We start from the raw sequence: 54,254 nt of genomic DNA, 5'->3' as shown, positions 1-54,254 counted from the left end.
TTGAGACACCTATCAGATGCTTTTAAATCTTTTTTCCACAAAACCAAAGGCTTTCCTAAATTCAAGAAGAAAGGCAGACATGATAGCTTTACCCTAGATGGTGCAATTAAGATTGACACCCGTAAAGTCAGAGTACCTGTGATTGGATGGATAAAAACTTACGAATATTTACCCACAGGATATCAACCCAAATCAGTCACCATCAGTAAACAAGCTCATAAGTGGTTTATCTCTTGGAAAATAGAAGTAGAAACTTCTACAACGCCTAAAACACAAGAGTTTGTAGGAGTTGATTTAGGCATCAGTCATTTAGCCACACTTTCAACAGGAGAAATATTTGATGGAGCCAAAAGTTATCAAAAGTATGAATCCAAGCTAGCCAGAATGCAATATTTGAACCGTCATAAACAATTCGGTTCAAGTAATTATAGAAAATCCCAAATCAAAATCGCTAGGCTACACCAAAAAATAGCCAACATCAGGAAAGACACATTACATAAAATCACCACCTATATCAGCAAAAACCACGCGGTGATAGGGATAGAGGATTTGAATGTTTCAGGGATGTTGGCGAATGGGAAGTTAGCTAAAGCTATTGCTGATATGGGATTTTACGAGTTTCGTAGGCAGCTAGAATATAAAACACAACTATATGGTAGTAAGTTGGTGATTGTGGATAGATTTTATCCCAGTAGTAAAACTTGCTCTAGTTGTGGAGAGCAAAAATCATCTCTGCCATTGTCGCAAAGAGTGTTTAAATGTGAACATTGTGGCTGGGAGTGTGACAGAGATGTCAATGCTGCCATCAATCTCTGTCAACAAGCGGTCAGATTGACCGTGTTAGCCTGTGGACTAGATAGTGCCGACACTTCTAGGGTGTTCGCCGAAGGCGTTCCCGAAGGGTAGCAGGAAGAAAAAGCTGGCACTTGTTAGTATTTGTTAGCTTTTTTGAATCGGCATGGTTACGATTTAACTAAAACCCGGATATGAGTTAGCGATCGCATCGCCATTACCAAAAAATTGCATCCAGGGTATAATTAATTGGGTAGATTAACTCCTGTCCAACCAGTGAAAACCCAGAGGATAGAGCGAATAATATCACGAAGAACGCGGTCAATGGAGTCTTGGGGGCGGTTCGAGGCTACTGAGATGGGAGTAAAAGCGATACCTTGACTACCTAGGATGATGAAAGCGATCGCTTGAGACCTCCGCATGTGAAAATCTGATGTCACTAGGTAAAGGTGTTGAATGTTCCTTTGTTGAAGCTGTGGTACTATGGTTGAGAAGTTGGTGACAGTATCTACAGCACGATAGTCAATATTTACTCTGCTGTCTGGGATACCGGCATCTCGAAAAGCTTGGATTGTTTTGCGTGCATCTGCGGGAGAAGACACCCAAATTTGCAGAGATGGGTAGAATCGGGCTACTTCAGCCGCCGTTTTGCTTCTAGCTATATCACCACCTAAAATCAAAAAGGCTTGGGGTTGGGGTGTTTGGTGATAAGCGATCGCTAACCGCACTGGAATAATCAGTAAAATAGCTAGGATGAAACTTATTAGTCCTAAGCGGCAATACTTTTGAATTTTACTAAAGTTGTTGCTGCTAATAACTCACCCTCCATAAAACCACACCGTTTCTTGGATTCTGGCTGTTGAATTCTTCCTCAAGAGTTGAGTTTCTCAGTTTCTATCAGACGAATACTCAACAATACTTCTGCTAGAAAACGCTGAAAGGCGTAGTACCAACCATGCCAGCCGTCCAGAATTCCACCTTTGAGAACCAGGCAATAAAATAAGATAATGAAAGGGGCAATTACTTTTTGTTTACGGATGCGATCGCCTTTGCTAAGTTCGTTGTTTGGAGTTTCTAGTAGTTTCTTGACTTCCAGTACCATATAACGATCCTGCGCCCATAACCAACGACTTAAAGGTTTGCGATCATCATGGTGAATATAGCCGGAAAGCATTCCTGAATCACCTTCTACCCAAACTCGGTGAGCGTGTCCATCATCTTTGTAAATTGCTTTATCCCTTCTGTAGAGTACCTTCCGGGGTGGCAACAGAGTAGCACGCAAAGGTTTGCCAAAGACGCAATATTTAAATCTGGCCGTGTAGCTATTGATGCTAGTTTCTGCTTTTAATACTTTCAGTTCATCAATTAACTCATTTGTGAGTACATAATCTGCATCTAAGGAAAGTACCCATTCAGTTAAAATTTTTGTCAGCCCATAGTTACACTGTAATGCAAAAGAATCAAATTCTCTTTGAAATATTTCTACTTGAGGATAGGAGTAGAGAATACTTAAAGTTTCGTCTGTGCTATAACTATCTATAACAACAATTCTATTAGCCCAAGTTAGCTGCTCAAGTGTGCGTTTAATATTTGATGTTTCGTTATAACTCAGAATGAGAGGAGTAATATTTAATAGCATACATACAAGTTAATTACCAACAATAAATCAAATTTTTGCTAAAGTGCTAGCACAAAGCATAGACTTCCAAAGATAGGGTAATCTACCACTAAACTTAAATATAGTGTTATCAAAGCCTTCTTCTTGAAGTAGGTTAGTCAGAGTTGCCACAGAAAAGAATTTAATATGCCCACCATCCCATAATGCTGTATAATGAGAATCCATTTTCCCCAGAAGAGCAAGAGCCAAATTTTTCCAGTAGCCATTATAGGGTGTTGTAATAATTAGACGACCTTCTGGCTTCAAATATCTTTTAGCAGCCCTAAGTAGTTCTCTAGGGTAAAATAGATGCTCGATTACCTCCACAGCAATAACTATATCAAATGACTGGTTTAGATCGTTTTCAGGTAAGTTATAGATACTTGCTTGAATGAAACGGCAATCAGGAAAGTTTTGACTGGCTAAAAATATTCCAGATGCCGAATCATCAACCCCAACTACTTCATATCCATGTTGAGCAATTTTATGGCTAAGGCTACCGCTACCACAACCTAAATCTAGGACTCTCAATTTTTGGTTTTGTTTAACAGGTTCCTGCCCCATTAAATCCAACAGTGGAGATAACAAATAAGTATGATGATGTTCAGTATTACTATCTTTGTAAGAATATTCGTATTGATTTGTATTGGCTTGCATGGAATTTGTAAAATTTTTACTATTGATTTTTTACAAAAATATTAAAATTTAATCAGACAAAATTAACAATAATTTTATTTATAAGTAGATAATTTTTGCCGAGAGCAATCTGGCTTGATAATTTGTCTATATTCTTTAATTAATTTATCACAGATATGATTCCAAGTATAGTTATCCGCAATTAATTTTTGGGCATTCGCGCCCATCTGTTTAGCAACGTGATCATTGCTTAAATAATCTTCTAAAGCATTAGCGATCGCTAATACGTCCATGTCTGGAACATAGCCTAGTTGGTTTTCCTTGACAACGGAAGCTAGAGCCACGCCAGGAGTCACAAGGACGGGAATACCTACAGCTAATGATTCTAAAACTGAAACCGCAAAGTTTTCAGAGTGAGAGGTGAGAACAAATAAGTCTGAGCCTTGCATTAATATATCCTTAGTCTCGCCTTCAACAAAACCCACAATTCGGGTGCGATCGCGCAATCCATGAGAGACAAGCAAAGATTCTATTTCAGCTTCGTAGTCTGGAGTACCACTACCTGCAAGGATGAAAGTAAAGCGGTGATGAGCCAGTTTAGCGAGAGCAGGAATTAGATAATCTAATCCTTTTTTATAATGCAGTCGAGATAAAAATAAAATTACAGGTTCGTTTACTGGAATATTAAATTGTTGACGTAGGCGATAACGAGCATCAGGAATTTGATGTGGTAAAGATATTCCTAGGGGTAACACAAAATTAGGAGCTTGAAATCCCAACTGTGAAACTTCTTGCTTTTCCTTGTGGGAAGTGAAGTGGATTATCTGACTAGCGTTGAGGTTGGCTCTCTCTATAAGTTTGAGATAGGTTTGCTTTTTGCTTGTGCTTTGTTGTAAAGACCATTCACATAGTAAACCATGCGTTGTAACTATATAGGCAATATTCTGGATACGAGCGATCAACATGGCGATCGTTGATGGATAGGAGAATAAAGCATGAACGTGTACCAGTTCATAATTAGCCATATTGCGCCAAAGCCATTGGGTAAACTGACCGGAAAAGGCGTATTCTCTAACTGGTTTGAAATTAGGCGAAAAACGCTGAAAAAACCAAATCGGAACTTGCTTGTACTCAATGCGCTGTTGTAAAGGGACATCAAGTAAGTAATCACCATCATCATTAGTAGTAGCAATCTCGGCATCGACATTGCGATTTCGTAGTGACTTAACTATATCTAAAACAGCCTGGCTAGTGCCGCCACGGACTTTTGTTACAGATGCAATAATATGCAGAACTTTCATTAAATTAATCAGAATAAAAATATGTAAAAATAATCAGTGATAAAAATAAGTTTTATTTTTAGGTTTTTGTAAAATCATGATTTTTTATGGTCGGCGATGAACTGTAGTCTTTTTGATGTTTATAATCAACATCAATTAAATACTTTCCTAATGACAGATACAAAATCAAAGCCATTACAGGGAAAGACATATTTCCTAATAAAAGAGCTTCGGAAAAGCTACCTGATATAAGGCAGGCTAAACCTGCAATAACAGTGCTAGTATGCAGGAAATAATTAGGATTTTTCTTACTTATTTTTGTAAGTCTAAACATCATCTGCAAACAGCCAAAGCCCATCATTAATAAAGGTATCAATCCTATTATTCCTGTAGTTGCTCCGGCAGCTAACCAAGTATTTTCTGCAAAATTCACGCGTTCCCCATTTAAAGGAGCACCAAATATAGGATAGTTAATAAAGCTATTCCACATAGCATTCCAAACACCTTCACGAGTGTTTCCTCCTTCCAGTAATCTGTAGCTGATTTGTGCGTTGCTATTTATAACTTCTGTGGGATTGATGAATAAAAATATAATAGCTAATAAGACAATAGCGAAAAAACCTAGGCGCAACAAAGTACCACTTCTATTGCGATAGAAAAACAAAATCGAAGTGATTGCCATAAGTGTGCCAGTACGGGAGCCTGTGAGGAATAAAAAGTAAGTAATAATCAGTAACATAGCTATCCAAAAAGCTTTTACCCAATCCCATTTTTTATTGCGTCCAATGAGGAAGATAAAACAGGGAACTGTACTAGCTAAAAAAGCAGCTGCATGTTGTGGATTACCAGTAGTTCCTAGGAATCTTCCTTGTGTAAATGTCATGGGATACATATTAAAGATACCTTGATAAGTACAGGCTAGTCCAAAAATTACGCCACTCATTGCTAGTGACCAAACACCTAGGTGGAAATTAGATTCATCCTGTAACCAACGAGAAGGCCCCAATTTGAACATAAGCACTACTGCACCAAAGGTCATGGCTGCTAGTAAAGCAAAGAGCATATCACCGTAAAATAAGACCTTAAGAAAAATCGCAGCCTGAAACATCACCAGGTAATTGATTGGTTGTGGAATAACCACCCGCCGCCATCCATTTTTTGTTTCCATTCCTAGTAGCAAGACCAAAGCTAGAATGACTATAGTTAGGGGACGACCTAGCTCACGTAATTGTTGTAAGGGAAAAACTAAAGCTGGTGGTTCCTTGACCCACTCATCCTGAAACTTTGCCAGGGAAGCGGCATAACAGCAAAATGAGAATAACAACCAAGCTAAACGACGAGAAGTTTTAGCTTTTTCCAAGAGCATCATACCTAGGGCAATGCCCAGGAAACCATAGGGGCTAAAAATTAGATTAAGAAGTTTATTAATAAAATCTGAAGCCATGCTTGATCATTTAAGTTAAATGTTTATTAACCAGCTTACTGGGATTTTGCTTGGCTTTGTTTGCTGGGTGTACATCATGTATCAGTTCGTGCCAACGGCTTGCCCAGATATTGGCTGCGTAGGGAGCTGCTAACTGTTGCGATCGCCTGCCCCATGTGGATAAGTCTGTATATTGTTGATGTAGAGTTAGCATAGCTTTAGCTAAGGCTTTGGCATCTGCTGGTGGGATAATTAAGCCATTGTACCAAGGACGAATGACCTCAACGGCTGAACCACAGGCATCAGTACAGATAACGGGTAAACCAGCCGCCGCCGCTTCTACTAATGCTAGTGGCCAAGGGTCAAATCGACTAGGTAAGATAAACGCCCCAGCAGACTGCCAAACCTGTTGCATTTCTGTCGGCTGTAAAAATCCTCGATTATCAATTCCTGGTTGTCCTTGGAGTTGTGATTCTAATGGCCCTTGCCCACAACATACCAAATTCCAAGGATTGGATACCTGTGATCTATAAATTTGGTAAGCCTTGACTAGCACATCAACTCCCTTTATGGGAACATAGCGACCAACAAATAAAAATGAACGTGGCCATTCAGACTGGAGGCGTTTTGCCAACAATGGAGACCAAGCATCATAATCAATACCATAAACACCACGAGCAATATTTGCTGGTTGAATTCCCAAGCGTGAGGCATATTGCCAACTGCGTTCCCCAGCCACGACAACACTATTCATGCGTTGCAAATAGGAGCGTAAAAACCAGGAAGCTAGGTGCTGTTTCCATGTACCCCACCAAGGGGTATCCATCGTCATGATTAACGCTGTTCCACGAAATTCTGAGGCAAACGCCAACTGACGATACTGTTTGTGTAACCAGCCGCACAGCACGAGGACATCTGGAGATGCTGCTAACACCAAAGTTTTAATTAAATTGGCATCCTGTCTTTCTTGAAGATTCAAAAGGCGACAGGGAATACCCTGCATTAGTTGATCAGAAAATGACGTTTCAGTACGGGCTTGGAAGGCGATGACGAATATCTCTATATCAGATAAAGATTGTAATTCTCGCCAGCAAGCTGCCATGTAACCAGAGATGTCAGCCCAGCAGAAAACTACTTTTAGCACTTAATTTAATCTCAATTCTTTAAACTTAAAGCAAGCTCAACATATTTTAACCTTTTATGAACATTCTTATTCCCAGTAATAACTTTTCTTTCATATTAGCATTCTCAACTTTTTTCCACCTTAATTCTCTGACATCATCATAGAATGATTTTTTATAAATAGGTTCAATCCAAGGCTTTCCCGGGCCAGCAAAATGAACCACTGAAGCATCACCAATCATTGATTCAATGGTGGCAATATCAGAAACTTTTTTGTTTAAGGTGAAGTATTTTGTCTTATTAAATTTAATTTCTTCTGGAGTTCTTTTTTTAAAGCCACTGATTACACAAGCATCGCTACCTTCAAAAATTCCTTTATTCTCAATTTTCGCTGCTAATAATGCCCAGCAAGTTTGTTCTAGCCACCAGATATGATTGCTCTTTAAAAGATACTTAGTAGATATATAATTGATATAATCAAGGTCTACTATACCAGGCTCGAAGTAAATAAATCCGGAATTAAGCCCAGTTACAATTGGGTATATAATTGGTATCTGCCAGCTTCCACTATATCCAGGAATATCATCTATGCAAAATAAAAAAGAAGGGACTTCTGTAGGCAAGATAAATCGTCTTCTAAAAATAACATCTGAATCACAATAAAGAATTCGGTTACTGGGAAAAAATAGAGAAGTATCTATCAATTTTTTGAAAAGATTTGATTGTTGACGAAGTTTTGAAATTCCAGGATATTTGCCAAGAGTGGAATTAACTACTTCATTTACATCTTTATCTGGAAGAACTATTAAGCCCATATCAGCCAATTTGGCTTTACTATCCAATGTAAGCGATCCGTCACTTAAAATATAAACTGGCTGATTGATTTGTGCCAATTTCCATGTTTCTGCACAAAGAGTAAACCATGTTTGACGAAAGAAGTATTCTCCCAAAAGACTGACCATTATAGATATATTAGAAGAACTTTCTTGATACTTTAAGTTTGGCATTTTATTATGAATTTTTACTCTTATATGATTTCCACCGTTCTATATCTTCTAGCTGACTGAATGCAGGAATGCCAGAACCACCTATGTAAGCTCAATGAATCTCATTAACCCCTAAATTTTAGAGTTCTCATGAGAGTGATTTATCATCCCACATCCGCAAATGTTCAGTCCCCCTCACCCATTATTTGATATTTTTAAGAGTATTTATGCAATACCTCAACTAATCTATCAACACAGTTATTCCAAGTAAACTTTTTAGCATGGTTACGTCCAAGTTGGATAAAGCGATCGCGTAGTTGTGTATCTTTTTCCAAATTAATTAAAATATCTGCAATTACGGCAGCATTTTCTAATTCCACAAGAATTGCTGCTGAACCTCCGACATCAGGAAGAGCACCTCGATTAGCAACTACAGCAGGTACACCTGCCGCCATCGCCTCTATCATTGGAATTCCAAATCCTTCATACAAGGATAAAAATAATAACGATGTTGCCATTCGTAAAAATTTAGGCAATTCATCATCAGGTATGATACCTTGCAAAATTACATTATCTAATGTATTTGCTGCCTCTATCAGGCTTGGTTCACTAGAACCAACAACTAAGATTTTTAATGAAGTTTTACGAATTTTTAGCTCTTTGGCTACTTCTAATACATAATATCCTCCCTTTTTATATTTCAAACCGCCAATTACTATTACATAAGGTAATGGAATAGGAGCTTGCCAGTCTTTAATATCAACATCAGCAATTTCAAAAAAACTGTTATCTACGCCATTACCAACAGTTGTTATTCTTTCAGGGTTTATTCCTAGTAAATCAATTATTCGTTGCTTGCTATAGTTGGAAACTGTACAAATATGGTCTACTCGATTAAATACTTTAGAAATCCATACCTGTGTTTTCCATTTTTGCCATGTATGACCTAAACTATTAGACCAGAGTAAGTTTGGCTCTAATGTATGCATATCATGCATGGTAATTATCATTGGAATCTCTCTGTTCACAGGAACATATTCTGCTACAGGAGAATACAAACAATCGGTTGTGCCAATAAATTTATCCATTTTGGGAAGGCTACAAAACTTCCATAACCGCTCAGTCATTAGCCTTTTATAAGGATAAGTACACAGGTCAAATTCATGTAATGGTGTACGAGGATCAAGTTTTCCATTGGCATCAAAGTATTGATTAGAAACTAATAATGAAATTTCAATATCTTGGTGCTGAGACAGATGAAGTAATATATTATTAATATGTCTTCCTACACCTGTACAAGGTAGATATGTGCGTTCAGGCTGTAAATAAGCAGTAATATGCATTGTGTACTCAGAAAATATATAAATGTGATGAGATTATTTGGCTAATTTATAGAAACAACAAATTAATTTATTAAACATTTAAAACCATAGCTGATTCAAATTAATATTTGACTAAAAAAATTTTTGAATATCATTTCAAAATTGTTGTCCTGATTAACTTATATTTATGTTCATATTTATCTATCTTAATTTTTTAAGCCAGGACGCATACATAGCTATCTCAAACAAAGCAGGAAAATTACGTAGTAGTGGTATGTATTTCTTAATAATTCGTAAACCTTCCACTAGGAATTTAGCGTTATAAAAATAATTTTGTTTCATCGGTTGTGGCTGTGGCGGTTTATCGTTATAGATATCAATGAGTAATTCTAACCATTGCTTGACAATAAATTGATAATCAAAATTTTCTCTAACAAAATTAATTCCATTTTCCCCAAACTGTTTAGCCACTTGAGGATTATTCAATAAATACAAAATATTTTTTGTTAGATCTTTGTCGCTTTTTCCTAGCAATCCGGTTTTTTGGTGTACTACAGTATCAAGCAACCCTAATTTAGCAACAGAAACAACTGGAGTACCACAAGCTTGAATCTCCAGAGCACTTGCTGGACATACTTCCGTAGCACCCGTGGGATTCACAACTCCTACATCGGCATTTTGCAAAATTTCAATCTTCTCCATACCTAATAAACCTGCAAAATGCACAGACTCAATTAATTTACCATTCTCATCGGATAAAAATGGACGTATGTAATTAGCTTCATAACTTTCTTCGGCTATCCCCCATTTTCCTAATTTCTGATTTCGATCATATAGTTTACCACTCCCAATAACAATCAGCTTTGCTTCTGGTTTTTCTTTGATGATATCAGACCAAACTCTAGCAAGAACATGAAATCCCTTTGAAAAAACAAGGCTTCCAATAAATACTACTGTATTTCCTTGTTTTAATATTTCATGTTTAGGAACAAAGTGTTCAATATTAAATGGATCAAAAATACGAATTGATTTATTAAAAATTTTATGGTCTCGTAAAATATCTAATTGCTCTTGACCAGTACAAACATGACATTTAATTTTTGAACAATCTGTTATTTGATTTAAGGCATGAATGTTAAAATAATTAGTAGAGCGTGCTATGGCTTTTATTTCCATTTGACCTAGTTTTTGATATAATTCCTCTGTCCATAGGACTGTTCTAAAGACAAATATATCACATCCTTGGCGTTCACTTTTTTCTGCTGCATCAACTATATTGTCTGCATGATAAACATTCAATGATGGTGGTAAAAAATCGATAATATTTGCTATTACTAAAACCTCAATTTTTTCTGAATAAAGTTTATTTAAATAATAAGCTGTAGCAAGTTCAGTAAATTCACTTCCACCAATACCAGGATTCCCTTGTTCTGGAAATCTTAGATCTACATTAGGATAGTGTTTATTGTAGACGTAAAATCCTACTTTTATTTTTTTGATCATTATTGTAAACTTAAGTGATAAGTCTGTTTAATTGTCCGACAATCAAATCTAGTTGTGACAGTTTTTATCATCAAAAAAGTATTCTTTCAACTTTATACAGGATTTTTTAAAGAATGGACTAAGCAGCTAAAATGAAACAGTTGCACCCAATCATTTTTGTATGACCAAGATTTCCTTCTCCGTTGCTATACAAAGATATAAAAATCGCATCTACAAACTCACGATGGGATACTAATCCCATCTGTTATAATTTCTTAGTAAACCACCTTCTTTGACAAAGCAAATATCTACTTGACCTAAAGCACCATCATAACTTCTCCGTAAAAAACCAGGAAAATCGTACACAAAATAATCTTTATCTGCCATAAAAGAAATCACTTCATGAAAGATAGGCATATCTTTCAGAAATTTAAATAATGAAACTTCTAAAATGAATACCTCGAATGAAGCATACACACTATTAATGTAGCCCAAGAACAATGTGAACTAATTTTACCTTTAATTTTCTCTGATAACCCTGGGTTTCATCTGAGAGAAGTGGATATTTACCCGAAAATTTAGCAAAAAGCAAGTTAAAACTACAACAAAAATTTTCGTTATGCTGCTAATCTTGTATTGGCTACTTTATTTTATGATAAAAACTGTTAACAAAGCGATTTCTACGCAAACCTTCTTTTATAAAAAGAATAGGTTGGATTATACTGTATTGCCAGTCATATAAACTACTGTATATCCAAGATGATTTAATAAATCTGTATTTTTTAAATAGTGAGCTTTCAGGCATAATTAAATTAAGTGGTATACCTGCCCAATGAAGAAGAATTACCCTTTTTTTGTGATCTAAACCTCCATAATCCCACAAATAGTATTTTCCTTCTTTCGAGTAAATTTTCCCCGATAGTCTTGCCCAACCGTTTTGACAGATACCTCCAATTACTTCTGCCAAATGCCCATAGCATACAGGCTTCATATCGCAGCAATAGTTGATGAAAGCTTGATCTGTATTTCGAGGGTTGAGTTGGTTACGAATTTTCAAGGCACTCTCTGCTAGTTGCTCAAACTCTTCTATTGAAAATAGTCCTTTTCGGGAAGCCCAACGACCAGAGTTAAACCCACGCCCTCGTCCTTGCCTTAATAATTCTTGGCGAAATTTTCCTGGTTCGTAAACTTGATCAATGGCGCAGTCATAATGTAAAAAATCAAACCCAAAATTTTCTACTGCTTCAATAAAAGGTTTGAGATCCGCCAAGATGATTTGCCTAGCATCTAAATACATGAAATAGTCTAGTGGTCCCCAAAAAGTTGCATATCGTCTGAACCAGTAGGGGCCTGTAGGCGTGTAACCCAGCTCAAATGCTTGACCGATCGCCTCTAAACGGGAAAAGGATGAATCAGTATATACTTCAAATTTGTAAGTATCGCTCAATTTTTGCAGGCGATCGCACTCATCATTAAACGGAATCAAAATCAGGCGGAGTTCAGGGTTAAAGGTGCGGTAACTGTTGAGAAAAGCGATCACCCAATCATAAACAACGTCATTAGCCGAAAAATAGACTCCAATACTCTGAGCATGAGACATATAATTGCTAATATAATTACTTAATTAACTTAACCTCAATATATTCCTCTATATTTACGTATAGCTACAATCCATTGAATAGGAAGCAATTCACGGATTTTACTAATAATGTTTTTTTGGAACCAAAAACCTTTATATTCATTAATAAAATACCAATCTTTTTGAAATGATTTACCAAAGTATTTTCTGCAAAGAGACCAACGTTCTCTAGTAAAGCTCAACAAATCTCTAGATGCTCCTCCTGATACATCAAATTTAGAGATGACTAAAGGAATTTCTAGAAAGCGGTAACCAGCCACGTACAGTTTAGCGAGGAAATCATGATCTGCACACCAAGTTAACAAAGTATTAAAGGGGTATTTAACTTGCAGTGCTCTTTTAACAAAAACACTTTGATGGCAAGTAGGTATTTCACGCCATATTATAGATAGAGGATATGGCTTGCGTTGATAGGTACGATAGCCATATTTATCATTGACAATAGATTCAAATTTTCCATAAACAACATCTACGGAATTTTCAAGGTATTCTGAAACTTTAGTAAGTGTATCTTCTGCAAAAAACTTATCCCCAGAATTCATAAATACTATCCAATCTCCAGTAGCAGTCAATGCTCCTTTGTTCATTGCATGATAAATTCCAGCATCTTTTTCACTCACCCAATAAGTTATTATATCATCATTTACGCGCAGGAAATCCAGTGTGCCATCCTGCGAACCACCATCAATTACAATGTATTCTATATTTGTATATATCTGAGAAGTAATACTAGCAAATGTTTCGCGTAAATCTTCAATACGATTATAAGTGACTGTAATTATAGAAATACTAGGTAAGCTATCGTCAAATGTTTTTTGGTTACTATGTAAACGTCTGCCACCAACAAATTTTTCCATAAAATAGTTTATGTAAAATAAAAAATTTGTATTTTCTCGCAAAATGTAAAAAAGTTTATCTATAATTCAATTATTTTAGCACTGTACCATGCTCTAAATAAAAGTTTATTTTGCTTTTTTAATTACAAAATTTCTTGATTATAGTGAGGTGGATAATTTACTTACTATAAACATCTGCATCAGTTAATTTTGTATCTGGATCAATTCTTCCAATATTATCTGTTGGATACTTCCAGTATTCATTAAACAAATGATTTAAACGCCCATTTTCACTTTTGTCCCAACGTCTTCCTCTCAATCCAAAAAGCAACTGCACTGTACTTGCCAAATGAATAGCAGTTTTGTGGAGTTCTTCTTTTATAAAAGCCGCTAATGGAATCCCATAAGCTCCACAGCCAAGTAATGCAATATCGAACTCTGTTGCTTTTATCATTCCCTTCATAAAGTTTAATGCTTCAAACCACGAATAAAATTTATCTTGCTCAGGAGAATTGCGCTGAATTGCACGTATTGTTTTTAATTCAAAATCTGGCAATATATTAGGATTTTTGAATAAAAATTTGCGATTTACATATTGCTTTTTAATATCTTCAGCAAATGGATGAACCACTAAAACGCGTTTTCCTTCGAGTTTTTGCGACCACGGATTTTCGTAAAGCCAAGGTTCAATATCTAACATTCTAATATAGGTAGCTTTTGGGCAAATCTTAGATATTATTTTTTCTTCGTTAGGTAATCCTAACAAGCCCATGACATCTATTGCGGAAGAAGCACCTAAATATACTTCTGAAAATCTTTCGAGAAACTGAGATTTATGAGTTGGGAAAAAACCTGAATATTTTTCCATAGTAAATCTAACAAGTGCATTATAACGTTTTTCATACCAAGGTATTTCCTTGAGAAAATGTTGAATACACTCATATTCTGTTGTTCCCCATCTCCCTAAAAAAAATGGCTCTCCTTGAGCCAGAAGTTCAAAAATATAATTATTAAGCTTTTGTCTTTTAAGAATTTCTTTATCACCGTAAAATTCTGGCAAATCATCTAAAAATGAACATGGATTTTCTTTTAAAATTCCAATATGGTAGTTAGATCCAAGTAAATTTAACCCATATTTTAAGCCCATTTTAATTAATTTAGAAGTTTTATTGCCCATATTTAAATATTATAATTAATTATCTTATTTTTTCAAATTTAATTTGATTAACTTTTTAATACGGCTTGTACGAAAGTATAAACATGACCATGCAAATTTAACTAAAGATAAAATTGAGCATTTCTTTGGTTCCATCTGAGATGGAAACCAAGAAAATCTTTCACATAATTGTTCACTGTAGTAAGTGTAAAGATGGCGCATAGGTACATAATTTTGAGATGACCAGGGTTTATCTGCTCCTGTATAATGAATTATTTTTGGATTTTGCATTCGGTTGGTTATTTCCTCATGTTGAGGTAAACCTAACAACTTTTCTTTATATAACCGTGCTTCTACATTCCAAACTCCTGGTAGGTGACAATAATTTTCCCAGAAAATCACATTCAAAGCATCCTGATCTGCAAAATGCAACTTACTAGAATTTTCTATACAAAATTCTAAAACAACGTCACCTGATTTTTTAAGCCGCCAATCAGTAGCATCAATTAGCATCACTCCTGAATTAAAATAAATATCTTCATTAGCAAAATTAAAGTTTTTTCTAAAAATATATTGATAAGGTAATTGGACATGGGGAACAGCACCAATCGGTTTACCTTCTAGCTCAAAATCAAACAATTCACTTAGGTCAGCTAAAACAACAATATCACAATCTAAATAGATGACTTTTTCGCAGTTTTTGCATTGATTTAACCCGTAAATTCGTGAATAGTTATTGAGATTAAAATGCTTTTGAAAAGCAGGTAGAGAACTAAATAATTCTAGATTAATGGGAATTACTGAGACTGTGGCATCAAAGTGAGTGCAAATTTTTTCAATTCTTTGAATATTCTCCTGGGAAATATCTGGTGATAAAATATGAAACTCAAATTTCTCTGGGCTAGATGTGTTTTCCAATATTGAAAGTATTGTTACTGCACAGTATCGAGCATAATGGTTATCTGCTGACAGTAAAATGTAAACTTTTTCCTTCACTTGATTCGGCATTGATAAATTTTTTTTCAAATTAAATATAATTTATATTTTGCGTGCAACACAAAAATATCCTGATGGATATAATGAATCTAAAGTTTTCATTTTTTTACTTATATAATTACTTTTCTTCAATAAAAAAACAAAATAAAAAAGCATTATAGGTAAAATTTTCTCTATTAACGGTAAAAATCTAGAAAGGTTAGCAGTCATATATGACCAAGATTCGATTGCACCCCCTACCACTTCAAAGACTTCCAACTTAAGTCCCACTGAGCTTATAATTTCCTTGAGTGTGAATTCTGTGTACCGATAGTAATCATAGGGTGATTCATGAATGCGTTCAAAAAAAGGTACATTGAGTATAACTACTCCATCTTTTCTTAACAGGCGGTGAATTTCTTGCAATAAACTCTTGGGTTCAACTATATGTTCTAAGACATCTGAAAGTATTACTGTATCAAATGAATTATTTTCCAGAGGAATTGAATTGTTAATATCGCATAATAAATCGGCATAAGGGTTAGGATAAAGAGAATTGTCCCAATCTATACAGTAGTGAGAATTTGATAAGTCTTTGTATAGTCCATATAAAGGACACATTCCACATCCTAAGTCCAATAGATCACCTTTAACATAAAGAGGTAAATATTGACCATAAATTCTTGCTGTAGATTCAGCAAAAATCCAACCACTTGGATGAAAATTAGGGTTTTGTTGATTAACTCCTAGTCTATTATTTATTACAGAAAACTTTGTTTTTTCCCAATTAGATTTATTTTTCATATTATAAAAATTTTGTTTAATGGTTTTTGTTTACTAATTCAATGTATTACAAGCTTGAAGAATAGCTGACTGAAACCGTTCTATTGAGTAATCTTCTATAAAAGAAGAGTAACTATATTCATCTATTTTGAAATCTGTATCAATCAATTTTTCAATCGAAATTGCTATGTCTTCTGGTTGGCTTTCTGTAGCAACTTTCCAAGTATACTGGTTTATAGTTTTTTCCATAATGTAACCTTTACTAACAACGACTGGTTTACGGTGTGCCATTACTTTTATTAGTATATTACTACTAAAAGGATGATTATAATAATGTAAAAACACTATATCTGATAACTGAATTAATTCAGAAAACTCTTCTTCATCCCTTATGTAATAGTTAAGATCAATATAAGAATTATTGATTAGGACTTTTTTGTAAAACTCTATCTCCTGTTCTAAGGAGTTTGATTTTTCAAGTCTTAGTTCTCCTAGAACCAGGAAAAAATATTTTTTAAAATCAAGTTTAGAAGCTGATTCAAGAAATAAAGGCAGATTCTTTCTTGGCGTTATGATACCTAAAAGAGAGATTATTTTTCTACCTTTGGCAGCTTGTTTAATTTTTTGCAATAAATTTATATTAATATTTGATTCTACTTGTTGATTAATTTCAATTAATTCAGGGAGATATAAACAAGTTAATTGTTTAATATTTTTAGAAAAAAAACGTTGATAAATAGGGTGGAAAACCAAAATTGCTCGACAAGATGGCAAAGCAAAGTTTTTCTCACGATTAAAATTTATTCTACTTATTTCTAAACCACATTGTATTTTGGATTGATAAGAGGGCTGAACATACAAACCAACCCATTTCTTAGGCATAAAGAAGCGAGAAATGAATATTGGGACTGCGGGCATTATAGAATCAGCATGTGTAAAAAATACTGGTATATTTTCATCTAAATCTTTGAGCAGCCTTTTTACTCTCATTAGATTAATCAAAGAAGCAAATCGAAAATGCTGCATTCCTGGTAATTTAGGTGCAAAATAATCAATAGTAAACAAAACTCTGTAAATAATTTTATCTATAGGCTTGATATTGATATCGATTACTTGACAATTGTTGAGCTTTTCTTTATTAAGATTTTCTTTTAGTTTTCGTTTATTACCACAGCAAGCATATACAAAAAAATTATTATTACTTAATATTGACAAAATTTTCATGAAATAAAGTTCGAGATGGCCGCCACCATGATTTCCTATAAAGGCTAAATCTACTAACAGTATTTTTTGCATTTTTAATGAATTAAATTTAAAACAATTCGATACGATTTTTTATAGTTTGACTAAGAATTTACTGGTATAACTCCATATACTTTGAAGCGTGTAAGTCAAACCTACTTTTCACAAATATGGAAACCTAGTTGGCAAAGAAAGCGAAAACGATCGCTCTCTAATTCTGCAACACTTGATGATATAGCTCAATATATCGCTGCGCCTGAAGTTCTAGGGGGTATTCCTCTAGGGCGATCACTCGACAATTTTCACTCATTTTCTGCCGTAGCTGGCTATCTTCAAGTAATTGGACAATGCCATTACAGAAATCTTGAGTGTCTTCTGGTTGAGCCAAGTAGCCAGTCACTCCTGGACGCACTAAATCAGATACTCCACCAACTTTGAAGGATACCATTGGTGTTCCACAAGCCATGCTCTCTTGTAGTACCAAGGGTAAGTTATCAGCACGGGTAGGAAAAACAAATAAGTCAGCCGCAGAGTAAGCCATTGCCTTGAGGCGATCGCTGCTTACATACCCAAGTTTTAAAGTTGGTATGCCAACTAAATCAGCAATTTGTTCGCCTCCCTTACCCAAAGTGAGTAATAACGTTTCTGGCTTTAAAACTTCAGGGAAGTTTTGCAGAGCTTTTATAAGTAAATCCCCACCCTTACGGGAATCCCTCAGAATTTGTGCACCAAACATGAGAACTTTTTTGTTTGCTGGAATACCTAATATCTCTCTACATTTTTCTGTATTTAAAGGTTTATAAGCCTTTGTATCAATACCATACGGGATATAATAAATCGGAAAGCGACTGAGCATACTCTTTTTCGCCTGCTCAGTTAGCCATTTGCTAGGAGCTACTATACTGAGGTGAGACTTACTATAAACCCAGTTTTTCAGTTTCCATTCTAAACGCGTATTATCTCTGGCGATCTCTGGATATGTTTCCGGATAAGGACACTGACCACAGCCTTGTTGCCAGCGATCGCAATCATAAGTATAGGAACAATGTCCGGTAAAGCTCCACATATCATGGAGTGTATAAATAGCAGGTTTATTTTCAGTCAATTTTGGGATCGCTAAGTAGTTAAAATAACCCGTATGTAGATTATGAAAATTTATAATATCTGCTTGAGTATAAAAAGGATGATTGTAGTTATCAAATGTGCTGAGCAGATGGATATAATTTAATCCCAAGAACTTAGTCAAGCGGGATAATTGATTTTCTAAACGATATTTCCGATAGACAACAGCGACGCGATCGCTATCAAATTCAACATTGCCAACCAAAAGGTTGGAGTTAATGCCTTGTGTCAATAAACCTTGGTGTAGTCGGTAGGCTGCGATCGCTGCTCCACCAGAAATATCCGATTGGTTGATGTGTAGAACATTCATATAAAATTTAAGATATAAAGTTCAGCTTTCTTTTTACTGCTGATAATTGCCGACGAATTTTCATAATTGGCTGATCTTGTTTTCGCATATTTTCACCTCCAAAAATATAGTCGAAGGTGTGTTGGTCTGCTTCTCGATGCCTAACCATAAATTCAGGATGCTTAATTTCCCAAATATCGGTTACTGGCAATTTGGAACGTGGGCTATCACCGGTTGTATGAGCAGCATCTGGTCGATTAAAACCTAGATTTGTAATCAGATTTTGATTAGGTGCTATCACTAAACCACTTTGAGACCAACAAGCATAAATCCATTGATAATCCCACGTGTCTAATACTTGTGGGTCTTCATACATTTGGTCAAAAATATTTGTCCAATATTGTTGTTCGTAGCAATCTTCAAAAATGTTTTCAAGTAAGCCTTGCTGTTTAAACTCCGGCCAAGTTTTCATGTAGTAATCGTAATGTTGCCAAGCTCTTCGCCAAGAAGCCCAGCCCCAGCCGTGCATATATTTTGAGAAGTAATAGCTGTATTCAGTTATACCTTGATTAACAGAATTATCACCATTAATGTGCATAATTCTTTCATCATGTCTATAACGTTCCAGCATCGCCTCACAAAAGCTAAAAAATGATGGTGCTGGTAAAGTATCGTCTTCTAAGAATATGGCTTCTTCAACCTGGGAAAAAACCCAGTCGAATCCGGTAGCTTCTCGACGACCACATCCTAAGTTCACATCTGAAAAATCCGTAAAAACTTCGCAATCCCAATCTACATTATTAATAATTCCTCTAGCTTGTTGGCACTTTTCCGCTTCTTCAGAAAAGCGTGGACCGTCAGCAATTACAAATAATTTTTCAGGTTTTGCTTGGGCAATAGCTGCAAATACCTGTTCGGTCAAATCAGGACGGTTAAAAATGAGAAAACCTACGGGAGTTTTGAGAGACATGGCTATAAATATAATCAATTTACTTTGCTCAATATAAAATTGAACGTCAATAGCTTAATCATAAATATTGAATGCTGCCATAAAATTTTAAAAAATGATTGTTTTTTTAATTTATTTTTTATTTGTTTAGAACGCAACTAATTAATTACATAAAATAAATTATGTGTTATTATTACTGTAACTCATTTTTATTTTTCATAAATTCATATCTTTGCTTAATTATTAGACAATAAAAACTGTATGTAAATTAGCTGTAAATGCTTGTACTAACTCGCTGCAAAATTTGCCGTACTCTATTTTTCAGGAAAAGCTTAATGGCTTGCTGACGAATTTTAAAGGACTGGGTACACTTGAGTGCCTCGTGAATTTGATTATTGGCACCCTCGACTTCACCTGCGGAAAGCATTTTTCTAGCAGTATCAAGAGCGCAGAGCGCGGAATGCTCTCTATTTTGATCTAATAATTTGCTAACAATTGTATTGGGTAGGTAGTTAGGTAAGTATGATTGAACAATCTCAAGACCCCTACGCACATCTTGAATATTTTCGCCTGTACGCATACTATGTCCACTATTGGAAGCTGATCGTAAACGATATACTGCCAGTGGTTCAACTTCGTACCAAACTGGATACTGTGTAGATATTCTTACCCACATTTCCCAATCTTCATAATAAAATTTGAAGTGTATATCAAAGCCTCCTAGACTTTCGTATACTTCACGCCGTACTACGATTGAGGGTGTTTGGATATATTGCTTAACAATAATGCGCTCTAACCAATTACTCAACACTCCACTTTTTGGTTGCAATAATTCTGATAGAAATTGCCAATGTCCATGTTCATCCATAAAAATATGGCGACAGAAGGCAGCACCTACTTCTGGTTTTTCCTCAAATGCCTGCTGCATTTTAGTATAAAAGCCTTCGCGCACACAATCATCACCATGCAGTAGATGAATTAATTTGCCACGCGATCGCTTTAAACAAGTGTTAAAGTTTAACGTATGACCTACATTCTCCGGTTGTCGATAAAAGCCAACACGGCCTCTTCCTAGTTCGGCAACTACTGCTTCAGGATCGTCTTTCGGAGAGCAATCATCAATTACCTCTATCTGCATCACCTCAGGCCCTGGATCTTGGGCTAATACACTAGCTAGTGTTTCGCGCAGATAGTTTGCACAGTTATAAGTAGGTATCATTACAGACCATAATGGCCGGCTTGTACCATCTGCAACTGGCGAAATAGTAGCCCGATATAGATGCTGTTCATTCATGGCAATTAACTCTGTCACTAGGCTGTGAAATTTAGCAAATTTTTAAGAAACATGATTTAGATTTGTATCTTTAAAGATAAAGTCACGCATTTGCTGACCAATGGCTTCAAAGGAAAAAGCTTGTTCTGCTCGACGACGTGCCTGCTTTCCTAATTCACGCCCAAGAGTTGGGTCATCTAAAATACGACCTAGTGCCAACGCTAAAGCTGTTGGGTCTTCTCTTGGTACTATGATTCCGCCTGAAGCTTCACCTTCGTTAAAAATATCGCGTATACCGTTAACATCGGTTGCGACTACAGGTAGTTCGCAAGTTATTGCCTCAATTGGTGCAACAGGAAAACCTTCATGTCGAGATGAAAGAACATAAACATCTGCTGCTGAGATGTATTGCCAAAGCAAGGTGCGATCGTGAATATATTCATTTACCCACAAAACATTTGTTAGTTGCATTGTGGCTATACGTTGATGTAATTCTGGTGCATCACTACCTGAACCTACTAAAAGTAAACACAATTCTTGATTTGGACGCTCACTACAAATTTGTTTCCAGGCTTCCAGTAGAATATCTAGACCCTTGTGGGCAATGTCTATGCGACCATGAGAAACAGCTACACGAGCATGATTTGAAATACCTAAAATTTTTCGTGCTTGGTCTCGATCCATAGGATGCCATGTTGTTACATCCATTGGATTGAAGATTTGTGCTAACTTTTGGGATAGTAGCTGATAGCGATCACTCACACGCTGGATTTCTGTTTTTGGCCCAATAATCAACCCTGTACTTGCTCGTAGTGCAAATGGGCGTATTGGGCGTTCAAGACGACTGCGCTGATAACTACCCCCTTGGAAACTGGCAAATACAGGCAGTTGTATTAATTTTCCTAATAGGACGCACACATCGAAGCTAGGATTTTCGTAATCTTGAAAGACAATAGCATTAATACCTTGTTGCTTTAATTCGTGAGTCAGCAATCCCAGCGGTAAAACTAAATAAGAATCTAGACTTTTACACAAACTTCTACCCGATATTTTCATTGCAAGACATATGTAGCGAAAAGTACGATGAAGCCAGGGTGATGGTAACATACAAACTGTTGCACCAGTGGGTTCATGCTTAAAGTGCAATGTTTGTGAAACACGAGATGAGATGAATATCAACACTGTCTGCACACCTACAAGTTGCAGAGCCTCTATATAGTTGAACATCCAACCCCCTGTTTGCTCGGTGCGAAATATTTCTAAGGAAACTCCGACCGTATCAAAAAAGTCCTCAAACAGACCACCACAAGACATCAAAGCGATTGTTGGTTGTGACTGAGTACTTTTCAAAACTAGATCCAGATTTTTTTCATTAGCATGAGTAGTTAACATTTTTATATTTTCTAGTCTGTTTGTCATAAAAATTTTTGAGGTAATATTGTTCGGAATCTTTTTTCGGCTGTCTATTTTTTTCTGTTTGCGAGCTTAAATGGCTCATGATTTTTTTGTTTTTTTTCCGTTTTGTGAATTATTTTTTTATTTTTAAACTTTGTTCCTATTAAAGTCTAAAGTCCCAAAATGCAGCCATATGTTACTGTTATACAATCATGGTATTTTTCTATGATTATTCAGGAGCTAAAGATTCAAGTAAAAGACGAATACCAGATTGCACCGACCATTGTGGTTGAAAATTTAATAGCGAAATGAATTTTGTAATATCGGCTTGAGAATCTTGGATGTCTCCAATTCTGGGTCTTGTAAAATTAATGTCTGATTTATAGTTTGGAAACATATTTTGTAAAATATTTATTAGTTGCATGAGGGAAGTTTCTTTGCCTGTACCAACATTACATATTATGCAAGAATTGTTGGGTGTAGAAATAGTAAGGGCTTTTGTAAATGCAGATGCAACATCTTGCACATAGATAAAATCTCTGGTTTGTGTTCCATCTCCATAAATTGTAATTGGTAAACCTTGACTTATAGCTTTAGTAAATATAGAAATAACACCAGAATACGGTGAAGAAGGGTCTTGGCGAGGGCCAAATACGTTAAACAGTCTGAGAGCAATAAAAGATATGTTTAACTCTTTAGCAAATAAACTAGCATATTGCTCACTTACTAATTTTTGTAAACCATAAGGGGAAATGGGAATTGTCTGTTGGTCTTCTGAAATCGGTAAATTAACTTTGTTTCCATACACAGCTGCTGAACTAGCAAAGACAAGTTTCGGAATTTTTAAAGCTTGACATAAAAGAAGCACAGCTATAATTGCTGAAAGATTATTATGATGAGTTTCTAAAGGTTTGTGCCAAGATAAATTAACAGATGGGGTTGCTGCTAAATGAGCTATGCCGTCAATTGGTTGCGTAAAATCTTCTGCTCTACATTCCAATATATCTTTGCATACAAATTTCAAACGAGAATGTTTAGGTAAGTTTTTTAAGCTACCTGTGCTTAAATTATCTACTACAGTTACACTGTGACCTTCTATTAAAAGTTGTTCCGTTAAATGAGAACCAATAAAACCTGCTCCTCCAGTTATAATAAAATTCATTATGGTTATTTCTCCAATTATTTATTTTATTAATATCTTTGGTATCTATATTTGAGTAAGATAGGAAGCTATTTCTTTTATGAAAAACTGAGTAACACTTGAATAGTCTGCTTTCTATTTGCCTATTATCTATGCTAGAGAAACAGAGTTGGCTTATTTAAATATGAAACCACTTTGATAGTCGCTTGATAAACTCTTCTCCATTCCAGTTGCCAACAGCGAAGCGAGGTAACTGGAAATAGTCACTTTGTTGCCAAATAATATCTTCATTTGTAGAGCAAGCACAGTTGAATCCGACTGATTTAGTTAGCTCAACTGTTTCTGCTGTGCGATCGCCAAACGGATAAGAGAAACTGGTGACTGGACGATGCAAAATTTTCTCTAAATCAGTTTTGCTTTGCAGGATTTCATCACGTTGCAGTTTTGTTGACTGTGATGAAAGAAATGGATGGCTAACTGTATGTGCGCCAATTTCTACAAGTTCCCCATCAGCTAATGCAGATAATTCTTCAAGTAACAGAGGACGATAAGTTTGACGTGCTGTGGATTTGCTGGTACTCCAGGTATGGGTATCTGCTAAAGCTTGCAGTCGCTCACTAGCAGACAAAGGTCGCAATACTTGCCAAATTGTGTAATAAAAATCCATTCGCGAACCTGGTGCGGCTTCCCAGGCTTTACAAGTGCGATCACGCTGATAATCCTCTAAAGTATAATCTGCTGCTGTACCTAAATCCCACTGATGAACACTACCGTTAATAGTCAAGGAAAGCTTTTCTGGTAATTTACCCGGTTTTAACAGTAGTCGTTCTAACTCATCCCACCAAAACTCGCGTTCTTGTCCTATATAACCAGTGCTGACAAAGACTGTTGCTGGAGTGTTATATTCTTCTAACAGGGGTTTTGCATTATGGAAATTATCTGCATAACCATCGTCAAATGTGATAACTACTGCCCGGTTTGGAATATTGCCATCCCGATAAGTTCGCACAAACTGCTTCAGGCTCAGAGGATGAGCATATTTTTGCAAAACTTCTAGCTGTTCAGCGAAGTTCTGGGGAGTTACACATAGTCCCCAAGGGTCTAAATCTACTTCGGCAACACGGTGGTACATCAAAATCAATGCCTTTGATGCAATTCGTTTCTGAGCCTGCTGAATTACTCGCTGTAATCGACCGAATCCACGTATTACCATAACGTTTATTCTGGTTTTACTGCTCTGACCGTGATTAAAACTTGATAGCTTGGGTCGTGATAATCCAACTCTTGTTTTTCCAGTTCCTCAGTTGCTAATCCCTGGAGAAAGGAAGTTGCTGCTAGTACATTGCCATAGGTATTGATCAGCACATTTTCTTGGGGAAAGAATTCCTCAAACAACTTCTGCACAGATATAGCAGTGAAACTCCAACACCAGTAATCTTTCCACTCGTCAACACTAATCTGGGTAATTCCCGGAATGGTAATTAAAGCCACGCCGCCTGGTTTTAATATGCGGTAGATAGTTTTGAGTGCAGCCTGGATATCATAAATTAGATGCAGAGTTTGTGTTAACACAAGACAGTCAAATGCCTCTGAAGGAATATTCTCAGCATTAGCTAAGTCACCAACAATAGTTGCATCTGGGTTGCCTTCTTTAACGTGCAGCACATCGCTTTTGGTAATGCGATCGCCTCCAAATCTAGTCGTGTAAAAATTATCACCTATTTCTAGGACTCTTCCGCAAATATCTTCAGCCTGCTGAGAAAGAAAATTTTCAATATAGTAACGGTCAATTGGTAGGCCTCTGTCAGAACCAAAGTATTGACTGATAGGTTTTACCCGACGCAAATCACCAAATTTTACCTCTCCTACTAAAGGAGAATATTTTACTTCTAGGAGATGAGACTTGAGCTTCATCTGAATAGACACAGGTAATGTCTGTCGCGCAATTGATTTTATAAATCCTTTCATACGTGTTTTTAGATAAAGATGGCGTTGTGATAAATAATACATATGAGGATGGCGGTAAGGAAATAGGGCTGTGTTGAGTGCTTGCCAGACTTTTTTTTCTTTGACATCTTGTTGAGATAAATATTTCTCTACCCAATTTAAGAACGGCAAATTTTGACTATTGTAAACTCCTTGAGCTTTCGCTACGTAACAACAGCTTTGGGGATGTTGGCGATATCTGTCCCAACATCCACTTTCTACAAATACAGGGAATTGAAGACAGACTTTGTAAAAGAACACTTGATCCTCAAACATCCCTCGAAAGGACTCCTCGAATCCACCAACATCTTTGGCTACATCACGTCTGATGAGAATGCTACAAGTACCTGGAGTTTCTGCGGAACCGTCTAAAAACAGGGTTAGTAATGTTGGGGGTTCTACCAAAGTATCAGGTATTACACCCAAAACTCTTTGGCGCTCGTGTTTCGCATCCTCTGTATTACCTGTCCAACTGAACCAGATCATGGTTGAGCCATAAACCATCGCAGCTTCCGGTTGTGCTTCTAGGATTGCTACCTGCTTTTCCAGTTTTTGGGGTAGCCATATATCATCAGCATCTAGTAAAGCAATATACTCACCTTTAGAGTGGCGAATACCTAAATTGCGTGTCGCACTCATACCCAGATTTTGATGACCTTCATGCTCCAGATAACGCACTTTGTCAGGGTATTGTTGAGCATATTGCAAAGCAATCCCAGTGCTCTCGTCGGTTGAGCCGTCGTCGGCTAACAAAAGTTCCCAGTTATCGTAGGTTTGACTAAAAACGCTTTCTATGGCTTCGATAAAGAATTTTTCTCCAGCATTCAAAAAGATGATGATGCAGGAAACTAAGGGTTTCTTATTTATCTGTTCACTCATGAAACCACCTCAATAGTTGCTGGGCAAATTCTTCTCCATTCCAGTTATTGGCTGCCAACCAAGGACTTCTCAAATTTGAGCCATAGACCGTTTTAACAATAGATACTGCTGCTGTTGGTAACATTCAAATCAAGGATTTTGTACTGTGATAAAACTGTGTTTATTAATATGCGATTCACGCTTGTTTTTCCAGTTTATCATTTCCTAATAATTTTAAATAAAACCTATATCTCTGTTCACAAATGACTGATTGTGAATAGTAGTTTTTTATGATAGCTTGAGCATTTTTGCAAATCATAAATGTACGTTCTAAATCTTCTAACAAGTATTCAATAGCCCAGCAAAATGATTTTTTATCTTCAGCAATAATTACACTTTCTAAATGCTTTGAATTTATCCCATCGAGTGCTAGCTTCGTAGCTATAACAGGGATACCTTGAGCCATAGATAATAGTATTTTACTTCTTAAACCTCCACCTATTCTCAAGGGAGCTATACTTATACTATTTTTCGTTACTTCGTATAAATCATCCACAAATCCTGTGAACTCAACGCCACTTGGATGTCCCTTATATTTGTCTACTGTTTGTTGATGCCACTCTCCTACAACATAAAGTTTTAAACCAAATTTCCTGAAAATTTCTAATGCTACTTCCTCAATAAACCATTCAATAGCATCTTTATTAGGGAAATGTTCTTCCCATCCGACAAATACTAATTTTGTTGGTTTACAAAAATTATTCCTATCAATTGGAATGAAGTATTGATCTAGAATAGGAAACGGAGAGATAAACAAATCGATATTGCTAGAAGAATTTAAAGCCCATTTTAAAATTTCATATTCGCTTTCAGTGAATGTAATTATTCCATCGAATTTTTTCAAAAAAGAAATCTCTATACATTTATAATAATTATGAATATAACTACTATAAAACGAGTTTATTTGTTTGGCTTTAATATGGGTTTCAATTCTATTAAATCTACATTCATGCTCGATAAATACTTTTTTTACTGTGCCTGGTAGAGCAGTAACTAAGTCTATATTTTCATCAAATTCTAACTGAACAACATCAATCTTATCTTGAATAATTATTTCATTAATTTTATCAATATATTGTTTTTTATGAGGCAAATATGGATTGTACAAGTACATACTTGCAAATTCGTCTTCTATAGATGGTATTTCTTTTTGATTGATCACATTTTTTTGGGTAATATTTTTTTTTCTTAAAAGTATCTTAAATATATTTATCAAATGACGAGCTGTATTAATTACATTTGAACCAAAATTTTTACTATTTAAAGTATCACTTGTACTTAAGTTATCACTTTGTTCAAATATATATATTTTTACTTTTGGTAAAAGAGTTTGAAGTTCGTTAATTTCTTTTTTATTTGGTTTATATTCTTGGGGTATGATTAAACTAATATTACACTTATGACTTAAATTTTCAAGAACACCAAATTGTGCAATGCTTGATCCACCAGTGAAAGGATAAATTTGATAATATGAAACAATAAGTATGTTCATTGTATTCCTAATTGCTAATTGTCCTAAACCCAACTTTCAAAAAAATGAACAAATTTTTTAACTTGATACTGGGGATCAAACTCTTGCCGTTGACTATTTTGAAAAGCCAGTTTCGATAATTCTGTATATAAGTTATCGTCAGTACGTAATAGTCTGATAGCATCCACATAGGCTTGAGGCTTATCAATAGGTTCAATTAAAATTCCTCCCTTGCCCAGAGTGTAGGCAATACCACATCTATTAGCAGCAACTACAGGAATGCTGTTGATTTGAGCTTCAACGATAACTCGACCAAAAGCTTCCTCAAACTGAGAAGGAACCAGCAGGATATCCGTAAGTGCATAAACATGACGCATATCCTGCTGGTGTTCCCAAATCTCCACATTAGGGAGTGTGTCAACTTGTTCTAAAAGAGAGTTTTGCAATTCACTGTAACCTGGCCATTTGCCTTTGACAAACAGAAACTTTTCTTCAGGTAATTGACGAGCTACTTCTATTGCTACATTTACTCCCTTCTCAGGAATAGGATTGATGAATGTAATATATTCGCGTTGGCGATGACTAACCTGATAACGCTCTACCTCTATAAAAGGCAAAATAACTTTGGGTACATGTGTACTAAGTTGGGTAACAATTGACGCGGTAAATGGTGAATTCGCCAGTACTTTAACACCATCAGGAATTAAAGTATTATCACCAGATTCAAAGCCTGCCATATCTCTCGCAAAGTAGATAGTCAAATAAGCTTGACTTGCAGCGTAATTGAGTAATGGACAAGTAGGAGTGGTATGACCAAGAACAACATCAGGTTGATATTCCCTTAGCCGTTTGTCCAGAAATTCTAGCCATGAGTGTTCATTAATAAATCTACTAGGAGTAATCACACGCCAGCATGGATAACCAAGCTCTTCGTCCCTCGAAAGGGGAAAAAGTATCCGAAGATGCAGCAAGGAATACCAGCACGACTTCCAGTAATATGCTGATCGCCACTTAGGGACATAGGGCAAATCACGGGTACAGATTACTTCAATTTGCCAACCCATCTCAAGTAGACTTTTGAATAAGTAAAGAGCTGATTGCTCACTACCACCGGATATATCAGGATAGAAAGGGTACTGAGAAACAAATAGAAGTTTAACCATTATTAATAATAATTAATAAAAATCAAAATTATAATACTTACATCTTGCACCAGTTGCTTTATTGCGATTACAGGGCGGTGGGCAATGCCAAAAATTCGCTCAAACCCTGATTTTTACGTTGTGGGCATTGCCCACCCTACGGTTATTGAGAATGGTGCAAGATATCAGAATAGGTATTTTGAATGGTACATCCTATTTTTCGTATTAATGCGCTTTTAATTTATATTTATTTTGAGATATTAACTGCTTATTCTTCGCCAAGCTCGTGGTTGATAAAATAAACATTGACTCATATTAATAGACTCATCAACTTTGAATCCAAAAGCTTCAACCGCATCTAAATAATCATGCCCAGGTTGACCTATTAGAACCTTCATAATGTAAAAACCAGGTTTTAGTCCAAAATATGGCATTTGAAGCTGTATTTCTTGCCGTTCAGCTATAAGGTTAAATGTTACTTTATCACTAAAACTACTCAAGCGAAGCGTAGTTCCTCCTTCTCCAACCTTCTCTTGAATTAAAATAATTATGCCTACATCTTTAAGAGAGCAATGAGCTTTATAACCTATACAAAAATTAGTAGGTTGACCACATATAGGTGATTCAATGATTTTTCCTTGATAATCTTGAAAACATAGATAAGTAATATCCAAGCCTAAACTTTCATTTTGAGGTTTTTCTGGTAGGAATAATGGCCCTGTAGAGTATTCTGCCTGTTCCCTCGAAAATAAATCTGCTTCATACCTGCTCATAATCGCATGAGGTTCTCCAGAGGCAATAACATTCCCACCGGAAAGGTAAACTGCCGAACTACATGCTGTTAAAATCACATTTGTATCATGAGAAACTAGTATTAAAGCTGTGCCATTTCTGCGTAACTTACCCAGACGATGAAAGCATTTAACTCTAAACTTCATATCTCCTACAGCCAGCACTTCATCAACCAGCAAAATATCAGGGTTCGTATGAATCGCACTAGCAAAACCCAACCGTGCTGCCATCCCAGAACTGTAGCTCTGCACAGGTGCATCAATCGCATCACCAATTTCTGCAAAATCTACAACTTCATCAAATCGCTCATCAATTTCCTTTTTAGATAAACCCAAAATAGACATATTCGCATAAATATTTTCCCGACCTGTCAAAATGGGGTTAAATCCAGCTCCCAAGGCAATTAGTGGAGCTATTCTGCCTTTACCTTCTACGTATCCACTATCTGGTCTTATTAATCCTGAAATTATACGTAATAAAGTTGTTTTACCACTACCATTTTTCCCAACTAAACCTACAGCCTCTCCTCGCCGTAACTCGAAGCTGACATCCTTCAAAGCCCAAAATTCATTAGGTCGCAGTTTCTCACTTTCTTTCCTAATTCCTAATAACTCAGTAGTAATATCCTGAACACCATATAACAAAGAGCGTTTGAAGCTTCGACAAAACTTTTTGGAAACTCCCTTGACTGACAGTATAACTTCGCTATCCTGGGGCTTTTCTAAAGTTTCTTGCTGGGTAATATTAATCGTCATTAGGCACTCATCCTTTCAACAATAAACGGCATTGCCAACCGATAAATTAGCCATGCCACCAGCAAACCAACGATAGCTATGACACTGACAACCCAAAATCCTTGGGGGTTAGATAGTACACCTGTTGTTGCTAATTCTCGCACCGTCACCAGTAAGGGAGTGACAGGATTTAAATTTACAAGTATTGCAAATTTTCCTGTTTGGGGAACTGCATATATTACCGGAGTTATCAGTAGCCAAAACCCCAGAAAAACCGTAATAAGTTTGGGAATATCTTGATACAAAGTGCCTATCGGTGCTAATAGCAAGCCAATAGCTGTTCCTAGTATCACCAAATGAATTAAAGCCACTGGTGCTAAAATTGCGCTCCAAGTAACTGGTATCTGAAACCAGATAAACAGAGCTACTATGAGAATTAACTTAATTCCAAAATTGAAAAATACTTTACCCAATCCTGCAAGAATAAGGGCTTCACGAGGAAAATTGATTTTCGCTAGCATCCCTTTCGCAGCATTTACTTCCTGCAATGGGCTATTCAGTGCCTCTGTAAAAGTCTGCCATAGGGCTGTACTAAACATTACGTATGCTGGATATGGTAAGTCTGTATTGCCTAAATTTACTATATTGGCATTTCTAGCAAAGGTTAAACCTGCGGCGGTAATGATGGGTGGAATAAAAGCCCAGAAAATACCCAAAAAAGATTGACGATATTGAGCACTGATATCCCGCACGATGAGTTGCCAAGCCAGCCCTCGTGAGTTCAATAAATCTCTCCACATTTGCTTAAATAGCTGAAGTGGATGCCGCAATCTACTCTCAGGTGCATAAAAGAATTTGGGCAATTCTTGTCTTGCTATCTGAAAATGCTGTAATTTTATATTTTTAAATTTACCCATTATCAAATTCTATGAATAAGCTCACCTAATAGGATTTAGTAGGATAACCATAAAAATCTAAAAAATTTCACAATAATGCCAATTCCGTCTAGAACAAATTACCAGTTCGTGCTTGAAGGTAATGTCTCGATAATTCATAGATGAGATGCCTAACCCACAAACTTGAAATCTTTGATACAGTTTTAGCCTAAGCAATGAAAAGCATTTAATGTATGACAGTTAACTTGTCTAGCATTTCGCCGCGTAAATTCACCCACAGAAGGATTACCATGAGGATCAATCACCCCTGCTACCTGCTGCCATAATTCCCTCGGTGCTAGGGAAATTTCATATGTGCGATCGCTAGATTGCCGAACATAGTACCATTTCGTTTCCTGACACTCTTCACACCAAAAAGCTTCTAACCATTCTCCCTCTACGGGAACTGCTGTTTGGTTTGTGATTAACAGCGATGCAGCCCGCCGACTTAAACCCCTTTGTTGTAACTGACCTGGTTGGTCAGCAAACATTCTATATTTTTGACTGACGCTATCAAGAAAACAGCCGTGAATTGGGCAGTAGATAGCTCTACGTTTTGAACGTTTCCGATTTCGGTCACACCTTCTCTGCAATTCGACCTCCTAATATATATCCAACAATTGAACTAGGAAGGTTACGTTTGGAGGGACTGAGATCAACAAGACCATCGAAGCCCAACTCCTAAGAACTAGCAGTCTATATTTAGAGCAAGTATTGTTTATGCCTTGCTAAATTGTTACTTGATTTTCTTACCAACCCTATGACAGCCAATACTGAGAGAAATCTAGCGGCAAGATTAAAATTGATTTTTTATCTCGAATATTCGCTAAATAACGAATCGAGATTCGGATTTTTTGCCTGGATTTATTCTTATTTAATTATACCATAAAGGCGTAAATTCTATACACAAATTTGTTGGAAGTATATAGAAAAATTATCTGAGGCTGGGAATTGCATCAACTTACTTTTTATTAATTGGAGAAGTAGTTGTACTCTCATCATTAAACAAAGCCTGACGCAAAACATCCAGGTACTGCTGCGATATGACTTTAGGTGTAAAGTGCGATCGCAGATACTGCCGACCTGCTTGACCCATGCGCTCCCCTAGTTGTTGGTCACGCTTCAGCAAGCGGATAAATTGAGCTAGTCCATGACCATCACCATTATCAAATGTTGCACCACAGTCGGCTGTAGCAATTAGTTGTCTGAGGTATGAGTGGGGTGAACAAATCACTGCTAACGGTCTTCCGGCTGCTAAGGCTGAGTACAGCTTGCTAGGTACAACCAAACTTTCACTGGATGGGTCAACACTTACCAAAGATAAATCGCAAGCTGTGAGAGAATAGGGCAGAACTTGTTTGTCTTGATAAGGCAAGAACGTAAAATTATTTAGTCCTAATTGATTCACTTGTGCAATTAATTCTTCCCGTTTGGCTCCCCCACCAATACACACAAATTGTACTGGCTCGTCTTGCAGTTCTATAGCAGCCTTGAATAAGGTATCGATGTCATGACATCGACCCATATTGCCAGAGTACAGCACAGTGAATTTATTCACCAAATCGTACTTCCATGCAAACCAGTTTTCCTGCTTGGCAATCGGTACGATTAATTCAGGGTTAGCCCAGCTATGTATGACAGCAACTTTATGAGCTACTTGTGGACAGTGCGCCAAAACGCACTGTTTCATCCCAGGGCTAAGAACTACAATCCCTTGAGCTTTGAGCCAAACTCGCTGATTAATTGCTTGCCAAAGCTGTGCTACCCAATGATGCTTAGATACTACACCCAGCGCGATCGCAATATCTGGGTAGAGATCATATATGATGCAGACATAGGGCAATTTAAATAGCAGGTTGGCGAAGTAACCCAGAACTGGCAAGAATGGTGGGGCTGTAGTTACTAATAATATATTGTTACGCCGCCAGGCTCGCAGCAAATATAGTAAAGCACGTAAGGTATATAACACCCCATTCACCGCTTTACCACGAATTCTCCCAGGCCAAAGTTGAGCAGTACGCGATCGCTGGATTTTGATTCTATCAAAACGTTCACGAGATGGAGCTGTACTAGAGCTAAACGCATATCCAGGCTGACTGGTAAAAACTTCGATATTTACCCCTTGCTGCTCTAATTGTTTTACCAGATCCTCAATCAATTGTCCCGTAGCAGCATAGTCTGGAGGAAAAAACTGTGTTACTACAGATAAGTTAATTGATTGCTGAACTGTCAGAGGATTTTTATGTTCAGCTTCTGACGGGATAGAAATGGATGGAGATACCTTTTGATTAATCCATTCGTTGAGCTTCATCGATGTATCCTAGAGCTAATAAACTTTGTTGACGATACCACCGAACTACTCAAGCCACTAAGGAATCCACAGGGTTCAAGTTCCATTTGCAGTTAATTGACCATTTTTATCTTTAAATCGGTTGACTAGGATAATTTTTAGTTTATCTAGTCTTCACCAATTTTTATTTTCGGAACACAAAAACCAAAGGTAACACACACAAAAGAAATTAAAATCTAAGTATCTAGTCGATGGAACAACATAGATATTTAAATTAGGGAACATTTATACGAGGATATCCACTACCAACTTCGATAATAATTCTTTGGTATCCAAATACTTAACTATCAGGATATTAACGATGCTTCATATATCTCACCACTAAGATACATAGTTGAGTGTTTTACAGTTGCATTCGATTCTGGTTGGATATTGACCATATCTTCCTAGAATTATTTGGTACTGTTAACTAAATTTAACAGTATAGCCATTGTTGCTTACACACTTTTTTAACAATTTCAGCATACCATGTTTCAAACTAGCAGAGTATTCTTCATTTAATTTTCAATGAAATTTAACGTAAAAGACATAATCCAAAACTTTACCTATTAAGAAAGAATATTTTTACTATATAATTTTATTTATATAAATAAAAAAAATTGCCCTTTGCCCCTAAGATAAAACCTGCAAAAGTGCTTGCTAATTAAGCAATAGACCCCAAAAGTTTATATTCTTAAACCCGGAAAATGCTTTGATAACAATTTAATAATGAGTCAAGTTTGTCAATACGTCTACAGGCATAAATTGAGGCAATATCAGCATGATAATCACAAAAAGTTAGAGCTAGAGGTCAGCTGCCTCTACCCACTCCTTGATGATTTATTTAAAGATGGTTGCTCGTAGACTGGAGCATTTTCAGTAGCTCATCAACAAGATAGGGCGTTAGCCTAAAAGCAGCATAAAATTTAGTAAATATTTACTGTTTTAAAGGTTTTTGACTAATATATTTATCTGAAAGTATTTTTTGCTCTAAACTATATCATACTTACAATCTGCCACATCAAATCAATAAGTGCGGCTTATGAAGTTTGGGGAAAAATTCCAGTATTCAATAAAAAAAATATATGGATAAAAAAATTAACAAATCGCTATTATTTATACCAGCAGAACCGACAAATACCACTAGATTCATTCAGCAATAGACTAATTCATAATTTCATCATCAATATATATATATGGAAAATCAAGCATATAAGCCTGCAAATCCTGAAGATAGTAGAAACTATATAACTCCAATTTTTCAACATCAGAATGTTCCTGAAAATGAGGAAAAAGGTGAGGAATGGAACTATCAAGAATTTCTGGGTTTGTTACAGCGCAGAGTAGTTGTTGTTGTAGGGGTAGCGACAACTGTAATGACAGGCGTAGTTATTCACTTGATATTAAATCCCAAACCACCAGAATATGAAAGCAGTTTTCACATGCTTGTTGAACCTGTGACTGATGACACCAAAGTAGTTGATATTGTCAAAGAGACTAACCCATCTAATAAATCTACTTTAGATTATGACAGTCAAATTCTAGTTCTCAAGAGTCCTGAACTAATTGCCAACAGCATTAAGCAATTACAAGCTGCTTATCCATACATTAACTATAACTATCTGATCAAATCTCTCCAGATTGTTCGTTTAGGTGAAACCAAGATTCTACAAGTCAGTTATCGTAGTAAAGATCCACTGGAATCGAAAGTAGTATTAGAGCAAATTGCTCAAGAATATTTAGAATACAGCCAGGAAAAACGGCAAACTAGGCTCCGTCAAGGAATCCAATTTCTGGAAAAAGAACTACCATCTCTACAAAATCGAGTAGCTCAAATTCAAACACAACTGCAAATTTTTCAACAAAGATATAATTTTAATACTCCAGAATCCCTGGCACAGCAAATTGCTGAACAAACGGCTAATTTAACTCAACAAAAGCAAGAATTTGAATTACAGCTAGCCCAAGCTCGTGCGAATTATGCTTTCTTACAAAGTGAAGAGGGTAAGAAGGCAGTGCTGGATAGTTATCCTGTGTATCAGGTTTTAAATAGTGAATTGCGCCAAGTCGATATTCAAATTGCTACTGCATTATCTCTTTTACAGGAAGAAAATCCAAATATTATCACATTGAAGGAGAAAAAGAACAGCCTGCTACCATTAATACAGCAAGAATCGGAGCGGTATATACGAACTAAGCGAGCAGAAGCCGCGTCTATAGTTCAGGGTTTGGAGGTTAACAAACAGGCACTGGAAAGAGACGAACAAATCTTGGAACAAAAACGCCAGCAATTACCCATTATCACACGAAGATATACGGAACTACAACGCCAATTACAAATTGCGACTGACAGTCTGAATCGTTTTTTATCTACCCGCGAAAATTTGCAGATTCAAGTTTCTCAAACAGAAATAGGTTGGCAGTTGATTCAGGAACCCTACCAGCCAGCATATCCTGTGACTTCTTCAAATATCATCCGCGATATCATTCAAGGGTTAGCTGCGAGTATCTTTTTGGCTATTGGTGCGGCGTTACTCATGGAAAAACTTGATCGTACCTACCACAACACCCGAAGCCTCAAGGAAAGGATCAAAATTCCACTATTAGGAAACATTCCCTTCGATCACCAATTACAAAGTGGTCAATCTCAAACTATTAAACCACAAAAACCCATAATTAAATTCTCAAACACATTTTCTGAAACTATTACCGGGGTAACTACTGTATTAGAGCAAGAGTATAGTAACTATTCCACACAATTTGTAGAAGCTTTACGGGTACTTTATACCAATATTCAATTGTTAAATTCAGATCGGCACATACGGTCTATTACTATTAGTTCAGCTATGCCAGGTGATGGGAAATCTACAATTGCTTTTTATTTAGCTCAAATCGCTACAGCTATGGGGCAACGAGTATTACTTGTAGATGCTGATCTGCGCCAACCACAGATTCACACATTATCCAATTTAAATAATCTCTGGGGATTGAGTAGTCTCATTACTTCCAATTTGCCAGTTGAAGAAGTAGTGAAACAACTACCTTCTATGAACGCATTATCTGTAATTACTGCTGGGCCTGTTCCACCTGATTCCACAAAGTTGCTCTCATCTGAAAAAATGAAGCGTTTGATGGTAGATTTACATCACACCTTTGATTTAGTTATTTATGATGCTCCTCCCTTAGTTGGGCTAGCAGATGCTAGTTTGATAGCTCCCCAAACAGACGGACTTGTAATGGTAGCAAGGATACATCAAACAGATCGTTCCATGTTTGAGAGAGCGTTAGCTGACCTGAGAATGGCTCCTATTAATGTTTTAGGTATAGTTGCTAATGGAGAAAAAAGTAATTTCAACAATTATTCTTAAAAAATGAATCAAGTTTGCTCACCTACTTTATGTAAAAATGAGAGGGTTTAATTATCTACTTAGGGGTTCTAGGAATTCTTATCACTAATTAAAATTTATATTGTTTAGGTCTATTGACGATTTAGTTCGCGTAATAATCGTGGATTTTTTGCTGACTTTTTTTCAAGTAATCCTCCTATGATTTTAATATATAAATTAACTCAGAATTTGAGAAAAATAATGATGTCAATTTTCATAATTTATTGAAGAGGATTTGGAAATATTTTTCTGTATTTTTGATTAATTTATCTCTAGATTTCAATATTAATGAAGATTGTACATATATTTAATTAAGTTTTGAACTTAGAGATATTCAAGGATTAAATGATTTGTTATATTCATCATAACAACAATATAGATAAATGTATTTTCCTATAGTTATGAGTATATGCTAATAATAGAAAATGCAAGTATACTTCAGTTTTTTGTCCAACCAGATCAAGTTGAGAGATGGGAGCAAGATATTGTTATTTGCAAGATTTTAAATCCCACTCCAGCTATTGAAGCCAACAGTTATTACTTTGGACATCCAGAATGGGGACTAAATTATTTTGCAGCCTGCCATAGAGATGAACGATTTGTTGAACTGTGGCAAGCTGTGATTGGTAATTGGGATGGTAAAGTTGTTGTGGATATTGGTTGTGGCCCTGGCAACCTGTATGCGTCTTTGAAAGAGTTTTGTGGTGAACCTGATTTGTTAATTGGTGTAGACGTTTCACTGGGGGCGTTAAAAATGGCTCGCCAACTGGGATACACAGCAATCTTGGCAGATGCCCACAATTTACCTTTTGTTTCTGAGTTTGCAGATATTGTTATGCTCAATGCTTGCTTACATCATTGTGATGATATGGCAAAGGTTTTGCAGGAGGCTGCTAAGTTGGTTCGTCCTGGCGGACTTTTAATTACAGATCATGATCCACAGCGAAGTGCTTATCAGTTGAAGGGTTTAGGGTTGCTGTTGTGGCAGTTCCGTCTGCCAATTTACAGATGTTTAAAACGAGGTGGACACTCTACGACTGAGGAACAACGCTGGGGTTTGGCAACGGAGGTGCATCATCAAGTGGGTGATGGTATCACATCCGAGATGTTTTACGAAGTGCTGGAACCCCAGGGTTTTGTAGTGAAGGTTTATCCACATAATCATACGGTAGGTGCGGAGGCATTGAAGGGCAACTACGGTAGAGCATTTTGGAAGTTCCGTTTAGCTCAGAGATTATCAGGTATCAACCCCAACTCTCCCGAAGCTGCTTTATCCTTAATGTGTGTTGCCACTCGTACAGCTTAGATACTAAATATAGTGCTGCTAGCTACGTTATTTTAAGTTTTCGGCTTCCATCAAACGCAGCGCGAGAATTGTTTCAGCTAAGACACGCTGGAAGACGTAATACCAACCACGCCAACCATAAAAAATCCAGCCTTCAATAATCAAGCAATAGATCAAAACCATCAAAGGTGCTAAGATTTTTTGTCTGCGGATACGATCAACCCAATCCAGTTCGTTCCAGGGTGTTTCTAGTATTTTCTTGCATTCCAGCACTGTATAGCGTTCTTGTGACCATAACCAGCGACTTAACGGTTTGCGGTCATCATGGTATATGTAAGCAGAGAGTAAAGTTGATTTACCTGTTTGCTGCAAAATTTGCGTATGTCCATCATCAATATAAATGGCTTTGCTTTTGCGAAATAGAACTTGACGGGGGGGAAGTATTCTAGTGTTACGGACTGGTTTACCTAGTACACAATATTTGAATTGCACAAAATAGCCGTCAATTATGCCATCTACTGGTAAAGCTGACATTTCTGCAACTAGCTCCTCCGTGACGATGTAATCTGCATCTAGAGACAGCACCCAAGGCGATCGCACTTGTTCTAATCCGTAGTTCCACTGTTGGGCATGGGTGTCAAATTTTCTTTTAAATACCTGGACTTGTGTATAAGAGTTAAGAATTTCCAGCGTTGTATCGGTACTATAACTATCAATAACTATAATATTTTTCGCCCAGGTGAGATGGTCAAGGGTGCGCTGAATATTTGGGGCTTCATTATAGGTTAAAATTAGTGGAGTAATTTGATCCAGCATCGATGCAATTATTCCATCGGAATTAGAGGAATTATCTGTAGTAGGTGTTTGCATACAGGCTTGAGATAGTTGATTTAGTTGGGTTGTCTTCTGGAATAGCATACATAAGCTTGTGTTTGTGGATTTATTTCTAAATTCAGGTGCTTGAGCATATCCACAAAGTTAGTTAAATTCACAAGTCAAAAACATGATCAGGTTTTAACATATCTACAGTCTGAAAATTACTAGATTTGTTTAGTGATTTATCATACAATGCTCCTGAAGACCGAACCTACAGACAAGAGTGTTTTCATGGGTGATTGTGAGATACGTGAACAACTGACATGATAACTTACTCAATGTGAGAGTTTTTACAGTGTTATTGCCCAAAAATCCACAATTATTAATAAAATACTGAGAGAAAAATACTAACAACGATTGACAAAAATAGTATTATTTAGTATAAAGTTAGCCACGATCGCCTCACACACCCTCAGACTATGCTTCTTAAGCATATATACTTATGTGGATTTACGTTTATTGTACTGAATTCTTGTCTGGAGGGTGTGCGAGCAAAAACATGAGCTATTTTGGCTGATAAGTCAGCATCAGAAGTATGAAAGCAGAAAGACGTTGTTTGTGGCGATCGCGATCATTATCATCTTTCTCGATTTGGCTTAATTTATTTGCTTTAAAAACTTATTAGTACTAGCCAGTACCGCAATTAACAGTACAAGTTGAATCGGCCAAGGTGCTAAAACCAAACTGAGAATTAAACTGAGAATTGTAAATATACTCACAAGGTAAGCAATTTCGTCATGACATTTTTTAGATATGTAACCAGTAGCTAAACCTGTAACTAACGGAATCAAAAACAACAAAGGCATTTATACCTACCTCCAAACTCAAAATTGCCAGATTTCATCTGCTGTGATCAAATCTGTTTTTGTGTGTGTGGTTGATCTTACATCTAAGCTATTTATCCCACAATACATTACTTAAAATAATTGAAATGTTTGTAAAGTTTTGGCAATCATATAGTAAATTAGCTTAACACTTGCTTTTGTTGTTGTCACAACTCCTGAGCATAATTACCTTTAGGAATCACGTTTTTAAATTAGACACCCAATGCTGGACATTCCTCAAACACTGGCAACTGAACTAGAACTAAAATCTTATCAGGTACAAAACGCCCTAGAACTTTTGGCTGAGGGTGCAACAGTTCCCTTCATCGCGCGTTACCGCAAAGAACGCACTGGTGAAATGAATGAAATTCAACTGCGTGAACTGGCTGATAGGTATACATACTTAACAGAATTAGAAGCCAGGAAGTCAGTAATTTTAAAAGCGATCGCGGAACAAGGTAAACTGACAGACGAATTGCAAGCCAAAATTTCATCTTGTTTACAAAAAACTGAACTTGAGGATTTATACCTACCATATCGCCCCAAGCGACGCACTCGCGCCACTATCGCCAGAGAGAAAGGTTTGCAACCTCTCGCAGAATTCATCAAATCTTTAAATGTTAAAAATTCGGTTGCTGCTAACCTCAACCAAGAAGCCACAAAATATATTTCGGAAACAACAGGCGTAAAAACAGCAGATGAAGCTTTAAAAGGTGCATCTGACATCTTAGCGGAAGAAGTCGCAGAAAAAGCCGATTTACGAGCATATATTCGCGATTATCTCCTAGAAGATGGCGTATTTGTCTCTCGCATCAAAGATGATTATCCTGAAGGTACAACTAAGTTTGAAATGTACCGCAATTATCAAAATCGCGTCAAAAATATCGCCCCTCATAATATGTTGGCATTATGTCGGGGTGAAGCTGAGGGAGTATTAAACTACGATATTGCTTTTGATGAAGATTTTGTCCTTTCCTATCTAGAATCCCAAGAAATTAAAGCCAAAGTCCGAGAAATTCGGGATTTTTATCAAGCAATGCTCAAAGATGCTTTCAACCGTCTGATGAAAACTTCCCTAATAGGTGAAGTAATTGCAGACAAGAAAACCTATGCTGACATTGAATCAATTAAAACCTTTGAAGCCAATTTGCGGGAATTATTGTTATCTGCACCGGCGGGAATGAAACCAACCTTAGCCATAGATCCAGGGTTCAGAACTGGTTGTAAAGTGGCTATTATGAATCAAACTGGCAAATTTTTAGAATATCAGGCGATATTCCCCCATCTAGGTGCTGAACAACGGACAAAAGCGGCGCAAACTCTCAAACATCTCATTGAAAAATATCACATTGAGTTAATCGCTATTGGCAATGGTACAGCTTCCCGCGAGACAGATGAGTTTGTCACGCAAGTATTACAAGCCTTAGAACATAAACCGATTAAAGTAATAGTCAATGAGTCTGGTGCATCTATCTATTCTGCCAGTAAAGTTGCGATCGCAGAATTTCCCGATTTAGATGTAACAGTGCGTGGTGCTATTAGTATCGGTCGGCGGTTACAAGATCCTTTAGCAGAATTGGTGAAAATTGACCCTAAATCCATAGGTGTAGGACAATATCAGCATGATGTGGATCAAAAGTTGCTGAAGAAGAAATTAGATGAAACTGTAGAAAGTTGCGTTAACTACGTTGGTGTAGACTTAAACACCGCATCTAAAGAATTGTTAACTTTTGTTTCGGGAATTACACCGACAATTGCTAATAATATAGTCAGTTATCGCAACCAGAACGGAGCGTTTAAAAATCGGCAACAACTGCTGAAAGTGAGCAAATTAGGGCCAAAAGCATTTGAACAAGCGGCGGGATTTCTTCGCATTCGCAACGGAGACAACCCCTTAGATAATACAGCAGTGCATCCAGAAAGTTATCCAGTTGTGCAAGCGATCGCCTCCGATTTAAATGTACCCTTAAATCAAGTCACGCAAATTGCCGAGAAACTGCAAAAAGCCAACTTAAAAAAATACGTCACCGATACAGTTGGTGAACCCACCCTGCGCGACATCCTCAAAGAACTAGAAAAACCCGGTAGAGACCCCCGTGCAGAATTTAAATACGCCACCTTTAAAGAAGGAATTAAAGAAATTAGCGACTTACAGGTGGGAATGGAACTAGAGGGAATAGTCACCAACGTTGCTAATTTTGGTGCATTTGTGGATATTGGTGTACATCAAGATGGTTTAGTACATATCTCCCAACTCGCCGACAGATATATTGATGATCCCAAAAAAGTTGTCAAAGTCGGTCAAGTTGTGAAAGTACGGGTATTAGAAGTCAACGAAAAATTAAAACGTATTAGTTTATCAATGAAAGCAGTCAAGCAATAAATCAAAGCTCAAGTTCGTAGTAAGGACTAAAGTCCTTACTTTCTCAACACACTTGGTACTGATACCAATTCTCTACGAAGTTACACCAAATGAATGATGTAGAGACGTTGCATGCAACGTCTCTACAGTGCTTGGTAGGGTGCGTCAGATAACAAAATCTGTTCATATTTACGCACCCTACTAATATAATGCAATTTGCTATCAATTATAAAATAGTCCCATTGGTAGAAACACAATCTATCTGACAAGAGATGCTAAGGTTTTGCCCAATATTTAAAGATAGGAGAAGATAACGCCAATTATCTTTTTCTGATTTTTAGGTAAAAAAATGTTGGGAACATTTCTCACAATTCTAGCTACAGCCCTAAGTCTACTAATCGTTGATTTAGTTGTGCCTGGTGTGAACCTGGCTAATTTTCCAGCCGCTTTAATTGCTGGTGTAGTAATTGGTTTAATTAACGGCTCAATCAAGCCAATAATTTCCACTTTATCCTTACCATTGAATTTCTTAACTTTAGGGGCATTTTCACTCGTCGTCAATGGTATTTGTTTTTCATTGGCAGCAGGTTTAGTTCCTGGGTTTAGTGTTCATGGGATTATTGCCTTTATTTTAGGCCCTGTTGTTCTATCTTTCGCTAACACCTTTATCACCAAATACTTTGCAGAGAAAAATCTAGCTTTAAGTGGCAACGTGGAAAATCAAGGCGAATTGCCTTCTAGATAACCACAATACGTCTTTATTTCACCTAATTTTAAATCAAATTAATTCCTGAGATGGAGTTAGTAACTTGGTGAATTAAAGACAATCTGAGTAAATAAAGTTTCAAAAACAACAATCTTATGAAATTAGTACGTTTTCTTCTGGGTTTATTAGTCCCACCATTAGGTGTTTTCTTAACAGTTGGAGTAGGGCCAACCTTAGTAATTAATATTCTGCTCACCCTTTTAGGTTGGCTACCGGGTAGTATTCACGCAATTTGGGTAATTGCCAAACATGAAGAACAATTAAATGCAGGTAGGGGTACTTATTAAGGTAATACCCAGAACCCCGACTTCTCAAAAAAGTCGGGGTTCTATTTCTATTTATGAACAACTTCTTTATCAGTCGGTTCTTTATCTTTGAACAAATCAGCAGTTGCTAGTAGTAAATCTCGCAAGATATGTTTAATTTGACGCTCTTTTTGAGCAACAATTGTACCAGCTTCGCCGAGTTTATCATCTAGTTGCGATCGCTTCTGTTCTACCTGAGTAGCCAAAGCCTCAGCTTGGGGTCGAGCTTGATTGTACCAGTTTTTGGCTTCCTCTAGATAATTCTGCACCTCATCACCACGTCCACCGTAACGTGCAGCCATGTTAGCGCGCACAATGGCTAACTGCGCTTGTAACTGCGCGTAGCGTTTCTTTAATAGTGCGACTTCTTCGCTACTCTTGATAGTATCAACAGCAGATTCAATCGCACTTTTCACGTTAGAAGTTTTTTCCTTACCAGTTTCTTGAATCTCTGCTAAAATTCCATCAACATCTTGTTGAATTTTTTCTTCTTCGCTATCGATTTGAGCTTGTAGTTTTTGCAATTCTGACTGAGTTTTAACAATAGCTGCGTGTCTATTAGTATTAACACCTTCTATCGCACCTTCTATTGATGCTGTAACTTCTTCTTTTAATTCCGTACCTTTGTCTTGTAAGTTATCAACTACGGCTGCCACCGCATCCTTGACAATAGTACGAATTTCACTCGAACCTTCTTTAAACTCAGAAGATAATTGAGCCACTGCTGATTTTACAATCTCACGGATACGTTCACTTCTTAACTGACCCGTTGCTTTGGCTTGCTGCAAATCAGATTGAATTCTGTCTTTGATATTGTTAGTCATATCCAACTCTTACTATTTAGCTAATTTGGATTAATTTCTCTAGACATGGTTTTATATGGCCATTATGGCGTGAGGTTTTAAGTTTAGGCACTGTCTGAAGATAGAACCTGGGGTAAGAGATGTTTTAATCACCAGATACCCGACTGCTTTGAGAAGTCGGGTATCTATCTCACAAATAACTGATAATGTGTGAGATAACGCCTATTTATGGCAAGATAAATAACGGTGTATATCACGACTAATTAACAGGTAAAATCACCGTGAAAAAATTCCTCACATTAGTATTGACTATATTGTTGATTACTACCACTTTCCCGTCACCTGTAAACGCAGCAGACACAGCCAACGGCGCGAAAATTTTTGAAGTTCACTGTGCCGGGTGTCATATTAATGGTGGTAACATTATTAGGCGTGGTAAAAACCTACATAAGAAAGCACTTAAGAAATATGGTATGGATTCCATAGAGGCAATTCAATCAATTGTCACCAATGGTAAAAATAATATGTCAGCTTACAAAGAACGTCTGACTGAGCAAGAAATTCAGGATGTCGCTGCTTATGTTCTCGAACAAGCAGAAACAGACTGGAAATAATTCCCAATACCCACATAGAAAACAATGATATTACCAGCAGAAAGCCGTTTACAATTTACCTCAGATTTAAACATTTGTCGGATATTAAATGGAATGTGGCAAGTGTCCGGCGCACATGGTCGAATTAATCCCAAAGCTGCCATTGAAACTATGTTTAAATATGTGGATGCAGGTTATACAACTTGGGATTTAGCAGACCATTATGGACCAGCAGAAGATTTTATTGGGGAATTTCGCCGTCAATGGGTTGCTAACCGGGGAAAAGAGTCTTTATCTCAGATTCAAGCCTTTACTAAATGGGTGCCACGTCCTGGTAAAATGACGAAAAAATTGGTTGAGGAAAATATTGATATTTCCCTAAAAAGAATGAATGTGGAATCTTTAGATTTGATGCAGTTTCACTGGTGGGAATATCAAGATAAAAATTATTTAGATGCCCTCAAATATATGGCAGAATTGCAAACAGAGGGCAAAATTAAACATTTGGCTTTGACAAACTTTGACACAGAACACCTGCAAATTATTACAGAAGCAGGTATTAAAATTGTATCTAACCAAGTGCAATTTTCTTTAGTTGACCGCCGTCCAGAAATAAATATGGTCAAGTTTTGTCAACAGCATGACATTAAACTGTTTACTTATGGTACATTATGCGGTGGTTTCCTATCAGAAAAATATTTAGGTAAGCCAGAACCACGAGGTTTTGATTTAACTACAGTCAGCTTGCGAAAATACAAAAATATGATTGATGGTTGGGGTGGTTGGCGATTATTTCAAGAATTGTTATCTACCTTGAAGCAAATAGCTGATAAGCATGGGGTGAGTATTGCTAACGTTGCGGTGCGTTACATCTTAGATCAACCAACCGTGGGTGGTGTTATCGTTGGTGCGAGGCTGGGGATAGCTGAACATATAGAAGATAACGCCAAAGTGTTTAGTTTTAGTTTAGATGCAGAAGATTGCGATCGCATCAACACTATATCTCATCAGTCACGCGATTTGTATCAGCTAATCGGTGATTGTGGCGACGAATATCGACGCTAACATCCACAGCACATCAGCACATAAGTAAGGTGCGTCAGATGTCAATAATCTGTAAATTATTACCGAATTATCTACTCTGACGCACCCTACAAGCTTGATTTTCTAAGGACTAAAGTCCTTACTACAAACAAATCTCCACCCGACAACAGACTAGACTCGCATCCGGCGAGTATGTCATAAGTACAATCAGGCTGTTAACTCCAAATTGAATTATGACTGCTGCTGTAAACACTGCTCCTAGCATAGCTTCCCGCTTGATAAACGGAATATTAGCAATTAAACCTTTAGCAAACCTCGCCAAACACCAAGCCCGTCAAATGATGATTAAACGGGCAGAGAAAATTGGTGTACCTTGGACGCAAGAAGTCAAAACCCTACAAGCGCGTGATTGGACATCAGACTTAGACCAAATCCAAAATCCTCAAATCACCTACCCAGATTATTATCTCACTTCATTCCACGGTTATGAACAAGGAGACCTTTGTTGGTTAGCTGCCTTTGAGTTAGAAGTGGCTGCGCGTGCCGTCCATGCTAAAATTTGGCCGGATGCAGAAGCGCAAGGCGATGCGAAACTACGCCAAAGTTACCACGATATCGTTAAAGCCAAAATTCCCCAAGCACCACAAAATATCCTTGACTTGGGATGTAGCGTTGGGTTAAGCACATTTGCATTACAAGAACTTTATCCCCAAGCTAAAGTCACAGGTTTAGATTTGTCTCCCTATTTCTTAGCCGTTGCCAACTATCGCACCCAACAGCATCAAGCAAATATCAACTGGGTTCACGCCGCAGGTGAATCTACTGGTTTACCAGATGCTAGTTTTGATTTTGTCTCGATTTTCTTGGTATGTCATGAATTACCCCAGTCAGCCACCCGCCAGATTTTTGCAGAGGTGCGGCGGGTATTGCGTCCGGGCGGTTACATTGGCATTATGGATATGAATCCCCAAGCGGAAGCATATAAGAAAATGCCGCCCTACATTTTGACATTGCTGAAAAGTACAGAACCGTATTTAGATCAATATTTTGCTTTGGATATTGAGCAAGCTTTGGTAGAGGCTGGTTTCCAAACACCGACAATTACCCCTAACAGCCCCCGTCACCGGACTATAATTGCTCAGGTACGTGGCTGATTTTGAGTTGGTGCTGTGGGCGACAATTCCCACACTGGTATTTTTGGCATATTACTATTATCGTGCTGATTTTGCCCCACCTGTGAGACACTTATTGTTGTTCTTTGTGGTTGGGGCTATATCTGGTTTTGTTGCCCTTGGCTTACAAATAGTTTTTGAAAATATCGCTAATGCCATTGTAAACTGGCAACAAGTCCAGCGTTATCTTCCTGGCATTGCCCTCAGACAAATTATACAAATAGGCCCAATAGAAGAAGGTTGCAAGCTAGCCGCAGTCATTGTACCCACCTACTATTTTCAACGTCCGCATCGCCTACGCGCCAGCACTGTTTACTTATTTACCATAGCTGCGGCTTTAGGATTCACAGCCGAAGAAAACTGGATTTATTTATTTCATGGTACAGCATCCATCCTTGACCGCACAATCGGCACACCAGTCCATGCAATGTTTTCCGCACCTTGGGGCTATGCTTTAGGACTATATTTTGCGGCTAATGTGCGATTAAATCGCTACAAAAATTTAATTTTTCAGGCTTGGGTTAATTCTGTTATCTTTCACGCTTTGGTAAATGTCCTTTCTAGTGCTTGGCGTTACTCACCACCTCTACAGTATCTCAGCTATGGTTTATTTCCTTTGCTGTTGTGGATGTTTTGGCGTATGGAAGGGTTATTTAGAAAGGTGCAGAACAAACCCCCAATTAAATTAATATCTGGTAGAACATCTCAACATCGTTACTGGCAAAGGGGTTTAATATTCTTTGCCCTCATGTTAGGTGGTAATGCCATTTTTGGGTTATTTCTGTTAGCAAGAATTATCAGCCCTTTAAGGTTATCACAGCTTTTTTATCCTGATGTTTTATCGTTTATAGTCAGTCGGCTTTTACTTAATTCTGTTTTTGCAATTTTAGCTGGGTTAATTTATTGGTATTTGAGATATTCAGCCAGACATTGATTAAGTAAATCATAGATAAAATCAAATTCACAACCTCAAAGTCAGCAATTATGAATTACAAACTATTCATTATTAGAGGCTGTATTAGCAGTATTCTGGAAACAAGCCAACAACCTCACTAATGGCTGTCGAGATAAATCTTAACTTTACTTGAGTAAATACTGCTATCCAGCCTGATTTTCAGTTAGCGAAATCTTTACAATTAACAGAGTGTTAACTCAGCAGTCTTGTCACCCTGACATCATATTCTGTACCATGAGGATGCTCGTATCTAGCTTGACTCCGAGCCATATAATCAGCTTTTTGTCTTGATTCTGCACTAATTTCGTATCGGGACGTTCCGCATTGACAGCTACTGTTAGTTGTATCGGCAAATTCTTTGATATCAACTAACACCTCGTAAGTATGAACCATTTTGGCACCTCCTAGTGCTAATGGCAAACTGTAGGAATACATTCCAGTATAGGTAGATAAAGAAGTATCTGTTATCTCACGAATACAATTCTTTATCAAAAATCTAGATCACGCTCACTGTACTGCATGAACAATTTTCACCGTCAACCATGAGACTGGTTTTTTCCTCTGCCTACCTACAAATCAGGAGACAGATAACCCGTCAATTCTATCAACCTCATCACTATAGAGAGAAATACACTCTCATTATATTACCGAAAACTCCAAAAATCTCTTCTGATTCCTCTCATCCTATTTATGAGTCATTCAGGTATTTTTAAATTACTCAATCAGTGCATCATTACGGCGACTAAATATAGTAAACCTGAACTTTTTGCAACCAAACAGAGGTATTCAAAGAAATGATTAACCAAATCAATGCTTTAGAAACCTGTTGGTATATTTCTCCTCCTTGGGGACGAAAACTATCTATGCCAATATTTGGCTTATTAGAAAGAGTTTACGTGATGAATACTGATATTTTTGCTTATTGTTGCGGGATGCAGTGGGAACAAGAAGGATGGAATTATGCGATCGCCATTGGTAAAAACATTATCTATACATCAGGAAGCGAAATCACGGGTACTGGTAGGCTACACCTTGTAACTCCCGAAAAACCTGTTTTTAGACTGGGGGAGTTAGTTGAGTTTCGCTTTGCTGGCAACATTCCAAAACTGCGGACAGTGCTTGGTATTCAGCTAATTAACCAATCATGGTTTTATGTCATCGAATGGAAATCACCCACCATTGATGATACTGTCACCTCTAGGAATTGGAACACTGACTGTAGTCATTCTTGTTTAAGCGATCGCTTGGCATGGGTGACTGACTACGACTTAATGAAGATTAAGGATTGGGATTAGTCTAGCAACTTATGTCTAAATATTTAATTAACAATTCAGATAGAAATTTTGAGAGAATGCCTAATAATTACCACACAACGAAAACTAAAGACGTTTTGTAACAATAACTGATAATTTATCTGCGTTCATCTGCGTTCATCTGCGTTCAATTCTAACTGACTGTACCTCACTTGAATTCATTCCCTGACTCAAACCAACGTAATCAAATAGTATAACTCATGACCAAATCAATGAAATTGCACTGAGTTTTTATATAGTTTTTTCGCGAAATCTCCCGTTTATGTCGCCATTTGAGCTATATTGTCAGCTATTTCCCAGATATGATCAAAGCGCAGACTGCTGAATTTTCGTAAATCTATGACAATTAACCTCACAGTTCCCAACATGGCTTGTTCTGTTTGTGCAAGCAAAATTACTAATGCAGTAAAATCAGTTGATGCTGAGGCGATAGTTGAAGCTGATCCACAGACTAAACTTGTTAATGTAGAATCAACAGCATCAGAAACAGCTATTAAAGATGCTTTAGCTGCTGCTGGCTATCCAGTAGCTTAATTTTTTCTACAGAGTATTACTATATATTCATAACCCTGATGTCTTTGAGATATCGGGGTTATTTGTTTTGCTAAGGACTAAAGTCCTTACTACTAACTTGTTTTTTTTCACAAGTTGTCTGATTGTAGTCTTAACTAAAATTTCTCGCCATACAAGCAGATTATTTCAATTGTGTATTTTAGCATTACCGTACTCAAAATAACTGTTTTGTGAATCTCCTCATGCTATTTGTAAAGCAACCGCTTCACTGAACAGTGAAACCTAAAAAATGGATGACAATTCTCTACACATTAGACCAACTCTAAAACCTAAAACTTTCAATAATCCAGAACGTTTTATTGAAGGTTGGTATTGGGTAATACCATCTCAAAATTTGCTTGTAGGTGAGGTAAAACCTTTAACAATTTTGGGCAGAAAATTAGTAATTTATCGTGGTGAAGACAAACAACCCGTAATTGCAGATGCTTACTGTCCACACATGGGTGCTGACTTGGCAGAAGGTACTGTAGAAGGTAATGAATTACGCTGTGGTTTTCACCAATGGAAGTTTAACTATCAGGGTATATGTGTAGAAATTCCCTGTTTAGAAGAACCCCTACCTTTAAAGTTAAAAACTTGGCCGACAGCCGAAAAATATGGCTTAATTTGGGTTTGGACTGGCGAAAATCCTAGACAACCTATACCATTTGTGCCAGAGTTAGAATTTCATGACTGTGAAAGTGTTCTTGGTTCACGGTTTGTGATTAACTGTCACCCTCATGTATTCATGATTAATTCTATTGATATTCAACATTTTCATGTTGTTGAGAAATTGCCTTTAGATATTAGTTTTGAAAAACAGGAACTCAATCAAAATGCCATTATTTTTACTAAACCTAGACACAACAATAAACAGACTGGGTTCTTTAAATTGTTGCGTTCTTACAAGAAAAATTTTTACAGTATTTCCTATTGGTATGGTAGCACCTTTACTGTTAGCGTTGGTACAGATTCATTACATTTACATATCATGTTAACTTTACGAATGCTTGAGGGGGGTAAATCGGAAATTCAAACTATATTTTTAACTAAGAAGCGTAAAGGTTTAAGAGGTTGGTTATCCAATAATTTGGTGTTGTGGTTAACTAATATTGTTGTGCAGCATTTAATTAAGGATAATGCTACAATTTTACAGACGATGAATTTTGATTTAAAGTCTCCAACTAAGGTCGATGTGTCTATTATGCAGTTAATTAAGCATTTGGAACTGCAAAAACCTTTGCGTTGGAAGACTTGGATATTGGCGCGATCGCCTGAAGCAGAAACGCGAGAAAATCAAGCTAAATGGCGTGATGATATGTCTAATGACTAAAAAATAAAAAGTAAAAAGTGCCTCAACATGACTTTTTACTTTTTTCAACAGGCAATTGCACCCATAAAAAGAAGTGGCAAAGCCACTTCACATTTCCCAGGTAGAACCTAACAATGAGTATAACGACTGGAGAAATTTAAAATCGTATAAATTGACACCAATTGTTGAGAGAATGGAGTTGAGAGGTAGGGTTGAAGTTTCAAACGCGGAGGGGCGCGGAGGTAAACGCAGAGGTACGCGGAGAGTTAAGAACTTCGTTGTTAATTTGTCTGAAGGGTAAGTGTCCCCGAAATTCCTTAATTTTGAATTTTGAATTGATTTATCCCCCAATCCCCAGTCCCCAATCCCCAATCCCCATCCCCCAATCCCCAGTCCCCAATCCCCTATAATGAAAAATGTGATATAGTGTCTTTTCTCTCCTCTCAATTACCCTAGGTTTATGGGACTGCCAATTGTTGCTATTATCGGTCGCCCAAATGTGGGCAAATCTACCCTGGTTAATCGACTCGCCGGGGAACAAACGGCGATTGTCCATGATGAACCGGGTGTAACGCGCGATCGCACTTATCTACCAGCCTATTGGGGCGATCGCGAGTTTTTAGTGGTAGACACTGGTGGGTTAGTATTTAACGATGATACGGAATTTCTCCCCCTGATTCGTCAACAAGCATTAGCAGCCCTTTCTGAAGCTAGTGCGGCTATTTTTGTTGTTAATGGTCAAACAGGGCCTAACTCGGCTGATGAAGAAATCGCCGAATGGTTACGTCAACAGCCAGTCCCTGTGTTACTGGCGGTGAATAAGTGCGAATCCCCAGAACAAGGATTAATTCAAGCTGCGGAATTTTGGCAACTGGGTTTAGGTGAACCATACCCCATTTCGGCAATTCATGGCAACGGTACAGGTGAGTTACTCGATGAACTCATTAAACACATCCCCGTCGTTACCGATGTCCCGGAAAATAATGAAATTAAAATTGCTATTGTCGGACGGCCTAATGTTGGTAAGTCTAGTTTATTGAATGCTTTCGTGGGTGAAGAAAGGGTGATTGTTAGTCCGATTTCTGGAACCACCCGCGATGCAATTGATACTTTTCTCGAACGAGACGGGCAAGCTTACCGTCTGATTGACACCGCCGGAATTCGCAAAAAGAAAAATGTGGAATACGGGACGGAATTCTTTAGTATTAATCGCGCTTTTAAAGCAATTCGTCGCGCAGATGTGGTTTTATTAGTTTTAGATGCTTTAGATGGTGTCACTGACCAAGACCAAAAATTAGCCGGGCGGATTATTGAAGAAGGTCGCGCTTGTGTTATAGTTGTTAATAAGTGGGATGCTGTCGAAAAAGACTCCTATACGATTTACGACTACGAAAAAAATCTCGAAGCTAGACTACATTTCACCGAATGGGCAGACACTATCTATGTCAGTGCCTTAACCGGACAACGGGTAGAAAAGATTTTAGCATTGGTAAATCAAGGGGCGGCGGAACATAAACGCCGGGTGAGTACCTCGGTAATTAACGAAGTTTTAGAAGATGCGGTGAGATGGCATTCTCCCCCAACCTCACGCAGTGGCAAACAAGGCAGAATTTATTACGGTACGCAAGTCAGCACTCAACCGCCTACAATTGCCCTATTCGTCAATGATGCTAAACGCTTCAATGATAACTATCGCCGTTACATTGAAAGACAATTCCGCGAACAACTCGGTTTTAAGGGGACTCCCATTCGTTTGTTATGGCGGAGTAAAAAAGTCAGGGATATGGAAGTTGGTAGCACCAACCGCGCAACTCGCGTTTAAGATGGGTTAGTAGTCAGTGGTCAATGGTGAAGTTAGTTATAACTATTGAATGTTGACTATTGACTATTGAGTGTTAACTTAACATGGATTTACTGCGATCGCTACCTCTAGGGCTTTATCTCGAACAACCTCAAACTTGGCTGCACAAACTCGATCCACGAGTTAAGTTTATCTGGTTGATGAGCTTTTTGACCAGTTACAGTTTCGCTAATAATCAATGGCGTGTATTACTGGTAGCACTATTGATTATCTTTACCTTAATTGCCAGAATTCCCCGTCGAGTATGGCAGCAACAGATGGGCTGGTTATTAACATTAGCATTTTTAGTGTTTGCGATCGCAGCTATCAGTCCCGATGGCTTACGTGTAGATTATCAGCCACGCCTACCAGTTAACGCCCAAATTCTTCAGCCAGCTAACACTAATAATTCTCCAGATGTTGCCGAAGCCGTCACCAGTAGCACAGGTTATAGCTATGTTTTATTTCAAAAAGGCCCTGTAAAAGTTACTCGCCGTTCACTAGATTTAGCAACGCGCTTGAGTACGATTTTGTTTACTGTCATCTACAGCACTCACTTATATCTTCTCACAACCGCGCCAGAAGAAATCACGGCTAGTATAGAAAGTTTAATGCAACCTCTGAGACGATTTAAAATACCTGTCACCGAAATTACATTAACTTTAACTTTATCTTTACGCTTTATTCCCTTAGTCTTAGAAGAAGTGCAGAATTTAGTCCGTTCCGTGATGACAAGGGCGATTAATTGGAAAAAATTAGGTTTAAAAGGTGCTTTTAAAGTTTGGATGATTGTCGCCGAAAGATTATTAGAAAATTTACTTTTACGTGCCGAACAAATGGCTAGCGCGATGATGGTACGTGGTTTTACCAGTCCCAACGAACACCGAGTACCCTGGCATGATTTACGTTTAAAATCATGGGATTGGCTAGCGATCGCTACTTTAACCCTATTCTGGGGAGTCAGACTAGCTTTAGGCAATCAAGTTTAAGGAAACAATGAGAGTGTTGACTGTTGACTGGGGAGAAGAACTTTTACCAGCGACTAATAACTAATGACTA

48 protein-coding genes are annotated in these 54,254 nt (G+C 37.2%); 15 read left to right on the top strand and 33 right to left on the bottom strand.

Annotated elements, in window-relative coordinates; genetic code table 11:
• Positions 1–906 (top strand): RNA-guided endonuclease InsQ/TnpB family protein (locus AACS98_RS05765; RefSeq protein WP_232317112.1); only part of this gene is annotated, 906 nt, incomplete at its 5' end.
• A gap of 131 nt (positions 907–1,037) precedes the next feature.
• On the opposite strand, the gene AACS98_RS05760 is transcribed toward AACS98_RS05765, so the two are convergent.
• From AACS98_RS05760 to AACS98_RS05620, 29 genes are all read right to left on the bottom strand, one after another.
• Positions 1,038–1,529, bottom strand: coding sequence for a YdcF family protein (locus AACS98_RS05760; RefSeq protein ID WP_232317115.1), 492 nt, complete (start codon positions 1,527–1,529; stop codon positions 1,038–1,040).
• Between the two features lie 134 nt (positions 1,530–1,663).
• Positions 1,664–2,431 carry a glycosyltransferase family 2 protein gene (locus tag AACS98_RS05755; protein WP_066377221.1) on the bottom strand — a complete coding sequence of 256 codons (768 nt, stop codon included), beginning with the start codon at positions 2,429–2,431 and terminating at the stop codon, positions 1,664–1,666.
• A 27-nt stretch (positions 2,432–2,458) separates the two neighbouring features.
• The gene (locus AACS98_RS05750) at positions 2,459–3,106 is read right to left on the bottom strand and encodes a class I SAM-dependent methyltransferase (RefSeq protein WP_066377219.1); all 648 of its coding nucleotides are present in this window, start codon (positions 3,104–3,106) and stop codon (positions 2,459–2,461) included.
• A gap of 74 nt (positions 3,107–3,180) precedes the next feature.
• Positions 3,181–4,386 carry a glycosyltransferase gene (locus tag AACS98_RS05745; RefSeq protein ID WP_066377217.1) on the bottom strand — a complete coding sequence of 402 codons (1,206 nt, stop codon included), beginning with the start codon at positions 4,384–4,386 and terminating at the stop codon, positions 3,181–3,183.
• 58 nt (positions 4,387–4,444) lie between these two features.
• Positions 4,445–5,809, bottom strand: coding sequence for an O-antigen ligase family protein (locus AACS98_RS05740; RefSeq protein ID WP_066377215.1), 1,365 nt, complete (start codon positions 5,807–5,809; stop codon positions 4,445–4,447).
• A 10-nt stretch (positions 5,810–5,819) separates the two neighbouring features.
• Entirely contained in the window at positions 5,820–6,932 is a 1,113-nt protein-coding gene (locus AACS98_RS05735) for a glycosyltransferase family 4 protein (RefSeq protein WP_232317111.1), read from the bottom strand.
• Positions 6,933–6,978: 46 nt separating this feature from the next.
• Positions 6,979–7,917: a hypothetical protein gene (locus tag AACS98_RS05730; RefSeq protein ID WP_066377212.1), complete on the bottom strand. Its 939-nt coding sequence runs from the start codon at positions 7,915–7,917 to the stop codon at positions 6,979–6,981.
• Positions 7,918–8,111: 194 nt separating this feature from the next.
• Positions 8,112–9,239: a glycosyltransferase family 4 protein gene (locus AACS98_RS05725; RefSeq protein ID WP_066377211.1), complete on the bottom strand. Its 1,128-nt coding sequence runs from the start codon at positions 9,237–9,239 to the stop codon at positions 8,112–8,114.
• Positions 9,240–9,419: 180 nt separating this feature from the next.
• The gene (locus AACS98_RS05720) at positions 9,420–10,721 is read right to left on the bottom strand and encodes a glycosyltransferase family 4 protein (protein ID WP_066377210.1); all 1,302 of its coding nucleotides are present in this window, start codon (positions 10,719–10,721) and stop codon (positions 9,420–9,422) included.
• Positions 10,722–10,952: 231 nt separating this feature from the next.
• Positions 10,953–11,117, bottom strand: a complete 165-nt coding sequence (locus AACS98_RS05715) for a hypothetical protein (protein ID WP_157087491.1) — start codon at positions 11,115–11,117, stop codon at positions 10,953–10,955.
• Between the two features lie 223 nt (positions 11,118–11,340).
• Positions 11,341–12,300 carry a hypothetical protein gene (locus AACS98_RS05710; RefSeq protein ID WP_066377208.1) on the bottom strand — a complete coding sequence of 320 codons (960 nt, stop codon included), beginning with the start codon at positions 12,298–12,300 and terminating at the stop codon, positions 11,341–11,343.
• A 35-nt stretch (positions 12,301–12,335) separates the two neighbouring features.
• Complete coding sequence (locus AACS98_RS05705) at positions 12,336–13,196, bottom strand: glycosyltransferase family 2 protein (protein ID WP_066377207.1); 861 nt, start codon at positions 13,194–13,196, stop codon at positions 12,336–12,338.
• A gap of 157 nt (positions 13,197–13,353) precedes the next feature.
• Positions 13,354–14,352 (bottom strand): hypothetical protein, encoded by a 999-nt coding sequence (locus AACS98_RS05700; protein WP_066377206.1) that lies wholly within the window; start codon positions 14,350–14,352, stop codon positions 13,354–13,356.
• A 24-nt stretch (positions 14,353–14,376) separates the two neighbouring features.
• The gene (locus AACS98_RS05695) at positions 14,377–15,357 is read right to left on the bottom strand and encodes a glycosyltransferase family 8 protein (RefSeq protein ID WP_066425190.1); all 981 of its coding nucleotides are present in this window, start codon (positions 15,355–15,357) and stop codon (positions 14,377–14,379) included.
• Between the two features lie 12 nt (positions 15,358–15,369).
• Positions 15,370–16,110 (bottom strand): methyltransferase domain-containing protein, encoded by a 741-nt coding sequence (locus tag AACS98_RS05690; protein ID WP_066377203.1) that lies wholly within the window; start codon positions 16,108–16,110, stop codon positions 15,370–15,372.
• Between the two features lie 33 nt (positions 16,111–16,143).
• The gene (locus tag AACS98_RS05685; protein WP_066377201.1) at positions 16,144–17,385 is read right to left on the bottom strand and encodes a glycosyltransferase; all 1,242 of its coding nucleotides are present in this window, start codon (positions 17,383–17,385) and stop codon (positions 16,144–16,146) included.
• A 157-nt stretch (positions 17,386–17,542) separates the two neighbouring features.
• Positions 17,543–18,763: a glycosyltransferase family 4 protein gene (locus AACS98_RS05680; protein ID WP_066377200.1), complete on the bottom strand. Its 1,221-nt coding sequence runs from the start codon at positions 18,761–18,763 to the stop codon at positions 17,543–17,545.
• Between the two features lie 7 nt (positions 18,764–18,770).
• Positions 18,771–19,712 carry a hemolytic protein HlpA-like protein gene (locus AACS98_RS05675; RefSeq protein ID WP_066377198.1) on the bottom strand — a complete coding sequence of 314 codons (942 nt, stop codon included), beginning with the start codon at positions 19,710–19,712 and terminating at the stop codon, positions 18,771–18,773.
• 247 nt (positions 19,713–19,959) lie between these two features.
• The gene (locus AACS98_RS05670) at positions 19,960–20,985 is read right to left on the bottom strand and encodes a glycosyltransferase family 2 protein (protein WP_066377197.1); all 1,026 of its coding nucleotides are present in this window, start codon (positions 20,983–20,985) and stop codon (positions 19,960–19,962) included.
• 42 nt (positions 20,986–21,027) lie between these two features.
• The gene (locus AACS98_RS05665; protein ID WP_231867001.1) at positions 21,028–22,314 is read right to left on the bottom strand and encodes a glycosyltransferase family 4 protein; all 1,287 of its coding nucleotides are present in this window, start codon (positions 22,312–22,314) and stop codon (positions 21,028–21,030) included.
• 274 nt (positions 22,315–22,588) lie between these two features.
• Positions 22,589–23,521 carry an NAD-dependent epimerase/dehydratase family protein gene (locus AACS98_RS05660; protein ID WP_066377192.1) on the bottom strand — a complete coding sequence of 311 codons (933 nt, stop codon included), beginning with the start codon at positions 23,519–23,521 and terminating at the stop codon, positions 22,589–22,591.
• Positions 23,522–23,678: 157 nt separating this feature from the next.
• Entirely contained in the window at positions 23,679–24,713 is a 1,035-nt protein-coding gene (locus AACS98_RS05655) for a polysaccharide deacetylase family protein (protein WP_066377190.1), read from the bottom strand.
• Positions 24,714–24,718: 5 nt separating this feature from the next.
• Positions 24,719–26,365, bottom strand: coding sequence for a glycosyltransferase (locus AACS98_RS05650; protein ID WP_082803732.1), 1,647 nt, complete (start codon positions 26,363–26,365; stop codon positions 24,719–24,721).
• A gap of 175 nt (positions 26,366–26,540) precedes the next feature.
• Positions 26,541–27,896: a glycosyltransferase gene (locus AACS98_RS05645; protein ID WP_066377188.1), complete on the bottom strand. Its 1,356-nt coding sequence runs from the start codon at positions 27,894–27,896 to the stop codon at positions 26,541–26,543.
• A 23-nt stretch (positions 27,897–27,919) separates the two neighbouring features.
• Positions 27,920–29,038 (bottom strand): glycosyltransferase, encoded by a 1,119-nt coding sequence (locus AACS98_RS05640; RefSeq protein ID WP_082803733.1) that lies wholly within the window; start codon positions 29,036–29,038, stop codon positions 27,920–27,922.
• Between the two features lie 239 nt (positions 29,039–29,277).
• Entirely contained in the window at positions 29,278–30,564 is a 1,287-nt protein-coding gene (locus AACS98_RS05635; RefSeq protein ID WP_066377185.1) for an ABC transporter ATP-binding protein, read from the bottom strand.
• Positions 30,564–31,460, bottom strand: coding sequence for an ABC transporter permease (locus tag AACS98_RS05630; protein WP_066377183.1), 897 nt, complete (start codon positions 31,458–31,460; stop codon positions 30,564–30,566). The genes AACS98_RS05635 and AACS98_RS05630 overlap by 1 nt, the downstream gene beginning before the upstream one ends.
• 182 nt (positions 31,461–31,642) lie before the next feature.
• Complete coding sequence (locus AACS98_RS05625) at positions 31,643–32,071, bottom strand: hypothetical protein (RefSeq protein ID WP_082803734.1); 429 nt, start codon at positions 32,069–32,071, stop codon at positions 31,643–31,645.
• A 368-nt stretch (positions 32,072–32,439) separates the two neighbouring features.
• Positions 32,440–33,789, bottom strand: a complete 1,350-nt coding sequence (locus tag AACS98_RS05620) for a glycosyltransferase family 4 protein (RefSeq protein ID WP_066377177.1) — start codon at positions 33,787–33,789, stop codon at positions 32,440–32,442.
• A gap of 1,214 nt (positions 33,790–35,003) precedes the next feature.
• On the opposite strand from AACS98_RS05620, the gene AACS98_RS05615 reads away from it, so the two are divergent.
• Entirely contained in the window at positions 35,004–37,175 is a 2,172-nt protein-coding gene (locus AACS98_RS05615; protein ID WP_066377175.1) for a GumC family protein, read from the top strand.
• A gap of 427 nt (positions 37,176–37,602) precedes the next feature.
• Entirely contained in the window at positions 37,603–38,499 is an 897-nt protein-coding gene (locus tag AACS98_RS05610; protein WP_066377173.1) for a class I SAM-dependent methyltransferase, read from the top strand.
• A 27-nt stretch (positions 38,500–38,526) separates the two neighbouring features.
• On the opposite strand, the gene AACS98_RS05605 is transcribed toward AACS98_RS05610, so the two are convergent.
• Positions 38,527–39,294 (bottom strand): glycosyltransferase family 2 protein, encoded by a 768-nt coding sequence (locus AACS98_RS05605; protein WP_066377294.1) that lies wholly within the window; start codon positions 39,292–39,294, stop codon positions 38,527–38,529.
• A gap of 656 nt (positions 39,295–39,950) precedes the next feature.
• Positions 39,951–40,160, bottom strand: a complete 210-nt coding sequence (locus tag AACS98_RS05600) for a hypothetical protein (RefSeq protein ID WP_066377171.1) — start codon at positions 40,158–40,160, stop codon at positions 39,951–39,953.
• A 241-nt stretch (positions 40,161–40,401) separates the two neighbouring features.
• On the opposite strand from AACS98_RS05600, the gene AACS98_RS05595 reads away from it, so the two are divergent.
• The 3 genes from AACS98_RS05595 to AACS98_RS05585 all read left to right on the top strand — a co-directional run bounded on the left by AACS98_RS05595 (position 40,402) and on the right by AACS98_RS05585 (position 43,593).
• On the top strand, positions 40,402–42,561 hold the full coding sequence (locus AACS98_RS05595; RefSeq protein WP_066377169.1) for a Tex family protein: 2,160 nt from the start codon (positions 40,402–40,404) through the stop codon (positions 42,559–42,561).
• Between the two features lie 328 nt (positions 42,562–42,889).
• A complete protein-coding gene (locus AACS98_RS05590; protein WP_066377168.1) occupies positions 42,890–43,285 on the top strand; it encodes a phage holin family protein in 396 nt (131 codons plus the stop codon).
• Positions 43,286–43,401: 116 nt separating this feature from the next.
• The gene (locus AACS98_RS05585) at positions 43,402–43,593 is read left to right on the top strand and encodes a YqaE/Pmp3 family membrane protein (RefSeq protein ID WP_066377163.1); all 192 of its coding nucleotides are present in this window, start codon (positions 43,402–43,404) and stop codon (positions 43,591–43,593) included.
• Between the two features lie 47 nt (positions 43,594–43,640).
• On the opposite strand, the gene AACS98_RS05580 is transcribed toward AACS98_RS05585, so the two are convergent.
• Positions 43,641–44,435 (bottom strand): histidine kinase, encoded by a 795-nt coding sequence (locus AACS98_RS05580; protein WP_066377161.1) that lies wholly within the window; start codon positions 44,433–44,435, stop codon positions 43,641–43,643.
• A gap of 260 nt (positions 44,436–44,695) precedes the next feature.
• Here AACS98_RS05580 and petJ point away from each other — a divergent pair, with 260 nt between their 5' ends.
• The 4 genes from petJ (at position 44,696) to AACS98_RS05560 (ending at position 48,157) form a co-directional block, all read left to right on the top strand.
• Positions 44,696–45,028 (top strand): cytochrome c6 PetJ, encoded by a 333-nt coding sequence (gene petJ / locus AACS98_RS05575; protein WP_066377159.1) that lies wholly within the window; start codon positions 44,696–44,698, stop codon positions 45,026–45,028.
• A gap of 24 nt (positions 45,029–45,052) precedes the next feature.
• The gene (locus AACS98_RS05570; protein WP_066377157.1) at positions 45,053–46,072 is read left to right on the top strand and encodes an aldo/keto reductase; all 1,020 of its coding nucleotides are present in this window, start codon (positions 45,053–45,055) and stop codon (positions 46,070–46,072) included.
• Between the two features lie 212 nt (positions 46,073–46,284).
• Complete coding sequence (locus AACS98_RS05565) at positions 46,285–47,205, top strand: class I SAM-dependent methyltransferase (RefSeq protein WP_066377156.1); 921 nt, start codon at positions 46,285–46,287, stop codon at positions 47,203–47,205.
• A complete protein-coding gene (locus AACS98_RS05560; protein WP_066377151.1) occupies positions 47,198–48,157 on the top strand; it encodes a PrsW family intramembrane metalloprotease in 960 nt (319 codons plus the stop codon). Before AACS98_RS05565 ends, AACS98_RS05560 begins: the two co-directional genes overlap by 8 nt.
• Before the next feature lie 213 nt (positions 48,158–48,370).
• Here AACS98_RS05560 and AACS98_RS05555 read toward each other — a convergent pair whose 3' ends face one another.
• Positions 48,371–48,571, bottom strand: a complete 201-nt coding sequence (locus AACS98_RS05555; RefSeq protein WP_066377293.1) for a hypothetical protein — start codon at positions 48,569–48,571, stop codon at positions 48,371–48,373.
• A gap of 401 nt (positions 48,572–48,972) precedes the next feature.
• Here AACS98_RS05555 and AACS98_RS05550 point away from each other — a divergent pair, with 401 nt between their 5' ends.
• The 5 genes from AACS98_RS05550 (at position 48,973) to AACS98_RS05530 (ending at position 54,184) form a co-directional block, all read left to right on the top strand.
• Positions 48,973–49,473, top strand: coding sequence for a DUF1392 family protein (locus tag AACS98_RS05550; protein ID WP_066377149.1), 501 nt, complete (start codon positions 48,973–48,975; stop codon positions 49,471–49,473).
• Between the two features lie 357 nt (positions 49,474–49,830).
• Positions 49,831–50,025 carry a heavy-metal-associated domain-containing protein gene (locus AACS98_RS05545; protein WP_066377147.1) on the top strand — a complete coding sequence of 65 codons (195 nt, stop codon included), beginning with the start codon at positions 49,831–49,833 and terminating at the stop codon, positions 50,023–50,025.
• Positions 50,026–50,293: 268 nt separating this feature from the next.
• Positions 50,294–51,376 carry an aromatic ring-hydroxylating dioxygenase subunit alpha gene (locus tag AACS98_RS05540; protein ID WP_066377145.1) on the top strand — a complete coding sequence of 361 codons (1,083 nt, stop codon included), beginning with the start codon at positions 50,294–50,296 and terminating at the stop codon, positions 51,374–51,376.
• Between the two features lie 439 nt (positions 51,377–51,815).
• Entirely contained in the window at positions 51,816–53,177 is a 1,362-nt protein-coding gene (gene der, locus AACS98_RS05535; protein ID WP_066377141.1) for a ribosome biogenesis GTPase Der, read from the top strand.
• Positions 53,178–53,260: 83 nt separating this feature from the next.
• Complete coding sequence (locus AACS98_RS05530; RefSeq protein ID WP_066377139.1) at positions 53,261–54,184, top strand: energy-coupling factor transporter transmembrane component T family protein; 924 nt, start codon at positions 53,261–53,263, stop codon at positions 54,182–54,184.
• Positions 54,185–54,254: the final 70 nt, after the last annotated feature.

This window comes from Anabaena sp. CA = ATCC 33047 (assembly GCF_963870205.1).
GTDB lineage: Bacteria > Cyanobacteriota > Cyanobacteriia > Cyanobacteriales > Nostocaceae > Trichormus.
Note: the sequence above shows the minus strand (reverse complement) of the source record. Positions and strands in the feature narration are given on the sequence as shown.

Excerpts from the sequence above, each read along its gene's own strand:
- AACS98_RS05755 (WP_066377221.1), bottom strand. The coding sequence starts at position 2,431 with ATGCTATTAAATATTACTCCTCTCATTCTGAGTTATAACGAAACATCA.
- AACS98_RS05750 (WP_066377219.1), bottom strand. The coding sequence starts at position 3,106 with ATGCAAGCCAATACAAATCAATACGAATATTCTTACAAAGATAGTAAT.
- AACS98_RS05745 (WP_066377217.1), bottom strand. The coding sequence starts at position 4,386 with ATGAAAGTTCTGCATATTATTGCATCTGTAACAAAAGTCCGTGGCGGC.
- AACS98_RS05740 (WP_066377215.1), bottom strand. The coding sequence starts at position 5,809 with ATGGCTTCAGATTTTATTAATAAACTTCTTAATCTAATTTTTAGCCCC.
- AACS98_RS05730 (WP_066377212.1), bottom strand. The coding sequence starts at position 7,917 with ATGCCAAACTTAAAGTATCAAGAAAGTTCTTCTAATATATCTATAATG.
- AACS98_RS05725 (WP_066377211.1), bottom strand. The coding sequence starts at position 9,239 with ATGCATATTACTGCTTATTTACAGCCTGAACGCACATATCTACCTTGT.
- AACS98_RS05720 (WP_066377210.1), bottom strand. The coding sequence starts at position 10,721 with ATGATCAAAAAAATAAAAGTAGGATTTTACGTCTACAATAAACACTAT.
- AACS98_RS05715 (WP_157087491.1), bottom strand. The coding sequence starts at position 11,117 with ATGCCTATCTTTCATGAAGTGATTTCTTTTATGGCAGATAAAGATTAT.
- AACS98_RS05710 (WP_066377208.1), bottom strand. The coding sequence starts at position 12,300 with ATGTCTCATGCTCAGAGTATTGGAGTCTATTTTTCGGCTAATGACGTT.
- AACS98_RS05705 (WP_066377207.1), bottom strand. The coding sequence starts at position 13,196 with ATGGAAAAATTTGTTGGTGGCAGACGTTTACATAGTAACCAAAAAACA.
- AACS98_RS05700 (WP_066377206.1), bottom strand. The coding sequence starts at position 14,352 with ATGGGCAATAAAACTTCTAAATTAATTAAAATGGGCTTAAAATATGGG.
- AACS98_RS05690 (WP_066377203.1), bottom strand. The coding sequence starts at position 16,110 with ATGAAAAATAAATCTAATTGGGAAAAAACAAAGTTTTCTGTAATAAAT.
- AACS98_RS05685 (WP_066377201.1), bottom strand. The coding sequence starts at position 17,385 with ATGCAAAAAATACTGTTAGTAGATTTAGCCTTTATAGGAAATCATGGT.
- AACS98_RS05680 (WP_066377200.1), bottom strand. The coding sequence starts at position 18,763 with ATGAATGTTCTACACATCAACCAATCGGATATTTCTGGTGGAGCAGCG.
- AACS98_RS05675 (WP_066377198.1), bottom strand. The coding sequence starts at position 19,712 with ATGTCTCTCAAAACTCCCGTAGGTTTTCTCATTTTTAACCGTCCTGAT.
- AACS98_RS05670 (WP_066377197.1), bottom strand. The coding sequence starts at position 20,985 with ATGAATGAACAGCATCTATATCGGGCTACTATTTCGCCAGTTGCAGAT.
- AACS98_RS05660 (WP_066377192.1), bottom strand. The coding sequence starts at position 23,521 with ATGAATTTTATTATAACTGGAGGAGCAGGTTTTATTGGTTCTCATTTA.
- AACS98_RS05655 (WP_066377190.1), bottom strand. The coding sequence starts at position 24,713 with ATGGTAATACGTGGATTCGGTCGATTACAGCGAGTAATTCAGCAGGCT.
- AACS98_RS05650 (WP_082803732.1), bottom strand. The coding sequence starts at position 26,365 with ATGAGTGAACAGATAAATAAGAAACCCTTAGTTTCCTGCATCATCATC.
- AACS98_RS05645 (WP_066377188.1), bottom strand. The coding sequence starts at position 27,896 with ATGAACATACTTATTGTTTCATATTATCAAATTTATCCTTTCACTGGT.
- AACS98_RS05640 (WP_082803733.1), bottom strand. The coding sequence starts at position 29,038 with ATGGTTAAACTTCTATTTGTTTCTCAGTACCCTTTCTATCCTGATATA.
- AACS98_RS05635 (WP_066377185.1), bottom strand. The coding sequence starts at position 30,564 with ATGACGATTAATATTACCCAGCAAGAAACTTTAGAAAAGCCCCAGGAT.
- AACS98_RS05630 (WP_066377183.1), bottom strand. The coding sequence starts at position 31,460 with ATGGGTAAATTTAAAAATATAAAATTACAGCATTTTCAGATAGCAAGA.
- AACS98_RS05620 (WP_066377177.1), bottom strand. The coding sequence starts at position 33,789 with ATGAAGCTCAACGAATGGATTAATCAAAAGGTATCTCCATCCATTTCT.
- AACS98_RS05615 (WP_066377175.1), top strand. The coding sequence starts at position 35,004 with ATGGAAAATCAAGCATATAAGCCTGCAAATCCTGAAGATAGTAGAAAC.
- AACS98_RS05610 (WP_066377173.1), top strand. The coding sequence starts at position 37,603 with ATGCTAATAATAGAAAATGCAAGTATACTTCAGTTTTTTGTCCAACCA.
- AACS98_RS05605 (WP_066377294.1), bottom strand. The coding sequence starts at position 39,294 with ATGCTGGATCAAATTACTCCACTAATTTTAACCTATAATGAAGCCCCA.
- AACS98_RS05600 (WP_066377171.1), bottom strand. The coding sequence starts at position 40,160 with ATGCCTTTGTTGTTTTTGATTCCGTTAGTTACAGGTTTAGCTACTGGT.
- AACS98_RS05595 (WP_066377169.1), top strand. The coding sequence starts at position 40,402 with ATGCTGGACATTCCTCAAACACTGGCAACTGAACTAGAACTAAAATCT.
- AACS98_RS05590 (WP_066377168.1), top strand. The coding sequence starts at position 42,890 with ATGTTGGGAACATTTCTCACAATTCTAGCTACAGCCCTAAGTCTACTA.
- AACS98_RS05585 (WP_066377163.1), top strand. The coding sequence starts at position 43,402 with ATGAAATTAGTACGTTTTCTTCTGGGTTTATTAGTCCCACCATTAGGT.
- AACS98_RS05580 (WP_066377161.1), bottom strand. The coding sequence starts at position 44,435 with ATGACTAACAATATCAAAGACAGAATTCAATCTGATTTGCAGCAAGCC.
- AACS98_RS05570 (WP_066377157.1), top strand. The coding sequence starts at position 45,053 with ATGATATTACCAGCAGAAAGCCGTTTACAATTTACCTCAGATTTAAAC.
- AACS98_RS05565 (WP_066377156.1), top strand. The coding sequence starts at position 46,285 with ATGACTGCTGCTGTAAACACTGCTCCTAGCATAGCTTCCCGCTTGATA.
- AACS98_RS05555 (WP_066377293.1), bottom strand. The coding sequence starts at position 48,571 with ATGGTTCATACTTACGAGGTGTTAGTTGATATCAAAGAATTTGCCGAT.
- AACS98_RS05550 (WP_066377149.1), top strand. The coding sequence starts at position 48,973 with ATGATTAACCAAATCAATGCTTTAGAAACCTGTTGGTATATTTCTCCT.
- AACS98_RS05545 (WP_066377147.1), top strand. The coding sequence starts at position 49,831 with ATGACAATTAACCTCACAGTTCCCAACATGGCTTGTTCTGTTTGTGCA.
- AACS98_RS05540 (WP_066377145.1), top strand. The coding sequence starts at position 50,294 with ATGGATGACAATTCTCTACACATTAGACCAACTCTAAAACCTAAAACT.
- der (WP_066377141.1), top strand. The coding sequence starts at position 51,816 with ATGGGACTGCCAATTGTTGCTATTATCGGTCGCCCAAATGTGGGCAAA.
- AACS98_RS05530 (WP_066377139.1), top strand. The coding sequence starts at position 53,261 with ATGGATTTACTGCGATCGCTACCTCTAGGGCTTTATCTCGAACAACCT.